50 protein-coding genes (2 of these 50 cut by a window edge) are annotated in these 57,671 nt (G+C 43.6%); 6 read left to right on the forward strand and 44 right to left on the reverse strand.

Annotated elements, in window-relative coordinates:
* The 7 genes from ABT997_RS01445 to ABT997_RS01475 form a co-directional block, all read right to left on the reverse strand.
* A protein-coding gene (locus ABT997_RS01445; protein ID WP_154857806.1) for an ABC transporter permease crosses the window boundary here: on the reverse strand, positions 1-239 show its 5' end (the start). Its footprint begins 817 nt before the window's first position; only the first 239 of its 1,056 coding nucleotides appear in the window; the start codon lies at positions 237-239; its stop codon lies beyond the left edge, outside the window.
* On the reverse strand, positions 232-1,764 hold the full coding sequence (locus tag ABT997_RS01450; protein WP_129821946.1) for an ABC transporter ATP-binding protein: 1,533 nt from the start codon (positions 1,762-1,764) through the stop codon (positions 232-234). The genes ABT997_RS01445 and ABT997_RS01450 overlap by 8 nt, the downstream gene beginning before the upstream one ends.
* Before the next feature lie 137 nt (positions 1,765-1,901).
* A complete protein-coding gene (locus tag ABT997_RS01455; RefSeq protein WP_129821945.1) occupies positions 1,902-2,957 on the reverse strand; it encodes a BMP family lipoprotein in 1,056 nt (351 codons plus the stop codon).
* Positions 2,958-3,035: 78 nt separating this feature from the next.
* Positions 3,036-3,425 (reverse strand): cytidine deaminase, encoded by a 390-nt coding sequence (locus tag ABT997_RS01460; RefSeq protein WP_350018562.1) that lies wholly within the window; start codon positions 3,423-3,425, stop codon positions 3,036-3,038.
* Positions 3,412-4,074, reverse strand: coding sequence for a deoxyribose-phosphate aldolase (gene deoC / locus ABT997_RS01465; RefSeq protein WP_129821943.1), 663 nt, complete (start codon positions 4,072-4,074; stop codon positions 3,412-3,414). The genes ABT997_RS01460 and deoC overlap by 14 nt, the downstream gene beginning before the upstream one ends.
* 23 nt (positions 4,075-4,097) lie before the next feature.
* The gene (locus ABT997_RS01470) at positions 4,098-5,375 is read right to left on the reverse strand and encodes a pyrimidine-nucleoside phosphorylase (RefSeq protein ID WP_350018563.1); all 1,278 of its coding nucleotides are present in this window, start codon (positions 5,373-5,375) and stop codon (positions 4,098-4,100) included.
* Entirely contained in the window at positions 5,372-5,965 is a 594-nt protein-coding gene (locus ABT997_RS01475; protein ID WP_129821941.1) for a class I SAM-dependent methyltransferase, read from the reverse strand. The genes ABT997_RS01470 and ABT997_RS01475 overlap by 4 nt, the downstream gene beginning before the upstream one ends.
* Before the next feature lie 95 nt (positions 5,966-6,060).
* Between ABT997_RS01475 and coaA the strand changes: the two genes are divergently transcribed.
* The 3 genes from coaA to ABT997_RS01490 all read left to right on the forward strand — a co-directional run bounded on the left by coaA (position 6,061) and on the right by ABT997_RS01490 (position 7,932).
* A complete protein-coding gene (gene coaA / locus ABT997_RS01480) occupies positions 6,061-6,981 on the forward strand; it encodes a type I pantothenate kinase (protein ID WP_126404462.1) in 921 nt (306 codons plus the stop codon).
* A 106-nt stretch (positions 6,982-7,087) separates the two neighbouring features.
* Positions 7,088-7,336 carry a 30S ribosomal protein S20 gene (gene rpsT / locus ABT997_RS01485; protein WP_023027010.1) on the forward strand — a complete coding sequence of 83 codons (249 nt, stop codon included), beginning with the start codon at positions 7,088-7,090 and terminating at the stop codon, positions 7,334-7,336.
* A gap of 65 nt (positions 7,337-7,401) precedes the next feature.
* Entirely contained in the window at positions 7,402-7,932 is a 531-nt protein-coding gene (locus tag ABT997_RS01490) for a DNA topology modulation protein (protein WP_129821940.1), read from the forward strand.
* A 26-nt stretch (positions 7,933-7,958) separates the two neighbouring features.
* Here ABT997_RS01490 and ABT997_RS01495 read toward each other — a convergent pair whose 3' ends face one another.
* Positions 7,959-8,537 carry a TetR/AcrR family transcriptional regulator gene (locus ABT997_RS01495; protein ID WP_006596003.1) on the reverse strand — a complete coding sequence of 193 codons (579 nt, stop codon included), beginning with the start codon at positions 8,535-8,537 and terminating at the stop codon, positions 7,959-7,961.
* Between the two features lie 127 nt (positions 8,538-8,664).
* Here ABT997_RS01495 and ABT997_RS01500 point away from each other — a divergent pair, with 127 nt between their 5' ends.
* Complete coding sequence (locus tag ABT997_RS01500) at positions 8,665-9,507, forward strand: DegV family protein (RefSeq protein ID WP_350018564.1); 843 nt, start codon at positions 8,665-8,667, stop codon at positions 9,505-9,507.
* Between the two features lie 233 nt (positions 9,508-9,740).
* On the opposite strand, the gene ABT997_RS01505 is transcribed toward ABT997_RS01500, so the two are convergent.
* The 4 genes from ABT997_RS01505 to ABT997_RS01520 form a co-directional block, all read right to left on the reverse strand.
* A complete protein-coding gene (locus ABT997_RS01505; protein ID WP_350018565.1) occupies positions 9,741-11,387 on the reverse strand; it encodes a hypothetical protein in 1,647 nt (548 codons plus the stop codon).
* Positions 11,377-12,120 (reverse strand): ABC transporter ATP-binding protein, encoded by a 744-nt coding sequence (locus tag ABT997_RS01510; protein WP_195563168.1) that lies wholly within the window; start codon positions 12,118-12,120, stop codon positions 11,377-11,379. Before ABT997_RS01510 ends, ABT997_RS01505 begins: the two co-directional genes overlap by 11 nt.
* A gap of 106 nt (positions 12,121-12,226) precedes the next feature.
* Positions 12,227-13,801 (reverse strand): M20/M25/M40 family metallo-hydrolase, encoded by a 1,575-nt coding sequence (locus tag ABT997_RS01515; protein ID WP_350018643.1) that lies wholly within the window; start codon positions 13,799-13,801, stop codon positions 12,227-12,229.
* Positions 13,802-13,918: 117 nt separating this feature from the next.
* A complete protein-coding gene (locus ABT997_RS01520) occupies positions 13,919-17,011 on the reverse strand; it encodes a CocE/NonD family hydrolase (protein WP_350018566.1) in 3,093 nt (1,030 codons plus the stop codon).
* Between the two features lie 474 nt (positions 17,012-17,485).
* Here ABT997_RS01520 and ABT997_RS01525 point away from each other — a divergent pair, with 474 nt between their 5' ends.
* The gene (locus ABT997_RS01525; RefSeq protein ID WP_350018567.1) at positions 17,486-18,937 is read left to right on the forward strand and encodes an alpha-amylase; all 1,452 of its coding nucleotides are present in this window, start codon (positions 17,486-17,488) and stop codon (positions 18,935-18,937) included.
* Between the two features lie 365 nt (positions 18,938-19,302).
* On the opposite strand, the gene trxA is transcribed toward ABT997_RS01525, so the two are convergent.
* From trxA to ABT997_RS01585, 12 genes are all read right to left on the reverse strand, one after another.
* A complete protein-coding gene (gene trxA, locus ABT997_RS01530) occupies positions 19,303-19,617 on the reverse strand; it encodes a thioredoxin (protein ID WP_006595996.1) in 315 nt (104 codons plus the stop codon).
* A gap of 93 nt (positions 19,618-19,710) precedes the next feature.
* Positions 19,711-22,782, reverse strand: a complete 3,072-nt coding sequence (locus ABT997_RS01535; protein ID WP_350018568.1) for a CocE/NonD family hydrolase — start codon at positions 22,780-22,782, stop codon at positions 19,711-19,713.
* 114 nt (positions 22,783-22,896) lie between these two features.
* Positions 22,897-24,897, reverse strand: coding sequence for a peptide ABC transporter substrate-binding protein (locus tag ABT997_RS01540; RefSeq protein WP_129821936.1), 2,001 nt, complete (start codon positions 24,895-24,897; stop codon positions 22,897-22,899).
* 109 nt (positions 24,898-25,006) lie between these two features.
* On the reverse strand, positions 25,007-25,792 hold the full coding sequence (gene trpA / locus ABT997_RS01545; protein ID WP_129821935.1) for a tryptophan synthase subunit alpha: 786 nt from the start codon (positions 25,790-25,792) through the stop codon (positions 25,007-25,009).
* A gap of 2 nt (positions 25,793-25,794) precedes the next feature.
* Positions 25,795-26,997, reverse strand: coding sequence for a tryptophan synthase subunit beta (gene trpB, locus ABT997_RS01550; RefSeq protein WP_129821934.1), 1,203 nt, complete (start codon positions 26,995-26,997; stop codon positions 25,795-25,797).
* The gene (locus ABT997_RS01555; protein ID WP_350018569.1) at positions 26,994-27,575 is read right to left on the reverse strand and encodes a phosphoribosylanthranilate isomerase; all 582 of its coding nucleotides are present in this window, start codon (positions 27,573-27,575) and stop codon (positions 26,994-26,996) included. The genes trpB and ABT997_RS01555 overlap by 4 nt, the downstream gene beginning before the upstream one ends.
* Positions 27,562-28,329, reverse strand: a complete 768-nt coding sequence (gene trpC, locus ABT997_RS01560; protein WP_350018570.1) for an indole-3-glycerol phosphate synthase TrpC — start codon at positions 28,327-28,329, stop codon at positions 27,562-27,564. The genes ABT997_RS01555 and trpC overlap by 14 nt, the downstream gene beginning before the upstream one ends.
* Positions 28,326-29,330 (reverse strand): anthranilate phosphoribosyltransferase, encoded by a 1,005-nt coding sequence (gene trpD, locus ABT997_RS01565; RefSeq protein ID WP_350018571.1) that lies wholly within the window; start codon positions 29,328-29,330, stop codon positions 28,326-28,328. Before trpD ends, trpC begins: the two co-directional genes overlap by 4 nt.
* Before the next feature lie 64 nt (positions 29,331-29,394).
* Positions 29,395-29,961, reverse strand: a complete 567-nt coding sequence (locus tag ABT997_RS01570) for an aminodeoxychorismate/anthranilate synthase component II (protein ID WP_195213756.1) — start codon at positions 29,959-29,961, stop codon at positions 29,395-29,397.
* Entirely contained in the window at positions 29,958-31,313 is a 1,356-nt protein-coding gene (gene trpE, locus ABT997_RS01575) for an anthranilate synthase component I (RefSeq protein WP_350018572.1), read from the reverse strand. Before trpE ends, ABT997_RS01570 begins: the two co-directional genes overlap by 4 nt.
* A gap of 490 nt (positions 31,314-31,803) precedes the next feature.
* Entirely contained in the window at positions 31,804-32,841 is a 1,038-nt protein-coding gene (locus ABT997_RS01580) for a M42 family metallopeptidase (protein ID WP_350018573.1), read from the reverse strand.
* Positions 32,842-33,025: 184 nt separating this feature from the next.
* Entirely contained in the window at positions 33,026-33,634 is a 609-nt protein-coding gene (locus tag ABT997_RS01585) for a hypothetical protein (RefSeq protein ID WP_350018574.1), read from the reverse strand.
* A gap of 237 nt (positions 33,635-33,871) precedes the next feature.
* Here ABT997_RS01585 and ABT997_RS01590 point away from each other — a divergent pair, with 237 nt between their 5' ends.
* Positions 33,872-34,567, forward strand: coding sequence for a VIT1/CCC1 transporter family protein (locus ABT997_RS01590; protein ID WP_350018575.1), 696 nt, complete (start codon positions 33,872-33,874; stop codon positions 34,565-34,567).
* A 475-nt stretch (positions 34,568-35,042) separates the two neighbouring features.
* Here the strand turns inward: ABT997_RS01590 and ABT997_RS01595 are convergent, their stop codons facing one another.
* The 20 genes from ABT997_RS01595 to ABT997_RS01690 form a co-directional block, all read right to left on the reverse strand.
* Complete coding sequence (locus ABT997_RS01595) at positions 35,043-35,582, reverse strand: NADPH-dependent FMN reductase (protein ID WP_350018576.1); 540 nt, start codon at positions 35,580-35,582, stop codon at positions 35,043-35,045.
* Between the two features lie 147 nt (positions 35,583-35,729).
* The gene (locus tag ABT997_RS01600) at positions 35,730-36,581 is read right to left on the reverse strand and encodes a VOC family protein (RefSeq protein WP_350018577.1); all 852 of its coding nucleotides are present in this window, start codon (positions 36,579-36,581) and stop codon (positions 35,730-35,732) included.
* A gap of 148 nt (positions 36,582-36,729) precedes the next feature.
* Positions 36,730-38,331, reverse strand: a complete 1,602-nt coding sequence (locus tag ABT997_RS01605; protein ID WP_048789177.1) for a type I restriction-modification system subunit M — start codon at positions 38,329-38,331, stop codon at positions 36,730-36,732.
* Positions 38,332-38,352: 21 nt separating this feature from the next.
* Positions 38,353-38,646, reverse strand: coding sequence for a helix-turn-helix domain-containing protein (locus ABT997_RS01610; protein ID WP_048789178.1), 294 nt, complete (start codon positions 38,644-38,646; stop codon positions 38,353-38,355).
* A complete protein-coding gene (locus tag ABT997_RS01615) occupies positions 38,636-39,001 on the reverse strand; it encodes a type II toxin-antitoxin system RelE/ParE family toxin (protein ID WP_048789179.1) in 366 nt (121 codons plus the stop codon). Before ABT997_RS01615 ends, ABT997_RS01610 begins: the two co-directional genes overlap by 11 nt.
* A gap of 233 nt (positions 39,002-39,234) precedes the next feature.
* Positions 39,235-41,085, reverse strand: coding sequence for an AAA family ATPase (locus ABT997_RS01620; RefSeq protein WP_048789180.1), 1,851 nt, complete (start codon positions 41,083-41,085; stop codon positions 39,235-39,237).
* 10 nt (positions 41,086-41,095) lie between these two features.
* Positions 41,096-42,328 carry a restriction endonuclease subunit S gene (locus tag ABT997_RS01625; RefSeq protein WP_065426868.1) on the reverse strand — a complete coding sequence of 411 codons (1,233 nt, stop codon included), beginning with the start codon at positions 42,326-42,328 and terminating at the stop codon, positions 41,096-41,098.
* Between the two features lie 15 nt (positions 42,329-42,343).
* On the reverse strand, positions 42,344-42,886 hold the full coding sequence (locus tag ABT997_RS01630) for a hypothetical protein (protein ID WP_048789181.1): 543 nt from the start codon (positions 42,884-42,886) through the stop codon (positions 42,344-42,346).
* 28 nt (positions 42,887-42,914) lie between these two features.
* On the reverse strand, positions 42,915-43,925 hold the full coding sequence (locus ABT997_RS01635) for a DUF6731 family protein (protein ID WP_048789182.1): 1,011 nt from the start codon (positions 43,923-43,925) through the stop codon (positions 42,915-42,917).
* Between the two features lie 10 nt (positions 43,926-43,935).
* Positions 43,936-44,604, reverse strand: coding sequence for a DNA/RNA non-specific endonuclease (locus ABT997_RS01640; RefSeq protein WP_048789183.1), 669 nt, complete (start codon positions 44,602-44,604; stop codon positions 43,936-43,938).
* Between the two features lie 11 nt (positions 44,605-44,615).
* Positions 44,616-47,609, reverse strand: a complete 2,994-nt coding sequence (locus tag ABT997_RS01645) for a type I restriction endonuclease subunit R (RefSeq protein ID WP_350018578.1) — start codon at positions 47,607-47,609, stop codon at positions 44,616-44,618.
* Positions 47,610-47,735: 126 nt separating this feature from the next.
* The gene (locus ABT997_RS01650) at positions 47,736-48,101 is read right to left on the reverse strand and encodes a TIGR02328 family protein (RefSeq protein WP_350018579.1); all 366 of its coding nucleotides are present in this window, start codon (positions 48,099-48,101) and stop codon (positions 47,736-47,738) included.
* Positions 48,102-48,479, reverse strand: coding sequence for a YbgA family protein (locus ABT997_RS01655; protein WP_350018580.1), 378 nt, complete (start codon positions 48,477-48,479; stop codon positions 48,102-48,104). It lies immediately after the preceding gene.
* A 114-nt stretch (positions 48,480-48,593) separates the two neighbouring features.
* Complete coding sequence (locus ABT997_RS01660; RefSeq protein ID WP_350018581.1) at positions 48,594-49,517, reverse strand: Rpn family recombination-promoting nuclease/putative transposase; 924 nt, start codon at positions 49,515-49,517, stop codon at positions 48,594-48,596.
* Positions 49,518-49,792: 275 nt separating this feature from the next.
* On the reverse strand, positions 49,793-51,661 hold the full coding sequence (locus ABT997_RS01665; RefSeq protein WP_350018582.1) for an ABC transporter ATP-binding protein: 1,869 nt from the start codon (positions 51,659-51,661) through the stop codon (positions 49,793-49,795).
* The gene (locus ABT997_RS01670; RefSeq protein WP_285338452.1) at positions 51,651-53,399 is read right to left on the reverse strand and encodes an ABC transporter ATP-binding protein; all 1,749 of its coding nucleotides are present in this window, start codon (positions 53,397-53,399) and stop codon (positions 51,651-51,653) included. Before ABT997_RS01670 ends, ABT997_RS01665 begins: the two co-directional genes overlap by 11 nt.
* A gap of 252 nt (positions 53,400-53,651) precedes the next feature.
* Positions 53,652-55,442, reverse strand: a complete 1,791-nt coding sequence (locus ABT997_RS01675) for a glycerophosphoryl diester phosphodiesterase membrane domain-containing protein (protein ID WP_350018583.1) — start codon at positions 55,440-55,442, stop codon at positions 53,652-53,654.
* A 233-nt stretch (positions 55,443-55,675) separates the two neighbouring features.
* Positions 55,676-56,821, reverse strand: coding sequence for an FtsX-like permease family protein (locus tag ABT997_RS01680; protein ID WP_350018584.1), 1,146 nt, complete (start codon positions 56,819-56,821; stop codon positions 55,676-55,678).
* 3 nt (positions 56,822-56,824) lie between these two features.
* Entirely contained in the window at positions 56,825-57,505 is a 681-nt protein-coding gene (locus tag ABT997_RS01685; RefSeq protein ID WP_048691050.1) for an ABC transporter ATP-binding protein, read from the reverse strand.
* Positions 57,502-57,671, reverse strand: the end of a protein-coding gene (locus ABT997_RS01690; RefSeq protein ID WP_350018585.1) for a TetR/AcrR family transcriptional regulator. Its footprint extends 406 nt past the window's final position; the window shows 170 of its 576 coding nt (coding positions 407-576); the start codon falls outside the window, past its right edge — the gene reads right to left on this strand; its stop codon occupies positions 57,502-57,504. The genes ABT997_RS01685 and ABT997_RS01690 overlap by 4 nt, the downstream gene beginning before the upstream one ends.

A 57,671-nucleotide genomic window follows, 5' to 3' on the forward strand; every position in this document is an offset into this window, starting at 1 on the left:
CCGACATTAAAAAATCCAGCTCGACTGGCTATCGCAAATCCGAGAGCAATCAATATCAGTGGCCCCATAGTACGGAAAATTTCACCCACATTTTTTATGGAACCAAAAGCTGTCTTGAAGAGTTCTTCATAACCCCAAAGAGCATCATAACCAAAGATCCACATAATAATGGCTCCGAGGATGATTCCTAGGATTACAGAAATAAAAGGAATAGCAATTTGTCTTGTATTTTTATTCATTTGAAGCCTCCTTGATTTCTCCACCAGCCATTAGAATACCAAGCTCTTGTTTGTTGGTCTCAGACGGCTTCACAATACCTTGGATTTTTCCATCATGAATAACAGCAATCCGGTCTGATAGATTTAGAATTTCATCTAATTCGAAGCTGACAACGAGGACGGCTTTTCCTTTATCACGTTCACCAATCAAACGTTTATGGATGTACTCGATCGCACCAACGTCCAATCCACGTGTCGGTTGGCTAACGATTAACAAATCTGGATTCCGATCAACTTCACGAGCAATGATGGCTTTTTGTTGATTTCCTCCTGATAGAGCACTTGCTGGAACAATCTCATTGGCTGCACGAACATCAAATTCTTCCATCAACTTGCGAGCATAGGAATTAATTTGATTGTAATTCAACACACCATTCTTGCTAAGAGGTTCTTTGTAGTAAGTTTGAAGTGCGATGTTTTCAGAAAGCATCATTTCAAGCACAAGACCATCGCGATGACGATCTTCAGGCACGTGGCTGACATTCATTTCAGTAATCTTACGTGGGGAAAGGCCAACAACTTCTTGTCCCTTAATTTTGATACTGCCTGATTTGACTTTGCGAAGTCCGGTAATAGCCTGGATCAATTCACTCTGACCATTTCCGTCAATCCCTGCAATTCCGACAATTTCGCCTGCACGAACATCAAGAGATAGTTCTTTGACCGCAGGAACACCACGGTTTTCATTCACGACCAAGTCAGAAATTTGCAGAACCACTTCTTTAGGTTGCGCTTCTTCCTTTTCTGTTACGAAAGACACTGAGCGCCCAACCATCATTTCCGCCAAGTCTTTATTGGTAGCACCTTCGATGCCAACTGTTTGAATGGATTTCCCACGACGAATAACTGTGACACGGTCTGCGACGGCACGAATTTCGTCCAGTTTGTGAGTGATGAGGATAATGGATTTGCCTTCTTTAACGAGGGTTTTCATAATATCCATTAACTCCAAAATTTCAGCAGGAGTTAGCACTGCTGTAGGCTCGTCGAAAATCAGAATATCAGCTCCGCGATAGAGTGTCTTCAAGATTTCTACACGTTGTTGAGCCCCAACAGAAATATCTTCAACTTTTGCTGTAGGATCCACAGCCAAGCCGTAGCGTTCAGATAACTCTAGAATATCTGCATTAGCTTTTTTCAAATCTAATACACCCTTGTTCGTTACTTCGCTACCAAGAATGATATTTTCTGCAACAGTGAAAGCCTCTACCAACATGAAGTGCTGGTGAACCATCCCGATCCCTAGAGAAGCAGCCTTTGAAGGGGAATCTAGTTTTTCAGATTTCCCATTGACCACAATTTCTCCGCTCGTTGGCTCCAAAAGACCAGCCAACATATTCATCAGGGTTGATTTCCCAGCTCCATTTTCACCAAGAAGTGCATGAATTTCACCTTTACGCAATTCGAGGTTGATTTTGTCGTTTGCGACAAATTCACCAAAGATTTTGGTAATTTCACGCATCTCAATGACGTTTTCGTGTGCCATTCGAATATTCCTTTCTAGAAAACTATATTTTATTTCAGTAGGACCTGCTAAACGAGTTAGTAAGTTCTATTGAGACAAAATGTCTCAACACCTCATAAAAAAGCGACCCAAGAAGGATGGATCGCTTCTGGAAGGTTTTATTTCTCAGGTGCTTTTACACTACCATCAATAATTTGTTTTTTAGCATCTTCTACTGCTTTTTTAGCATCTTCTGAAAGATTAGAAGTTGTCAAATCAACACCAGCATCTTTCAAACCAAATGTAATTACTTTTCCACCTGGGAATTTACCGTCAGCAGTTTGAGTTGCGATTTCTTGAACAGTTTTACCAACTTGTTTCAAAGTAGAAGCCAATACGAAGTTAGATTCTTTACCATCTTTTGAAGTGTATTTACCTTCATCAACTTGGTCACGGTCTACACCAATAACCCAAACTTTTTCGTCTTCGTTTTTCTTCTCGTTCAAGTCTTTTGCTTCCTTGAAGACACCAGCTCCTGTACCACCAGCAGCTTGGTAAATAACGTCAGCTCCTGCAGCGTATTGTGTTGCTGCAATTGTTCTACCTTTTTCAGGGTTGTTGAAGTCTTCAGCATATTGTACATCAACTGAAATGTCTTTGTTTACAGACTTCACGCCTGCTTCAAATCCTTTTTCAAAACGAGTGATAACTTCACCACGTGCTCCACCGATGAAACCAACTTTGTTTGTTTTCGTAGTTTTGGCAGCAGCAACCCCTGCAAGATAAGCAGCTTCATTATCTGCAAAAACAGCAGATGCTACGTTCTTCTTATCACCAACAACAGAGTCAATGATAACATAGTTGATATCAGCATTTTCATCTGCAGCTGCTGTAACAGCTGGAGCAAGTTTGTAACCAACACCGTAAACTAATTTGTAGCCGTTTGTAGCAGCTTGGCTAAAGTTATTCGCAAAATCTGCTTCACTTGTAGATTGGAAATAAGTGAATCCGTTATCTTTAGAAAGACCGTTTTCTTTACCCCAAGCTTGTAGACCTTCCCATGCAGATTGGTTAAATGATTTGTCATCAACACCACCTGTGTCAGTAACGATAGCAGCTTTCAAATCAGTTTTTGCATCTGAAGAATCTTTGCGAGACGCACGATTTCCACATGCAGCAAGTCCGATTGCAGCGACAGTTACTAGACCTAGGCCTAACCATTGTTTCTTGTTCATTTCTGAACCTCCTAAATAAGATATGCAACTAAGTTGCGGATTAATGAAAGGGTCAATAGACCGCCTTTACAGATGTTACTAGGTAAGATCTGTAAAGGAATATGGAAGCAATTCCTTGACCGTCATCACGACCGTCGATTTATCTTTGGCTACCAGAGTAACCGGTAGGTCTGGCTCGAAAAATTCAGCCATCACCTGGCGACAAGCACCACAGGGTGAAACTGGTTTTTCCGTCTGACCATAAATAATTAATTCCTTAAATAAACGCTCTCCTTCTGAAACAGCCTTAAAGATGGCTGTCCGCTCGCCACAATTGGTCAAGCCGAAGCTCGCATTTTCAATATTGACGCCTGTATAAATCTTCCCCTCATCTGTCACAAGAACAGCACCAATTGGAAAACGAGAATAAGGCACGTAAGCATTCTCGCTTGTTTTTACAGCTAGGTCAATCAACTCAGTAGTCGCCATGGGCTACTTCTCCCTTCATGATGGCTACTCCAGAGGAAGTACCGATTCGGTTAGCACCCGCTTGGATCATGGCTTGAGCATCCTCATAGCTACGAGTGCCACCAGATGCTTTCACTCCCATATCCGGTCCAACAACCTCGCGCATGAGAGCTACATCCTCAACAGTTGCTCCACCAGTAGAGAAGCCAGTCGAAGTTTTCACAAAATCTGCTCCTGCCAATTTGGCAATCTGACAAGCCACTACTTTTTCAGTTTCAGTTAATAAGCAAGTTTCGATAATCACTTTTACCAAGCGATCGCCACTAGCATCCACAACGGCCTGAATATCTTCTTCTACTAATGTCAGATTTTTTGATTTCAAGGCACCGATATTGATGACCATGTCAATCTCATCGGCTCCATTTTGGATGGCATTTTGAGTTTCAAATGCTTTAACAACTGGTGTGTTCGCGCCAAGAGGAAAACCAATCACCGTACACACTTTTACATCTGAATCCCGAAGTCCTTCTGCAGCGAAGTTAACCCAGGTCGGTTGGACACAAACACTCGCAAAATCATATTCTTTCGCTTCTTCGATCAAAGCCTCGATTTGTTCTTGTTGTGCATCAGGTTTTAATAATGTGTGGTCAATATATTTGTTTAATTTCATTAATAAATCTCCCCCCAAACGAATTACGAAACGATTTCAATAATCTCTGAAACGCTTACAACCTCGTCTAGTATTTTAACATTTTTTTGGAATTCTGCAATGTTTTTTTGACAAATTTCTAGATTTGTATAAATAGTTGCAACAAGCTCCCCTTTTTGAACAGGATCACCGACTTTCTTAGCAAAAACAATTCCTGTTTCATAGTCTAAATCATCTGATTTTACTGCTCTGCCAGCCCCCAGACGCATAGCGAAGAGTCCGTGTTCCATGGCAGGCAAGGCTGCAATATAGCCATCCTCTTCTGCATAGACAGGCACCTGTTTTTTTACCTGAACTGGACGGTAGAGATCTTCTAAATCGCCACCTTGAGCGAGGACCATTTCTTCAAATTTCTTCAGAGCTTTGCCGGCTGTCAAATGTTGCTTGACTTCTTCCAAGCTAGCCGTCACTCCGCCAAGCTCCAACATAATTTGAGCCAATTCACAAATAAAGTGGGTGACATCTTCTCTGCCTTTGCCTTGAAGAATATCTAAGGCTTCAAGAATTTCCAAACGGTTCCCAATGCTGGTTCCCAAAGGTTGGCTCATATCCGTCAAGACAGCAATGGTCTTGCGCCCGACAGCATTTCCAAGGTCCACCATAGTGCGGGCCAATTCACGCGCCTCTTCGATGGTCTTCATAAAGGCCCCTTCTCCAACGGTAACATCGAGAAGGATAGCATCTGCTCCAGCCGCAATCTTCTTACTCATGACGGAACTGGCAATTAAGGGAATCGTGTCAACTGTTGCCGTCACATCTCGAAGTGCATAGAGAAGCTTATCCGCCATGACCAATTGATCAGATTGGCCGATAACAGAAAGACCAATGTCTTGTACTTGTTTGATGAACTCTTCTTGGGTCCGCTCAATTTGGAATCCTTTAATCGATTCCAATTTATCAATGGTCCCCCCTGTATGTCCAAGACCACGACCACTCATCTTGGCTACTGGAACTCCAAAGCTGGCTACTAGAGGGGCCAGTACAATCGTTACTTTGTCCCCTACACCACCTGTTGAGTGTTTGTCCACCTTGATGCCTTTAATAGCAGAGAGGTCGAATTGCTCCCCTGTTTCCACCATCTTCATGGTCAAATCTGATATTTCTCGAGTCGTCATTCCCTTGAAATAAACCGCCATGGCAAAGGCAGCCATTTGATAGTCCGGTACTGTTCCCGCTACATAGCCCTCAATCAGCCAGTGAATTTCTTCTTTACTCAACTCAATGCCATCACGTTTTTTCTGAATGATATCTACAGCTCTCATGTAACTTTCTCACTCCTTAAAATATAATAACCTTTGTCTTTTTTGAGGATTTCACAGTTTCCAAAGACTTCTTCCATTTTTGCTTTCGCACTGGGAGCACCTTGTTTTTTCTGAATGACAATGGTTAGGTCTCCACCAGGATTCAAATGGTCAAAGCTTCCAGAAAGTACTTCATGAACTACCTTTTTCCCAGCCCGAATGGGAGGGTTACTGATAATATGGTCAAAACACCCCTCAACCTCATCATAGACATTGGATTGGAAGATCTTAGCTTCGACTTTATTTAAAGCCGCATTTTTCTGAGCTAGATCAAGGGCACGTGTATTAACGTCTACCATAGTAGCATGAACCCCTTGCGCTTTAACCAAAGAGAGACCAAGAGGACCATACCCGCAACCGACGTCCAAAACCATCTCTCCTTGCTGAAAAGACAGACAAGACAAGAGGACCTGGCTGCCAAAATCGATCATTTTCTTACTAAAAACACCGGCATCCGTCAAAAATTTCATCCGCTCTCCTAGAAGGACCACATGTAACTCATGGATATCATGTTGAGCATCTGGATGTTCATCATAGTACATTTTACTCATACTAGCATTATAGCATAATTTAACCTATTTTTAAATCGTTTACAGAAGATCTTAAAACTGATATACTAAAGGTCACTATGGAGGAAAAGCTTGAAATGGATAAAGAATTTCTACACTTCGAAAAGATCAATCGACAAACTTGGCAAAATCTCCACCGGAAATCAACTCCTCCTCTATCTGAAGAGGAATTGAATTCAATCAAGAGTTTTAATGACCTCATTAGTTTACAAGATGTAACAGACATTTATTTACCCCTGACACACTTAATTCAAATCTACAAAAAAGCGAAAGAAGACTTAGCTTTCTCTAAAGGCATCTTTCTCCAACAGGAAAGCAAAAAACAGCCTTTTATGATTGGAATTTCAGGGTCTGTGGCTGTCGGCAAATCAACGACTAGTCGCCTCCTTCAAATCCTTCTTTCTCGAACCTTTTCCGGTTCTACAGTGGAGCTAGTGACGACAGATGGCTTCTTATATCCCAATGCGACCCTGATTGAACAAAACATTCTCAATCGCAAGGGCTTCCCTGAAAGTTATGATATGGAACTTCTCTTAGATTTCTTGAATCAGCTTAAAAATGGTCAGAGTTACCAGATTCCCGTTTATTCTCACGAGATTTATGATATCGTCCCTGACCAGAAGCAAACCATCCAAGCTGCAGACTTCATTATCGTAGAAGGGATCAATGTTTTTCAGAATCCTCAAAATGATCGTCTCTATATGACGGACTTCTTTGACTTTTCCATCTATGTGGATGCTGAGGTTGCCAACATTGAGTCTTGGTATATTGATCGCTTTAAAAAGTTGTTGGACCGTGCAAAGGATGACCCAAGCAACTACTACCACCGCTTTACCCAGCAACCAGAAGCTGAAGTCCTAGCCTTCGCTCATCAGGTATGGGAGTCGATCAATCTCTTAAATCTAAAAGACTATATCGAACCCACTCGAAACCGAGCCGAACTGATTCTGCACAAAGCTGCCAACCATGAAATCGATGAAATCTATCTCAAGAGATAAAGAGATTGTAACAAAACGACCCCCAAAAGATGGCGATTCGAAGAAAAATTAGTTTGGGCTTGTCAAAAGAAAAGTTTTCAGATATAATAAGAGAGTTAGAATATCATTGGAGGTGAAAAAATTGGCAAACATTAAATCAGCTATCAAACGCGCTGAATTGAACGTTAAACACAACGAAAAAAACTCAGCTCAAAAATCAGCTATGCGTACTGCAATCAAAGCTTTTGAAGCAAACCCATCTGAAGAACTTTACCGCGCTGCTAGCTCAGCTATCGATAAAGCAGAAACTAAAGGTTTGATCCACAAAAACAAAGCTAGCCGTGATAAAGCACGTCTTGCAGCGAAACTTGGTTAATCAAGAATTGCATACAAAATGAGCTCTCCGGAGCTTTTTTTGTTGCTTCGATATGAGGGGATACGATGAAAATTTCGATTATCGGCTATTCAGGTTCTGGCAAGTCAACTTTGGCTGAAACCTTAGCCCGCTACTACTCCATTCCCAAACTCCACATGGATACCCTTCAATTTCAACCGGGTTGGATAGACAGTGACCGGGATTGGATGGAGGAAGAAATGAAACAGTTTCTCAGTAATCATAGAGACTGGGTCATTGATGGCAATTACTCTTGGTGCTGCTATGAGGAGAGAATGGAGCAAGCCGACCAGATTATCTTCCTGAATTTCTCCCGTTGGAACTGCCTCTATAGAGGATGGAAAAGATACCGTCGCTATAAAGGCCGAGTCCGTGAGAGTATGGCAGCAGGCTGCCCAGAACGCTTTGACTGGGAATTCATCCGTTGGATTCTCTGGGACGGTCGAACTAAGAATGCCAAAGAAAGGTATCGAAATATCCGTTCCACCTATCCCGATAAATTCATCACTCTCAAAAACCAAAAGGAACTAGACCGTTTCCTCAATAACATCAAAAATGATCTACTGGAATCGAAGTAAATATTCGATCTAGTAGATCATTTTTCTTATTTTCTTTTCTTTTGAGGAAACAAGGGAAGTCCTAAAGAAGCCATCTTCTCCGCCGGCACCTTCATGCCATCCTTGATCCATTTGGCTAGGACAGAGACAATGGCTGAACTGAGGAAGGAATTCAAATAACTAGCCGGTCCTTGTGAGGATTTTTGACTTTTACTTCTCTTTTCCAGAAACTCATAAACAGCCTTGGTAAGCAATTTCTCAAAATTATAATCAACGGCTAAGCTGATAATGCGCGCTTCCTTCTTGGCCTCTTTAAAGAGATAAACCCAAATCTGGTACAAATCGGTCTTAAAATTATACCCCTCTAAAGACTTGGTAATTTTCGAAACAGTTGATTGGAAGATGGATTCCAGCAATTCTTCTTTCGACTCATAATTTCGGTAAAAGGCTGCGCGAGAAACTCCTGCTCTCTCCACCAATTCTGAAATGGTAATCTTTTTCAAGTCCTTTTTATCCAACAACTGAAGCAAGGAAATCTCCAAGGACTCCCGTGTGATGGCATTGCTTTCTTGGTTAGATCGTTTCAAATTTTCTAAGGATTTTTCGGATATCTTTCTTTCTGCCATAACACTTACTTTCTATCTGTATCATCTGAATGTATCTGCTTTCAGAGAATGCAACTTCATGATATAATTGTAAAAAAAGACTAACCACTTGTCAATGAACAATTATTTACATTTTGAGGTAATAAAAATGACATGGAAAATTATTGCAGATTCTGGCTGTGATTATCGTACTTACGAAAGTGCTGCACCAGATACTAGCTTTGTTTCAGTGCCCCTTACCATTCAGATTGGTGAGACCATTTATACAGACGACGCTAATCTGGATACAGATAAAATGATGGAAGATATGTATGCAACGACTACTGCTTCCAAATCAGCTTGTCCTAGTCCTGATGACTATATGAGAGCCTTTGAGGGAGCTGACAATATTATCGTTGTTACCATCACTGGTACTTTGTCTGGTAGCCACAATAGTGCTCAAGTCGCTAAAAAGCTTTATCAAGAAGATCATCCGACTACCAACATTCACGTGATTGATAGCTTATCAGCTGGTGGTGAAGTGGATCTACTCGTTCGTAAACTTCACCAACTCATCGCTCAAGACCTTGACTTTGATCAAGTGGTCGAAGTCATCACCAAATACCAGGAAAAAACCAAACTAATCTTTGTCCTTGCTAAAGTCGATAATTTGGTCAAAAATGGCCGACTCAATAAAATTATCGGAACAGTTGTCGGCCTCTTAAACATCCGTATGGTCGGCCAAGCAAGCGATACTGGCACCCTTGAGCTTCTCCATAAAGCCCGTGGCCAAAAGAAAGCTATTACCACTACTTTTGAAGAAATGCTTAAAGCCGGCTACAAAGGAGGGCATATCACCATTGCTCACCGTCGCAACGAAAAATTCGTAGAACAACTCTCTGCCTTGGTCCATGAAAAGTTCGCCAATGCGGATATCGAAGCTCTTCCAACCTCAGGCCTCTGCAGCTTCTACGCTGAAGAAGGTGGCCTCTTAATCGGCTATGAAATTTAAATCAACATAAAAAGAGGCTGGGACAAAAGTCCTAGCCTCTCAATTTTCTTTGGATTGTCGAGCAAGACGCAGTGGTTGAGTGGGCTCTACTACGCTGATTTCATCAGCTTTTACAGCCCTACTCAACTGTGCGGAGGTGGGACGACGAAATCGAATTCTAACGAATTACCGATTTCTGTCCCACTCTCTTTTACCATACAGATTCCCTCCGGTCAAACCAGAGGGAATCTTTTTTATTCACCAATTTCTTGGTTAAATTTGTAGAAGGTACCTTTATAAATAAAGTAAGTCGCAAGAGCACCTATACCAGCAATGAGAAGATAAATCACACTAGCAATCAGGGTGGTGAAAGCCACAGCGGATAGATAGAAGGTAAAGCCTATCAGGACTAGCATAACGATAATAAAGACGAAGATCAATAATCCTCTCAGGGCTGCATTTCCTCTATTACGGTTCATCAGGTCCGTTACAGTCGACCAATTAGTGGTTAAGAGCTTGTAGTCACGTCGAAAAGCGATCACACTTAAACTCAAACTGGTCAAAAACCAAATTAAAAGCATGGCTAGAAGAGAGAGGGGATGGACACCAAAGTAACAGGACACCCCTACCAAAAGCACAATCGGCAAAGCAGACTGAACCGAAAAGAGAATCCAAAATTTCTTCAAACAATAGCGTTTGAAGTCAATCGGAAGGGCACGAAGATAAGCGAAATTTTCCCGTTCCAAAGAGATCCCAATACTGGTCAAGCTTTCCACAGAGTTGAAGACTCCGATCATGAAAGCGATGAGGGATAAGGGAAGTAAATATTGGGGTGTGAGGTAGTTCTCAATTTGAAGGGAAGCTCGCGACGCCCCTAAAAACAAGCCAAATGTGAAAAGATAAGGGAAAATCGCCATCATGAAGATGACCTGCGTCAGCAAGGTACCATCACTTAGAAGCCGTTTATGATAGGAAACAGTAAAGCGATGGAAGGCCTTCTGATCTCCCACCTTCATCTGACTCACCCGCTCCTTAACCGCATGGCTGGAAGAAACCTCAAGGGCAGCATCATAAAAATGAGGCAAGACCTGACTTTTGACCAGCCAAAGGAGGACTGCTAGAACCAATACCCAAGCCAAGATCCCAAGCAGAGCACCTGAATCCAAAGGATTCAAGATAAAGCTATGAAAGACCTCTATTGGAGGAAAAATACTGGGTTGAGTAACCAGATCACCAGCCACCGAATGCTCTGATTGGAGCATATTAATATAGAGGTAAGCTCCAATGGAAATGAGACTACTCAAGCCAATGATGAGGTTAGACACCAAACTCGTGTGCTTCTTAAAGATAGCTGATTTGGTAATCAGGTGGGATAAGAACAAGGTGCCCAAGAAGAGGATGGAGAGGAGAATCATGGCACAAAGAAGGCCAAGAAGGAGCCCCACCAGAATATTTCCCCCTGCTTGGATGGGCAGAATGATGAAGTAACTAATCATTGGAAGCAGGGCCATCAAGAGCACTAAAATGACCGAGATGCTCTTTCCTGCAATCACTTCTGCATCCGAAAAGGCATAGGGACGATAAAATTGCAAATCCTTGCTCTCGTAAAAGACATTGTAAAAACTCATCAAACCTTGGGATATGGCTAAGAGCGCAAAGAGCGTAATCATATTGACAAAGGGACCAGGGTTAGAGACAAAATCATTGGCACTCGAGAGAATCCCAAAAAGGAAAAGATAAAGGAGACCGATAAAAATATAGGTCCGAATGGACTGAGCGGAAACATTGACCTTCCTAGTGGGATCCTTTTCCTGCTTCTTACGAAATTTCGCTAATTGGGCCGGCTGAGTAGCATAAATGATGTTGACATCCACTAGGCGACGAACCATCTTAAGACGCATCTGGACTCACCTCTTCTCTTCGACCAGCCAGTCCAAGATAGATGGACTCTAGGCTTTGTTCTGGGTGTTGCCCCTTGAGCTCCTCGATAGTTCCATAAAAGATGAGGTTCCCCTTCTTCAGGATGGCAATCTTATCACAGAGTTGCTCTGCCACTTCGAGGACATGGGTAGAGAAGATGACGGTATTTCCCTTATCCGCATGCTCCCGCATCATCTGCTTCAAGTCGTAAGAGGCTTGGGGATCCAAACCAGTCATGGGCTCATCTAGAACCCAGATGTCTGGATCAGATAGTAGAGCCCCGATAACAAATACCTTCTGGCGCATTCCATGAGAGAAAGACTCGATGACTTCATAGCGATGACTAGTAAAGTCAAAAAGGTGGAGCAAATGATCCAAGCGCTGATCACATTCCTGCTGGCTCATATCATAGGACGTGGCAACCAACTCCCAAAATTCATTGGCCGTTAAACGAAGAAAGAGATCTGGTGAATCAGCTACATAGCCAATTTTCTTCTTTATTTCTAGGCGATTGCTATAGAGGTCCTTTCCATCTACTAGGATGCTACCGGTCGTTGGGGTGATGACACTGACTAGGCTCTTAATGGTCGTTGATTTTCCGGCTCCATTATGGCCAATCAAGCCGACAATCTGCCCATCTTCAATGGTCAGATTCAAGTGGTTCAATGCCAGATGCCCATCGTAATCTTTTGTAACTCCTTGAAATTCAATCATAGATTCTCCTTCTCCTATTCCACTTCTCTAATAAAAGAAAATGGTTTATTCATATTGCCTATATTTTATTCCTCTTTTCCTCTTTTGTCAATGGAAAACTCAAGTATTAAAGCAATTCCTCAAAACGGTAGAGAAGGCCAAATAGATAGTTAGGGATGGTCTCCAGGAGATCCCCCCTAAAGACCCGCTCTCCTCTTTGATGGAGTTCCTTGCCCCAAGGCCCTAAATTGACCGCAGGCACTTGGATCTGTGAAATGTTTTCAAGATCCAACTCGTAAACTTGAGAGGGGGTAGCTAAACTATCCAATACGACTTGATAACTTGCTAGATCTCTCTCCAAGGCACAATAACTGGTGTCGCAAATGCCCATGAAATACTCTTCCACCTTCAGTGACAAGCCCTTGCTTTCTAAATAGTGGCGGTAATCATCTACAAGGCTGCCAATTTTTAGACTGGTATTCGGTAAAGACCGACAATTCATAGAAGGGTAATAAGGTGGAGCAAAGCCAATGACAACTAATGGAGCTTTCTCACCTAGGAAGTTTAAGTAACCTTGGATCTGCTGGATGGCAATGGCCTGATAGCCGACTCCGGCTAAGAAATCTTTGTAGGCTCTTTGCGCACACTGGTCTTGGAAGCTTGAAAATCCTTCCTTCATTTGGCAACGATCCAGCAATTCTTGATAGCTAATCACCCTTGGCTGAGAGATCACATGGTCTTGTCCTGCTTGGTCCTGGAGGGACAGGTATTTGACATAAAACTCATCGACCGCTTCCTGGCTCAACTCTTTGATGCGTTGCAACAATTCTTGAGGGGTCTTTTTCAGATGCAGCACACTGAAATAGCCAGCAGCATGAAGGACAGTTGATACATCATATTGATCCTTCAAATCTCGCAGATAAGACCAAGAAGGAAGAGGAGATTGCTCTCCCAGCGCTTGGTCGGATAGGTCTGGATGGAGGTCCAATTTCGATGCGACTGCTATTAGGAGAGAGAGGGCGTTGATTCCTTTGAGAGGTTCCTTCATGTGGGATAAGACTCCCTGGGTGACGACGACTGGCATGAGCTTGCCGACCGTTCCGATGTGCAGGACCTTCTCCTTGTCACTAGTGGCTTCAAAAGGCTCTGAATCCACCGCTAAGACATAATCCAAGTCAAACTCTTCTTTTAACTGACAAAGTAGGCCCAAGGCTCCTCTCATTCCACGTGAATAGGACTCCTCATCTCCCACAGAAAGGTAGAGGAGATTGACCTGTCCTCCTTCTGAATCGGAGGCGTAGGCTTCTAAGACACCCAGCTGAAGCGCCAAGGCCGCCTTCATGTCACAAGAACCTCGTCCGAATTGCCATTTGCCAGAATCTAGGTCCTCCTGCATTTCTGATCGAAAATCAATACCCTTCAAGACTTGAACCAGAGCCTCGGAATCCAAGGCTATAGGGGCTAGGGGACCGTAATCTTCTAGATCTACCGTATCGTGGTGGTGAAAAAGGATCACTGTCTTTTTCTTGCCTTTATCGACCAAGGCCCAATTGACAGTACGATGGAGATGGTCATTGGGAAGAGGGTAGCGTCCAAAGTGCTGGGGATGAGTCTTAAAATATGGAATAGCCTCAATTCGTTGGTCTAAATAGTCTTCTATCTCCCTTTCTGTCTCGGTATTGGTAAAGCTAGGTATGGACATTGCCTCTTGAAAAATGGTGGCAATTTGTTCTTGGAAATGTTCTATGGATCTCAATGGAAGCCTCCTTCTGATGGACTGGATCCTTTTTTCTATCACCCTTTGGAGATAAGTCTGACATTATTGATCTTCTTTGCGACGGTAGACAACTTTCCACAAGCTAGTAGCAAGTACGGTTAACAAGCCATAAACTGTCCAGATATTTGCTGATTCCCCAGTCTCAGGCAAGTGAATTTCCTCCTTTTCAGGCAAGCGAGCGACACTTTCCTCTCCTTGACTTGTACTTTCGCTGACGTGTGCTAATTGAGCCAATTCTTCTTTCTGTTCTTTACGGAAGTCCATTTGGTCTCGTCCGACTGGTGGTTGTTGTTCCAGATGACTAGCTTGATCAGGAACAGAATCCTTACCGGCTTCTTCCACTACAGTAGGATTCTTCTTAGCGATTGGGAGAATACGATCTGGCAAGCTTGCATATTCAGTATCCTTTTCACTTGGCTGGTAGCGGAATAAGAGTGACCGACTAGCTTCGACAGTTGGGATGGTTGTTGAAATAGAGTCTGTCTTGAAGGTCACTTCATATGGATCCGCAAAATAGATATAATCTGGATCATAGGTATGTAGACTCAAGACCAGACGATGACCTTTTTTCACTGTATACAAGTTTGGCTGCAAGTACATGGTGTAATCATGGAATTCATTTTCTTTGACATCAATAGAATGACTAGAACTTGCTGAGTCATAGCGAGATGCTGGATTAGCCAAATTCATCCAACCACGCGCAATCACCACACTCTTAACCTTGTGGGTCTTGTAACGTTTGAGAGGCAAGGTTTCAAGGTTGCTACCATTCCAGTAACCTGTCTCATCAATGGTTTCTTTTTCCAATGTGCGCGTGCTATAGCCATCTTTATCATAGGTGATTTCTTCCTTAACGACATCAAATTCTTCATCTGAAACATCCATCAGGGTCGCACTGACATGAGCATGCTTCTTATCTCCTTTGACAAAAGCTGCGCTAAAATGTACCGGAATATGACCTTTGATGGTCGTATCTTGGTCAACGGTTGCTGCATAGGAAGCTGCTACTTCGGAAGAATGGAAGGCCGCATCCTGGTTACGTGTGGTCCAATTGTTTCCCGTTCCATAGTAATCACCCGTCACCGTTACCTCTTCACGCTTAGAGTAGATCCGACCTGAGATAGCTTGATCCGTATCCCATTTGTCAAAACGGTGCCACTTGCTAGGATCCAGATTGTCCTGAGCTGTTACTTGCGGGAGGTTTTCAATGCCATTTTCGATACCGTAGAGGTAATGGCTATACCAGAGGTTCATCAGGTCATTAAAGGCTTGTCCTGCCACTTCTGTCCCTGACCAACGCGTGGATGGATAGATGTGATTGCCTTGGTGGAGCAAGACCTTGGGATCAATCCCTGCCTTCTTATAGGCTTCCAGCATAAGTTCGAAATGTTTAGGCTTGACATTGTCGTCATTCAAGCCTTGGATAATCAATGGTGCAGCTTTCAAATTGGCTGCGTTCAAGGTGTAGTCACGTTTGGCATATTCTTCGTTGTAATTATGACCATCCTTGTGCTGGAGTTCATTGAGCTTGGTGATATAGGCTGCATAGTAATCCTTGACCTTGTCCCAATCTTCCTTATCAAGAATACGGCCTGAGGTATAGACTGATAACCAAGAGAGGTCATTGGAAGCTCCTGTATCAAGAGGAGATCCTTGGCTGTTAAAATGGTCATACCAACTGGCAATCCCTGCTGCTGGTACAATGGTCTTGAGCCCTTCCACCCCAGTAGACGCTACACCAAATGTCGTCGTACCTGCCCAAGACAAGCCTGTCATGGCGACATTGCCGTTGGACCAGTCTGCCTTGACTTCGTGGTTGCTAGTCTTATCAGAGTAGGCTTTTCGTTTGCCGTTAAGCCACTCCACGATATTCTTGTAAGCTGCCACTTCAAGGTCTGAGCCGGTCGTATTGATTCCGTCTGATCCTTTTGATCCCAAACCACTACTGGTCACCACTGCATAGCCACGAACCAAGTAGTAATTGTACCAGTTGAGATTTTCATAGTCATAGTGTGTATAGTCATCCGAGCTTTCACGAGGATTGACATAGTACCATTCTTTTGGATCGGTCGCTTTCGCTACTTCTTCTGTCGTTACGGTTTTGCTGGCTTGGCGTTTGACAGGTTTTTCATAGAGCTTGGCCATCTCGAAGTTACCGCCTTCTTTTAGGCCAATCCCTTCTAAAGTCCGCTCTTCGGTCGTCCCTGTTACATAAGGGCTAGCTTCAAAGATACTGGCAGCCTTATAGTCCCCATTGACAGCAGCTTTTGGCACCTGTACAAAGGTCTTGACCAAGTCAGGCTTGCCATCTCCATCCGTATCATAATCAGTTTCAACATAGACAATATAGCGGACAATGTCACTCTTATCATAGGAATAATGCTCAATATCATCCCCAGGTGAAAATGGGAAGATAGGCTGTGCTCGTCCATTCAAAAAGAGAGGTTCCTTCCGCTCTGCTCTGTATGCAGTATGGAGCTTTTTAGCCACTTCCACCATGCTGGAGAGATCCGTGACCGGAGCAGAACCCTCCACTCCCTCCTTGACCATCCCCAGACTCTTAGCAAAAGCCAATCGGTCTTTATCAGTAGATCCGACTTGATTCTCCTTGGTCGAAGCCCAGTTCAAGAGGTGGTTGACAGCGTCTATCACTGTAGCTTCCTTCTTCACATCTGCCTCTGCTACTGGTTGACCTGTCACTTCTGAAAGTTCTCCTAGAGTCACTTTAGGAGCGTTAGAAACAGGCAATGGATTCTTCTCTGCAACAGACACTTCTGCTGATTGAGGAACATCACTAGTAGGCTGGACTGGAGCTTTTTCTACTACAGCAGTCTCCTTGGTCGGAGAGGATTCATTTCCCGTTGTCGGCTGAATTGTTGTAGGACCTGTTTCAGCAGTCGCTTGGTCCAAGTTAGGTTGATTTGTAAGTTCCTTCTTAGGAGACAGCTCCCCACTTGCTGGAATTTCATTTGAAACAGCAGAAGCTTCTGCTGTACTTGGCTGTCCCACATGAGAGGTTAAGGCTGGTTCTTGACTATTCGCAGTCACTTCTTCAGCCTGGACATGACGCGCCAAAATAACTGGACTTATTAATAAACTTGCAAACACAATCGAAACAATGGTTGATTTTTTCATATACTAACTCCTTTGAAACGTGTCGTTTTGACCGTTTTAACCGAAACGACAAAAATTAGACAAAATCATTCTTTAATAGATGCAGTAAAAACGAACCCTCCTTTCAACAACAGCATCTCCTCCTGTCAGCAAGCTAGTTTTCCTCTTATCTGGTAGTCAGCTAGCTTTCAAACAGGATAACAACTTAACTGACAGCAGGGAAGATCCTACAGACATTCCTTCCTGTCAATCAAATGATGGAGACACTTCTTCTAGTAGAAAGCCTTCTTAGACAGATTGAGCCAACTTGAACAAAACCGAAAAAAATAGTTCCTATTCATGAGGGCAAATTCCCCATTTTTCTCATGCGAGAGCTCGTTTCCAGCCCATTTATCCTTAATCCAATAAAGACAGCGTTTTCGAGAGTGCAAACCTTTGCCCTATCTTGTCATTTTTGGTAAAATAAAGCATTAATTCACGAAAGATGAGAAACAAATGGAAAATCAAACCTTAATGCAATATTTTGAATGGTACTTACCTTCGGATGGTCAACACTGGTCCCGCTTAGCTGCAGATGCTCCTCACCTGGCAGACTTGGGCATTCGTAAAATCTGGATGCCACCAGCTTTTAAAGCGACATCTGCCAATGACGTCGGCTACGGCGTCTATGACCTCTTTGACCTTGGAGAATTCGACCAAAAAGGAACTGTTCGGACCAAATATGGTTTCAAAGACGACTACTTACAAGCGATCCAAGCCTTAAAAGAAGCTGGAATCCAGCCCATGGCCGATGTCGTTCTCAACCATAAGGCAGCTGCCGATGGTTTGGAAAAATTTGAAGTGGTCGAAGTGGACCCTAACGATCGAACCATCGTCTTGACAGAGCCTTTTACTATCAAGGGCTGGACTAAATTTACCTTTGATGGTCGAAATGGAGCCTATAATGACTTCCACTGGCACTGGTACCACTTTACTGGTACTGATTACGATGCTTCCCGCAATAAGAGTGGGATTTACCAGATCCAAGGAGACAATAAAGGTTGGGCACAAGACGATCTCGTAGACAGTGAAAATGGGAACTATGACTATCTTATGTATGCCGATATCGACTTTAAACACCCAGAAGTGATCGAAAACCTCAACCAATGGGCTGCATGGTTTATTGAAACCACTGGAGTTCAAGGTTTCCGTCTAGATGCGGTCAAACACATCGACTCCTTCTTCATGAAGAACTTCATTCAACAAATCACGGACAAATATGGAGAAGATTTCTATGTATTTGGTGAGTTTTGGAATGGGGATGAACAAAGCAACAATGACTACCTAGCCAGCATCGACTACAAGTTTGACTTAGTGGACGTCGCCCTCCACCAGAATCTCTTTAGAGCTAGCCAAGAAGGAGAAAACTTTGATTTAACGACTATTTTCAATGGTACACTCGCAAGCAATCATCCAGAAAGTGCTGTAACCTTTGTCGATAATCACGATACCCAGAGAGGACAAGCTTTAGAGTCCACTGTTGGTGAATGGTTCAAACCTGCCGCTTATGCCCTCATTCTCCTCCGCGAGGCTGGACTTCCATGTGTCTTTTACGGAGACTATTACGGGATTTCAGGGGACTTTGCCCAGCAGGATTTCCAAGCCGAGCTTGATCAACTCCTTCGTATCCGCAAAGACTTAGCCTACGGTGAACAAAGAGACTACTTTGACGATCCTAACTGTATCGCTTGGACTCGCTCTGGAACGGAAGAGTCTGCTCCTATCGCCTGCGTCATTTCAAATGCGGCTGCATCGGCTAAACGGATGGAAATCGGCCAAACATATGCAGGACAGACCTACTACGATGCCCTAGGAAATTACCAAGATACCATCCAAATTGAAGAAGACGGTTGGGCTGATTTCCCAGTCTCAGAACGTTCCGTCAGCGTATGGATTTTGGCAGACTAACTAGAAAATAAAATTGAGTAAAGAGGCTGGGACAAAAGTTCTAGCCTTTCAATTGTCTTTGAATTGTCGAGCAAGACGCAGTGGTTGAGTGGGCTCTACTACGCTGATTTCATCAGCTTTTACAGCCCTACTCAACTGTGCGGAGGTGGGACGACGAAATCGAATTCTAACGAATTACCGATTTCTGTCCCACTCTCTTTCTTATATTTCATGGCAAACCACAGGTTCATTCTAACACCTTAGGAAAGCGCTGTCAATTCCTTATCTTATTCTGTTAACAAATTCATAAAAAGAAAAAACTCGCCCACTTCCATCATCGGAAATGAACGAGTTTGATTCGCTAAGAAGCAAGGGCTTCTTTTATGTTAGCTTAATTCTGCAACAATCGCTTTGAGTTGTTCTTTGGTATGAACACCAGCGACTTGTTTCACCACTTGCCCATCTTTTTTAAACAGGAGTGTTGGGATGGACATGATGCCGAAATTGCGAGCAGTGTTTGGATTTTCATCCACATCCATCTTAAAGATTTTTAAGTCATCTTCATGGATTTCTTCTGCCAATTGTTCCAAGATTGGGGCTTGCATCCGGCAAGGACCACACCAAGTTGCCCAGAAGTCGACCAAGACCAAGCCTTGGCTAGTTTCTTGTTCAAATGTTGCATCTGTTAGTACGTGTACCATAGTTCCTCCTTTGATTAGTGATTTCCACTAATCTCTTATTGATAGTTCTATTCTACACCAAAATTCAAGTTTTTAGAAATATTTGCTACGTTCTCAGCCTTGGACATCTTCTTTCTTTTTCTTCCAGAAAAGAAGGCTAGACAAGAGGAGGGTACCTAACCCATAGAACCCTATCCATTCCTCTTCCGTGCCTGTTTGAGGAAGCTGACCTGCTTTTTCTTGCGCTGGAAGGACTGCTTTACCCGTCTCATAGACAAATTTTTGTCCATAAGCAACAGATAGAGATTCTGGTTTTGCAGTTTCTTTCTCAGCCGTTTTGACGAGAGGACGAAGATTTGGACTAGCAGGAATCTCTGATCTACCATATCTTTCAAGCTCTGGAAGGACTGGCAGATGGTATTCTTCGATGTAATGAACTGCTGGTTCTACCAATTTTGCCCCCTGAATCTCTGGAAGGGCAGCATATGCTGTATCAGCTGCGTTAGGAAGATAAGAAGCCACTTGCGAACGCGTCCCTTCTACAATTGGAATGCTCGCACGGATTAAATCTGTCTTGAAGGTGACTTCATAAGGATTTTCAACGGTTAAGTCAGATGGATCATAGGTATTGAAGACTAGGGCTAATTTGTGGCCCTTTTTAACCGTATAGAGGTTTGGTTGGAGATGGACCGTATAGTCGTGGAATTCCCCAACTTTTGGCTCGATACTATTTCTTGAGCTGGCTGAATCATAGCCAGACTCAGGGTTGGCCAGGTTGATCCAACCTTTGGCAATGACCTTGTATTTGGTCTTAATGGTTTCAAACTCTGCTACAGAGAGATTAGAAAGGTTACTTCCCATCCAGAAGCCGTCTGCTTTTTTATCTGCTTTGACGCCACCGTTGCCGACCACATCAAATTCCTCATCAGAGACATCGACTAAAAGGGCATTGATCTGGAAGTTCTTGCCTTGCCCCTTAGCCAGGGCTGCCTTGAAGTGTACAGGGATATGTCCTTTGATGGTAGTATCTTCTGTCACTTCTGATACAAAGGTCATGTTGGCTTTTGAAGAAGCTTGGCTCACAGTTTCGTTGCGTTTAGCAATCTCTATGCCAGCTCCTGCGTAGTCACTTGAAATCGTCTCTTCCAAGCGTTTCGACTGGGCATTGAGGAAGAGGCGTTGCGAAGTCTTCCAGTTATCATAAGTGGTCCACTTACTTGGGTCATAGTTGTTTTGAGCTAGAACAGCTGGTAATTTGTCAACCTGATTCTCTACCCCGTACAAGTAATGACTAAGCCAGGTATTCAAAAGATCATAGAAATCTTGGCCATTGGCCTGGATGCCATAACCACGAGACATGGCTGCTGGATAGACGTGGTCTCCTTGGTGGAGATAGAGTTTGACATCTTGGCCTGCCTTCTTGAGGGCATCGTACATGAGTTCAAAATGCTTGGTTTTAACGTTGTCATCATTCAAGCCGTGAACCAAGAGGGCGCTGGTCTTGAATTTTTCAGGATGAAGGGTATAATCCCGTTCCTTCCAGACATCGCTGTAATTGCGTTCGTGCGCATTTTGATCCTTGTTGAGCTGGTTGATATAGTTGGCATAATTTTGCCAAATACCAGCCCAGTCTTTTTCATCTAGAATCCGAGTCCCGACATAGAGGGATAACCAAGATAAATCACTATATGGTGGGTTCCCATAGGCTGTTCCTTGACTATTGAAATAATCATACCAAGAAGCAATCCCAGCAGCTGGTACGATGGTCTTTAGACCTTCGACTCCTGTACCTGCCACACCAAAGGTCGTGGTTCCAGCCCAAGATAGACCGGTCATGGCAACATTTCCTGTAGCCCAGTCTGCCTTGATTTCGACATTGCTGGTCTTATCGGTGTAGGCCTTGCGTTTGCCATTGACCCACTCGATAATATTCTTAAAGGCATTGATTTCGAGATCAGATCCTGTGGTGTTAAATCCTTCTGATCCCTTGGTACCAAGTCCTGCACTGGAGATAAAAGCATAGCCTCTGACCAAGAAATAGTCGTACCAGTTGAGATTTTCGTAGTCATAGATATACTCGTAGGGACTGTAGTAATACCAATCCGAAGCCTTGGCCTTCTTAGCCGCTTCTACTGTTGACGAGTTTCCAACTGCCTGACGTTTAGCCGGTTGCTTCCGCAATTTCTTCATATCATAGGAGCCATCTGTCGGTAAGCCCAAACTTTCAAGGGTCACATAGTTCTCATCCAAGGTTCCTGCTACATAAGGACGTGCTTCCAGAATGGTCGCTGCCTTGAAGTCTCCCCTGGCAACTGCCTTAGGCAACTGGACAATGGCCTTGACTAGATCCGGCTTGCCATCCGCATCTGTATCGTAATCGGTCTCTACATAGACTGGGAAGCGGACGATTTCGCTATCCTCATAGTGATAGTCTTCATCTGATTTTTCCCCACTTGTATAAGGAAAGATGGGTTGAGCCCGCCCATTTAAGAAGAGAGGAGCTTTCTTTTCAGAGCGATAGGCATCATAGAGTTTCTTAGCAATGCTATACATATTGGTCAGCTCTTCTTGACTGACCTTGCGGTTCAAGTCCTCTTGAGTGCTGATCATCCCTAGACTCTTAGCAAAGCGTTCCCGATCCGCAGCCGATTGACCGACCTGTTTGGAATCCGTCGCAGCCCACTGAAGCAATTCATCAACAGCATTTTGAACCGTTAATTCCTTATCCTTGAGCTCACTATTTGCCAAGCTTCCTGTGTACGAGGTTAAAGCTTGTCCTGTCGCTGGAGTTGATGTTCCCGTCGAAGCCGCTGGACTAGCTGGGACACCTGCCCCCTGTGGTGCCTGTGGGAGGTTTGTTTTTTCAGTTACCGTCAAGGTCTTTTCTTGTCCAACTGGCTTGTCAGCCTTCTCCGTCTCTGCCGGAGCAATTAGACTCGGTCCTGCAGGTTCAGAAATCTCTACTTCCTTCTTAGTATCCACACTTGGAGCGGATGCAGACTGGTCTGCTTGAGATTGGGAAGCTGCTCCTTCAGAAGTTACAGGCTCCGGAGCCACCTGAGTCACGACTTCTTTCGTTGGAGCAAGCTCTGGTAGGTTCTCATCTGCTGCTACCACTTGATTTAAGATAAAGGGAGCTAGCAGAAGGCTTGAAGCCACCATGGACACCACTGTTTTCTTTTTCATAAAAGAGACCTCGCTATTTTGTAATCAATATAGCTATTATACTATGTAAGCGCTTTTATAGCAAATTCTAAACAAGAAAAAAATCGAGGCAAATTTGCCTCGATCAAAAGATGTTTATTTCACATGATCTTTTAATTCTTCTTGAGCTTTTTGGTTAGACTCTGCTTGCTCTTTCTTCCATTTTTCAAGAGCTTTGTTGTAATCTTCGGTTGTTACAGCCTTGTCTTGAAGTTCCATACCTTTGTAGACAACGTTGTCTTTCCCTTTACCACCGGTCCAGCCAAATGGTGCTGAGAATGGTACGACACGAGTCAAGAATGGACGACCAGTCTTAGAAGTGGTTGGGATGACCAAAGCACTATCTGTCAACCAAGCTTGAGCTGCAGCATATTTCTCATAACGTTTGTTAAGGTCTTGTGTTTCAGCTCCTGCTTCTGTTACCATCTTCTCAAAGTCATACAAGCCAACTTTCTTAGCTGCCTCATTGTTTTCGCTTGGGTCAAATCCAAGGAAGGTACGAGTGTTTTCACCAGAAGATGCTTTCAAGATATCAAGGTAAGTTGATGGGTCTTGATAGTCAGGGCTCCATCCAACGTTATCTGAGATATCCCAGTCTTCGTCTTCTGCTTTAGCAGCAAAGAGGGTTACGTTCAAGAGGTCTTCTTTGGATACCATATGGATATCGACAACGACATTTTCTTTTCCAAGCGTACTTTCAACCGATTGTTTGAAGGATTGAGCACGTTGAACCTTAGATTGAGTCGTTTGGTCTACTGGCATATCCAAGTGGATTGGGAATTTCACGCCATCTGCTTCAAGTGCAGATTTCGCTTTGGCAAACTCTTCTTTGGCTTGTTTTTCGTTGTAAAGACCATTCTGACCATCGTCAAGATTTGCATCTTTCCACTCGTCTCCATAAGTCACCAACTCAGATTTAACCATCTCACCGAAGGTCTTGCCATCAGCTTGAACGAATGTAGGTGGGATGTACAAGTTACGGATCAGTTTGCTTGCTCCATCTTTCCCATTTGCTTGGGCAGCATAGGCTTCACGGTCAAAGGCAAAGCTGATGGATTGACGGAAGTCTTTGTTCAAAAGAGCTTTCTTAGTAGATGATTTTTCTTCATCTGTTGTTTTTGCAGTGTACTTGTATGACTGACGGTCGATATTCACACCGATAACGAAGGTGCTGGCATCTTGAGGAGTGTAGATGATTTCATCTTTAAATTTCTTAGCTTGGTCTGTAAATCCAGGTCCAGTTGGGAACAATTTAGCAAGGCTAAGAGCGTTGTCCTCAAATGAGTTCGCCAATTTACTTTGGTCTTGACCATCATAGTACTCGAGCTTAACATCTGTGATGTGAACATTGTCCTTATCCCAGTAGTTTTCATTCTTGCTCATCTCGATAGATGATTTAGAAGTGAAGCTCTTCAAGATGTATGGACCATTGTAAAGAAGAGAGCTAGTATCACTTGCTTGGGCAAATTTATCCCCTTTTGATTCAACGAATTTCTCGTTGATTGGGAAAGTGATTCCAAGAGTCAACTTAGAATTCCAGAAAGGCTCTGCTTGGTTCAAAGTGATTTGAAGGGTATGATCATCAACTGCTTTAATGCCTACATTTTTGAAGTCTGAAGTCTTACCTTCAACATAATCATTCAAGCCCTTGATAGAGTTTTGAATGATGTAGAGCATTTCAGACTTGTGGTCAGCGGCATACTTGATCCCTGCAACGAAGTCATCTGCTGTCACATCCGCATACTCTTCCCCTTCTGAATCATACCATTTGGCATCATCACGAAGTTTGTAAGTATAAGTCAAGCCATCTTCTGAAACTGTCCAATCTTTAGCAAGTGAAGGAATCAAATTCCCATACTTGTCGTTTTCAAACAAACCATCAATCAAGTTTCCTGTGATTTCGTGGGTTGCAGCTTTACCAGATGTGATGTAGTTCAAGTTTTCAGGTTCTGTCTCATAGACGTAAGAGAATTTTTGACCTGACTCACTTGATTTTGAGCTTGAGCTTGATGATTTAGAACCACCAGAACATGCTGCAAGAATACCTGCTGAAAGAAGAGCTACTCCTGCAAGAGCAATGACATTTCTTTTTTTCATTGTTTACTCCTAATAAATTTTTAAGGTTGTCTTAAGATTATACCACAAAGATTTTCAGAAGAGAAGTAATTTTCTGAAAATTTATTAAATTTTGTAATTTTTCTTATCCTTAGCATTTATTAAAGTGTGAACCATAGTCTACAAAAGCCTTAACATCGCTGGTTTTGCCCTCATGAAGGTCCCGAACAATTTTTGACCCCACGATGACACCATCTGATACCTGATTAAAGCGTTGGATATCTTCTTGGGTGGAGACCCCAAATCCTGTCAGAACTGGAATAGTGGCCAAGTCTCTCAAGGTCGCTAAGTGCTGATCCAAGTCGTCCCGGTAGTTGCCCATCTTTCCAGTAACCCCATTGATGGCTACCGCATAGATAAAGCCTTCTGCTTCTTGGATCAAGGCCTTTTGGCGTTCGATGCCTGTGGTCAAACTGACCAAGGGAACAAGGGCAATATCACTCCCTTCCAAGTAAGGTGCTATCATATCCGCATGCTCATTTGGCAAGTCGGGAATGATCAAGCCTTTGACGGAGGTAGAAGCCAATTCTTTTATAAAGGCTTCAATCCCATATTGGTAGACTGGATTGATATAGGTCATGATGACCAGGGGAATCTTGGTCTCTTGTTCTTGGAGTTTTTTTACAATAGCGGTTAAGGTCACTCCTTTGGCCAAACTGCGTTGCCCAGCCATCTCGATGACTGGCCCATCCGCTACAGGGTCCGACCAGGGAATCCCCACTTCAATAGCCGATGCCCCACTTTCCTCCAAGAGCTGAATTGTCTCAAAAAGCCCATCTAGTCCCTTCTCATGATCCCCCGCCATGATGTAAGGGACAAAAATTCCACGCTTGCTGTCTTTAATAGCTTGTAAATGCTGAGTTAGTGTTTTGGTCATCTCTACTTCCCTTCTGCTTCAAACCGTTCTTTCACCTGCATGACATCCTTGTCTCCACGACCAGATAGACAGATGATGAGATGTTGGTCCGGAGTCATTTTTGCTGCGACTTTTTGCGCTAGAGCGATAGCATGACTGGACTCCAATGCTGGAATGATCCCTTCCAAACGAGAAAGCAACTTAAATCCTTCGAGGGCTTCTTCATCCGTGATGGAATCATAGCTTGCCCGGCCAATTTCATTAAAATAGCAATGTTCTGGACCCACACCAGGATAATCCAATCCAGCAGAGATAGAGAAAGCTTCCATGATCTGTCCATGGGCATCTTGAAGCACTTCCATCAAGGCTCCGTGAAGAATTCCTGGACGACCTTTGGCAAAGGTCGCCGCGTGTTTGTCCGTATCCAAACCAAGACCAGAAGCTTCTGCTCCGTACATGGCTACTGATTCATCTTCTACGAAAGGATAGAACATGCCAATGGCATTGGAGCCCCCACCGATACAGGCTAGGACCGCGTCAGGAAGTTTTCCACCTGAGATTGCTGCAAACTGACGTTTGGCTTCCTTACCAATCACAGATTGAAAATCTCGGACAATCTCTGGGAAAGGAGCTGGTCCAAGGGCAGATCCCATGATGTAGTGAGTATCATCAATCCCAGCTACCCATGCACGAAGGGCCGCATTGACCGCATCTTTCAGCACGCGCGATCCGTCTGTCACACTATGGACTTTTGCTCCCAAGAGCTCCATCCGAAAGACATTGAGGGCCTGGCGTTTGACATCTTCTTCTCCCATATAAATGGTACACTCCATCTCAAAGAGTGCTGCTGCCGTCGCTGTCGCAACTCCGTGTTGACCAGCCCCTGTCTCCGCGATGATCTTCTTCTTGCCCATCCGTTTAGCCAGCAAGACCTGACCAAGGGCATTGTTAATCTTGTGGGCCCCTGTATGGTTGAGGTCTTCTCGTTTCAGGTAGATTTGTGCTCCTCCGATGTGCTTGGAGAGGCTTTTGGCGTGGTATAGAGGAGTCTCCCGTCCTACATAATTCTTGAGCAAGTCATCCAATTCCGCTTGAAAGCTTGGATCTGCTTTGGCTTCTCGGTACGCCTTATCCAGTTCGATCACGGCTGTCATCAGGGTTTCTGGGACAAACTGGCCCCCAAATTTTCCATAAAACCCTTTTTCATCCGGTAGTTGATAGTTCATGCTTTCGCTCCTTCTATAAATGCTTTTATCTTTTCTATATCTTTGTGTCCGTCTGTTTCGACCCCTGAAGAGACATCCAGGGCATAGGGCTGAAAGGTCTCTCGAGCTTGGCGGACATTGTCCACTGTCAAGCCCCCTGCAATAAAGAAGTCCTGCCGGATCTTCTGATCTTTCAGCAAGTCCCAATCAAAGGTTTGCCCACTCCCAGCTACTGGAGCATCAAAGAGTAGATAATCTGCCTGGCTTGACACTTGGGCTTCCTGAGCACTGAGCTGGATCGCGCGAATGACGGGAACTGAAGTCTTTGGTATCAGAGCTTCATCAAACGTTCCATGAATCTGAACAATGTCTAAGGGAACCTGAGAAATGGCTTGCTCCAACTCCTCTAGACTTGGTGAGACAAAGACTCCAACAATTTTGGTCTTGCCAGTCACCAGTTTTGCTAATTCGTGGGCTTGCTCCAGACTGACTTGTCGCTTGCTCTCAGCGAATACAAAACCAATATAGTCTGCGCCTGCTAGGACAGCCGTCTCCACTGCTTCCACTGTAGACAGGCCACATATTTTAACCTTTGTCAATTTGCAACTCCTTGACCTTTTCTGCTACATCTCCTGCTGTCATAAGGGCAGTCCCTACCAAGATCCCATTAAAGTAAGGAGCGACTAGAGCTGCATCTGACCCATTAAAAATAGCGGACTCCGATATATAAACTGGCTGGTCTTTGAAATGCGCGGACAATTCAAGACTGGTATTCAGATCCGTTTCAAAAGTGACCAGGTTCCGGTTGTTGACCCCGATGATGTCCGCCCCGATCCGATGGGCTATTTCGAGCTCAGCTAAGTTATGGGTCTCTACAAGCACTTCCAAACCAAGCCCCGTCGCAAAGTCATAGAGTTCTTTGAGCCGGGCTTCTGGCAGGGCTGCGACAATCAAGAGAATGACCGTCGCTCCGGCATTGCGAGAGCGGACAATTTGCTTCTCATCGATGATAAAGTCCTTGGCCAAGGTTGGAATTGACACCTGGGAAGAAATCTCACGAAGGTAGTCTAGATCTCCCTTGAAAAAGACTTGGTCCGTCAGGACTGAGATCATGGCTGCCCCGTTTTCTTCATAGGTCTTGGCTTGGGCGACAATATCCACATCCAAGTTAATATCCCCCATACTAGGGCTGGCTTTCTTCACCTCAGCGATGATCTGCAAGTGCTCTTGATGGCTCTTGAGAAAATCGTAGAGACGGTAGGTCTGACGAAGAGGCTGGAGGTCTTCCATGACCATTTGCGCCACTTCTTTTTCTTTTTGTTCTAGGATTGTCGGTAGAAAGGCTTTACTCATACTTGAACCTCTTGTAAGTGTTGCAATTTAGCAAGGGCAGAACCATCCGCAATCAATTGACCCGCAAGCTCCACACCTTCTTTGATACTTGCCACTTTTCCATTGGCATAGAAACCAAGACCAGCATTGAGAACTGTCGTTTCCAGATAAGGGCTGGCTTCATTCTTCAAGACACTGAGGAGAATTTCTGCATTTTCCTTGGCATCGCCACCAGTTATTTCAGACAGCTCTACCTTGTCCATCCCTAGATCTTCATAGGTAAAGGTATGCTGGCTGATCTTGCCGTCTTCTAGGAGGGTATAGGTATTGGTTCCATATAGAGCTGCTTCGTCCATATTGTCAGGACCAGTGATGACGACGGCACGTTTGCGTCCCAACTGCTGGATGGCACGAGCGACAATCTCTTGCAATTCGACACGGTAGAGCCCCATGAGTTGGGTTTCAAGATCCAGTGGATTGGCAAGAGGACCGACCAGGTTCATAATGGTTGGAATCCCCATCGCTTGACGAGCAGGGCCAATGAAGCGCATAGCTGGATGCATGGTTTGCGCAAAGATAAAGGCCAAGCCAACCTCGTCCAAGGCTTTAGAGAGAGTCTCTGGTGAGGCTGCCACATTGATGCCAAGCGCTTCTAGGACATCTGCAGAGCCTGACTTAGAAGAAACAGAGCGATTGCCGGCCTTGGCCATGCGGATCCCTCCAGCAGCCAAAACGAAGCAAACAGTCGTCGAAATGTTAAAGCTATAGGATTGGTCACCGCCAGTCCCACAGTTACACATGGCATCTGAGAAAGTCTCTGGCAATACCGTCGCATGAGCCTTTAAGGCGCGTACAATTCCGGTAATTTCGTCTGCTGTTTCTCCCTTGGTTTTGAGTCCCATCAAAAAGGCAGCGATTTGACTTTCTGATAGTTGGTTCTGCAAGATTTGATCAAAGACTTCTTGGACCTGCTCTTGCGTCAAGTCTTGGCGATTAGAGATTTGTAAGAATAGTTCTTTCATAAGGGTTTCCTCTTGTCTTTTCTACACGTTTCAATAGAAATTTTAGCTGCTTGGAAGTGCTGGTCTAGTCTAGGACCAGCTTCACAAAATTTTCAATCATTTTTAGACCATCTGGACTACCGATACTCTCAGGATGATACTGAAGTCCGTAGATGGGCAGGCTCTTGTGTTGGATAGCCATGATTTCTTGGTCGTCCGTGGTAATAGCCGTTACCTCAAATTCTTCTGGCATTTGGTCAACGACGATAGAATGGTAACGCATGATGGGCACATCATTCTTAATATCCTCGAAAATAGGAGATGGTGATTCAAAGGTAATCTGGCTTTGTTTGCCATGCATGACATTCTTAGCCAGGCGCAACTTGCCACCAAAGGTCTCCGCCAGGGCTTGGTGACCTAAGCAAATCCCCAACATGGGCTTTTTACCTGCAAAGTCCTTGATCATGGCTTCCATTTGACCAGCATCTGCTGGCCAGCCTGGCCCCGGGGAGAAGACGAGGGCATCTGCCACTTCCGCCTGCTCATACAAGCGCTCATCATCATTTCGCAAGACTTCGACCTCTGTAAAAGTTCCCAAGTATTGGGCCAAATTATAGGTGAAGGAATCGTAATTATCCACTAATAAAATCATTGAACATCTCCTATTCTTGTCATTGATTTTGCCTTGTTAATCGTTTCGTAAAATTCATTCTCCGGAATACTGTCGTAGACAATCCCTGCTCCTGCTTGGACATAGGCCTTTTGATTCTTGAGGATCATGGTCCGGATGGCAATGGCGAAGTCCATATCTCCTGTCGCTGAGAGGTAGCCGATAGCCCCTGCATAGACGCCACGTTTTTCCTGTTCCAATTCATAGATCCGACGCATGGCCCGAATCTTAGGAGCCCCAGAGACTGTCCCAGCTGGCAAGGTGGATTTGAGTGCATCGAGAGCTGTTAAGTGAGGCAGGAGTTGCCCCTTGACCACACTGGTCAGGTGCATGACATAGCGGAAATACTCCACTTCCATATACTTGGTCACTTCGACCGTCCCATTTTGGGCGATTCTCCCGATATCATTGCGTCCCAGATCCACCAGCATGCGGTGTTCAGCTGTCTCCTTGATATCGTGGAGGAGTTCATGAGCCAGAGCTTGGTCCTCTTCTTCCGTCGCTCCACGAGGTCGAGTTCCGGCGATCGGATTAGTCGTCACCTCTCCCTTCTTCACCGATACCAGGCTTTCCGGACTGGCTCCAATGATCTGGTAGTCTCCAAAGTCATAGAAATAAAGATAGTTGGATGGGTTGGTCACACGCAAATTTCGGTAATAATCCAAGGGATCTCCCTCGAAGTCTGCTGAGAAGCGTTGACTAAGGACACACTGGAACATATCGCCTTCGCGGATCAGCTTCTTGGCCTGATCCACCATCTCCATAAAAACTTCCTTCTCAATGTGGTTGCTGAACTGCAGAGCCTGCAAGGCCTGAGGGGTGAACTCATTGGGCGCTTGAGTTTGCAGATCGATCACCACTTGCCCCAGTGATTGACGGACCGCATCATTGTTCCGACCAGAGTAGATATTGTCCTCCACCACATAGACTTTTTCCTTCTTGTGGTCAAAAATCACATAGGACTCGTAGATGAAGAAATGCATGTCTGGTGTCCCGATCGTATCCTGAGGAATCCGTCCAATCTCTTCGAAAACCCCGATCATATCATAGCCTGCAAAACCGATAGCTCCACCGGCAAAAGGAAGATCAGATGTCAGTCCCTTGACCGTTACCTGATGGAGATAGTCAAAAGGATCTTGCTTCAGCACCTTGCCATTCTCATACAGGATCCCATCCTGATAGACCACCTCAAACACTGGATTATGGGCCACGATAGAAAAGCGGGCGTTCTCCTTCTCACGCGGGATCGACTCAAGGATGACCTTATGGTCACCTTGGACACGCATGTAGGCTAGAATGGGGGTTAAGGTATCAGCTGGTAAAATTTTTTTCATAGGAATTCCTTTCTTTTCCTAGGGACGAAGCGATGCAAGTCCTGATCCAATCACATCCAATACTCTTTAAAGTTAACAACTAGACCAACTTCAAAAGAATACAAAAAACCTCACAGAGTAACACTCTGTGAGGGCATTAAATCGGGTTTAACACGGTACCACCTCAGTTAATGGTCAAAAGGGTAGAAAGCGACCATTATCTCTATCTCCTCTAACAAGGAGTCGCACGATAAGGGGTGCCTACCGAGAAGAATATGTGTTATCTTCTCCTACTCTAAACAATCAGCCCAATGTTCACTAACTCCGACTACCTGCTCACAATACCCGCAGGCTCCCTGAAAATCTTAGACTAGTTACTTTCTGATTTACTTCATATTTTACTACATTTTTTAGGCTTGTCAAGAATTTTTTGACAGTTTATCCTAAAAAATCTGCCTAGACACCTTGTCCAGGCAGATTCCATCCGATTTTTTAAATTTGAAAATGACCCCTATTTCACCAAGTCACTCTTGAGATAGGCATCGACCATGCGCTCTGTCGCCACCACAGAATCCACATGGGTCCGTTCATAGGAATGGCTAGACTCGATCCCTGCTCCGAGAAGACCATGCTTGACTTCTGCTCCTGCACTCATGGCTGCGGAGGCATCGGATCCATAGAAAGGATAGATGTCCAGTTTGTAAGGGATATTTTGCTCCTTGGCCAAGGCCACCAAGTGTTGGCGGAAACCATAGTGGTAAGGACCTGAAGCATCTTTGACACAGATAGATACCGTGTACTCGTCTGTCTGCTGGTCATCTCCCATCGCCCCCATGTCCACTGCCAAGTATTCAACAGCTTGAGCTGGGATACTAGAGTTAGCCCCATGTCCCACTTCTTCAAAGACAGAAAAGGCAAAGTGAGTCGTTACTGGAAGTGTCACTCCTTCTTCTTTGTAGATGCGGAGGAGGTTGAGCAAGATAGCGGCGCTGACCTTGTCGTCCAAGTGACGAGACTTGATAAAGCCTGTATCCGTGACAATAGTCCGAGCATCAAAGCTGATAAAGTCTCCCACTTCGATCCCCAAGTCACGCGTTTCTTTTTCATTGGTCACTTTTTCATCCAAGCGCACTTCCATATTGTCCTGGGTCCGCTCCACAGTTCCCGCATCCTTGTAGACATGGCAAGAGGTTTGGTGGACAAGGATAGTACCCGAATGTGTCTTTCCTGTATTGGCCACATGGACGGTACAGTTTTCCCCTTCGATCATGTTCCAAGGGAAGCCCCCGATGCGATCCAGCTTGAGACGGCCATCTGGTTTGACTGCTCTCACGATCGCTCCCAAGGTATCCACATGGGCCGTGATGTAGCGGTGTTGTTCGTCTTTTTCACCCTTGAGAATGACTGTCACGCCTCCCTTAGCTGTCCGAACAGGACTGTATCCCATGTCTGTCAAAGTCTTGACCAAGTATGCTGCTACTTCTTCCGTATAGCCCGTCGGTGATGCGATGGCTGTGAGTTCTTTTAGATATTCGACTGTTTGATTCATGAATTTCTCCTTCAATAATCTGCTAGTATGATTATAGCACGACTGCCTTTAAAAGACTAGCAAAGCAAGACAGCAAAAAAGAGTCAGCAGATGGAAATTGCAATCTGCTGACTCTTTTCTTACTTTCGATCTTGATCCAATCTATAGCTGCAGAAACTAAGTTCCCACAGAGAAGATAGGAACATTAGCTACTCAAACCTCCAACAAACTTATAAGCAGTTACCAAAGCATTTGTCATGGTATCACGGGTTGCTTTGAAGGCCTCAATAAAGGCTGCACGGTGTTCTTCTGGGAAAAGCGTTGTATCATCTCCAAATTGAGCAAGGGTTTCATTCACAGAAGCCAACTCTTCATCCATCTTTTTGATACCAGGTTCCAAAGTCTTGAAGTAAGATTCTTGTTCAGATTTTGGTAACTTTTCTCCCAATTCATTGGCATGCTTCTTATAATTTTCAGCTAGTTTTGCATAAAGTCCCTTGATTTCACCGATCGTTTTAGCATTTTCAATTTCTTGATCTGTTACCAAAACAACTTCTGGAGCGGTTGCTTGAGCGCCAGAGTCTGATGAAGACTGGCTGGAAGAGCTACTTGTATCATCCGTCAACTCAAATTTCTTTGAAGAAAATGATTTCTTCTTAGAAGAGGATGTTTTCTTAGAGGAAGAAGATTTCTTTTCCACCTTGCTAGAAGATTTCTCTGAAGAAGCCTCTGGTTTTGCAGTTTGATTTCCCGAACATGCGACCAAGGTCAAGACTGAAAGCAAAGTGATTCCACTTGCGACTAATTTTTTCATGGTTCTCTCCTATAAATAATTTTGCTTTTGTAAATTATATCTAAAATTATTTCTATTGTCAAAGTGTTATAATATCTTAGCTCCTTCTGCTGGCGGTCTATTTAACAAGATGAGATAGAACTTTCACCAACCATGGCCCTTTCTTAAATTGTCGGACTTTTATCATTTGGACCAAAAGACTTGCAAAATTATATAAGATTAATTATAATCATTCTAAATAAGTTTTAGGAGACGAGTATGACTGAAACCAAACATGGTCTTGATGCTTCATTCAACGACCGCTTAAATATTTTACGGGCAGGAGTCCTTGGAGCAAACGATGGAATCATCTCAATTGCTGGAGTTGTTATCGGAGTTGCCAGTGCGACCAGTAACCTCTGGATCATCTTTCTCTCTGGTCTCTCTGCAATTCTGGCTGGTGCCTTCTCTATGGCCGGGGGTGAATACGTGTCTGTATCGACCCAAAAGGATACAGAAGAAGCTGCCGTTAGCCGAGAACAAGCCCTTCTGGATCGCGATCCAAAAGTTGCACGCGACTCTCTCTATGCAGCCTATATTCAAAATGGGGAATGCGAAACCGCTGCTCAAATCATGACCGAGCGGGCCTTTCTCAAACACCCTCTCAAGGCCTTGGTCGAAGAAAAGTATGGCCTGGAGTTTGAAGAGTTTACCAATCCATGGCATGCGGCCATCTCTAGCTTTATTGCCTTTGTCCTCGGATCACTTCCTCCTATGCTGTCCATCCTCCTCTTTCCCAAGGAAATCCGCATTCCAGCAACAGTCTTCATCGTAGCCCTCTCCCTTCTCTTTACCGGCTACACCAGTGCTAAGTTAGGAAAAGCACCAACCAAGCAAGCCATGATCCGTAACTTGGTCATCGGACTACTGACTATGGGTGTTACCTATCTCTTTGGACAATTGTTTAGTATTTAAAAAAAGCTGAGACAAGAGTCTCAGCTCAACTTGAAGATTTAATCCTCTAAAAACTTTCCTTAGGTGAGTACGGAGGTTAGGTGAAATTATCCAGTGGATGATTTCAGCAATCAAGGAAGTTCCATGACTTAGTTTTGGACCCAAGGTTCCAAAACTCCCGAGTGTCTGAAACAATTACGTTTCAGGCTCTTTTCTCACGACGGAAAGTATTTGATCTTCAATGACTAAAATTATAGCCATTATTTGAAAGAATCATCTAGATAGTCTATGCAAAAAGTAGTTTGCCCACATTCTAAGAAGCTGGGACAAAAGTCCTAGCCTCTCAATTGTCTTTGGATTGTCGAGCAAGACGCAGTGGTTGAGTGGGCTCTACTACGCTGATTTCATCAGCTTTTACAGCCCTACTCAACTGTGCGGAGGTGGGACGACGAAATCGAATTCTAACGAATGACCGATTTCGTCCCACTCTCTTTTCTTATGCTTCCAATAAGACTTGGGCTTGTTTTTCCAATCCTACGATGGCTTCGTCTGTTAAGACCAATTCACCTGTTGCCCAGGCTTCTGGGTTTACGGTCGTTCCTGTGAAGTCTCCCACTACTTGGGTACGAACGAATGGTAAGAGGGCTTGGTAAGCCGCAAACATTGGTTCGTGTCCTGCGTTAGCGACTGAAGAGACTGTTACGATCTTGTCTTGGAGAGCAGATGGGCCACGAGTTTCTGATAGGTCAAGCGCACGGCTGAGCCAGTCGATCAAGTTTTTTACCACACCTGGAATGGCAAAGTTATAAACTGGTGAGAAAATCCAGATGGCATCTGCAGCAAGGACCGCATCACGCGCTGCTTGCACTGCTGGCAAAGTCGGTGTTTCCAAATCTTGGTTCATCATAGGGATGTCTTTGTAGTCCAAGTAAGTCACAGTTGCTTTTCCTTCAAGAAGGCTTTCTGCTTTCTGAGCCATTTGGTGGTTGAAAGATCCTTGACGAAGGGATCCGACGATAAATAAAATGTTTTTCATAGCTGTTTCTTCTTTCTGTTGTAAGTTTATTTATTACAAAAACTATTATACAAGGACTAGATGTACTGTCAAGAATTACAACTTGAAATATCACTAATTTTTACTATTTAGTTTTTTTCTATCAAAAAGCCTAATTTATCAGGCTTTCTAATCCTTTCTGACTCGAGTCACGATCCCATCCGGATCTGTAAACGCGAGCTCACTTGAGGTCAGCCAGGTGACAGCTGCCTCCTGCTCTTTTGCTCTCTCGGCGATGGCAACCAAGTCTTCTTTCTTTTCTACGTGGACGACGTAATAGGCAAGGCCAGGAAGCTGGTTTTCGCGTTTAGCCAAGTGATTGCCACCCCACTCATTGACTGCCAGGTGATGGTGATAGTCCCCAGAGGCAATCCAGCTGGCAGATGAAACAGTAAACTTATCCGATAACTCCAGTACCTTTTGGTAAAAGACAGACGCTGCTTGGCTATCTCTCACAGAGAGGTGAATATGCCCCATGCGGGTAGCGGATGCTATCTGGAAGGGCTCCACCTTGCGCCCCATCTTATAGATCTCTTGCGTAGAAAGATCCTCCGTCACCCCGATGATACGGCCATCCTCACGGATATCCCACTCCGCCACTGGCTTATCCCGGTAGAGCTCAATGCCATTGCCCTCTGGATCTTCGAGATAGAGAGCTTCACTGTAGCCATGGTCCGCAGCCCCCACAAAGGGAACCTTCAGCTCAGCCATATGCTTGAAGACATCAGCTAGATCCTCCCGACTAGGTAGAAGAATGGCCATGTGGTAGAGACCATAACTTGCTTTAACGGCTTCGGTCCGATCCGTTTGGATGAGATGCACCAAGGGCTTGCCTCCAGCCCCAAGAAGAACTTCCTCCTCCGACTGAGACAGAATCTCTAAGCCCAACATTTGAGTATAAAAAGCGGTCTGGCGCGCCAGGTCTTTCACATTGAGCGCAGCTTCTGCCAAGTTAATCTTGCTATTGTAGGCGTAGGTCATGGGAGTCTCCTTTTGGGTTTTGTTTTGTTGTAATGTTTTATATTACATCATTATACACTCTTTTTTAAAAGAAGCAAATAAAATAACTTGACAGAAAACCCTCCTTAGAAAACTAAGGAGGGTGTTGTCTGTTAAATATTATTAAGACTTACCCCTTAAACTCTTGAACAAATTTCTTGAGTTCGGCATCGGCTTCAGGTGTCGTCCCATGAAGCTGGCTAAGCATGTCTAAAAGAGATGCTGTCTGGGTTTCAATAGTGGCGTTGGTTTGGTTGATCTTAGCCACGATATCTGTCAGTGGCTCTACTTCTTCTTCCTCAAAGGTATCCACATAGCGTGGGATATTGAGATTATAGTCATTCTCGACGATCTCCTCAAAGCTAGCCAGATGAGCGAACTTATCTATATCCTCTCTACTCTTATAGGCCTGGAGGATCTTCTCGATATGGGCATCCGTCATGATATTCTGGTTCTTGCCCTTGTCAAATTCCTTAGAGGCATCGATAAAGTAAACGTCCCGATTGGTCCGGTTCTTTTTGAGAATGATGACCGTCGTTGGGATGCTGGTATTGAAGAAGATATTGGCAGGTAGACCGATCACGGTATCAATGGCCCCTTCTTCCAGCAAGGCCTTGCGAATGGTTCCTTCAGCATTGCCACGGAAAAGAACTCCGTGAGGGAGGACGATGGCCATAACACCATTGTCTTGTTTCAAGTGATAGTAACCATGCAAGAGAAAGGCGAAGTCTGCCTTGGACTGAGGCGCCAGCTTGCCAAATGGGGAGAAGCGAGGATCTTGGAGAAAGCCAGAGCTTGCGGACCACTTAGCTGAGTATGGAGGGTTCATAAGAACCCCATCAAAGTTGGTCGGTTCTTGGGTCGGCCAGTCTTCGTCCAGCGTATCGGCATTGTGCAAGAACTGGTTTTCCACCGGGACCCCGTGTAGGATCATGTTCATCCGAGCCAGGTTATAGGTAGAGGTATTGAGCTCCTGACCAAAGTATTGGACAGTTTGAGGCTGGTGAGAAAATTTCTTGGCATTGAGCAAGAGCGATCCTGATCCCATGGTGGCATCGTAGATGGTAAAGCCCTGCACGTCTTCACGCCCTAAAAAGGCAATCTGGGTCATGAGCTTGGCTACAGGCTGGGGCGTATAGAACTCTCCAGCTTTCTTACCCGAGTCGGTCGCAAACTGACCAATCAAGTACTCATAAGCATCTCCAAGCATATCACCCGCATGACCTGCCACGTCCAGCACTGCCAATTCTTTCATAACGGCAGCCACTAGCTGGTTTTGCTTTTGAGGAGTGGCACCTAGCTTTTTGGAGTAGAGATCAATGTCCTCAAAGAGATTCTCATAGAGGTCATCACTTTGCTCGATGTCTCGGAAGCCCTGAGCCAGATCTTCCAGTTGGAAGGTCCCTTCATTGACCCGGTCCACCAAGGCCGTAAAGGTCAAGTCTGGCTTGATGACATAGTTGAGCTCATCGGTGATGACGGAGATCAGCTCCTCTTGAGAGTCGGGATCCTCATAGTAGGACCGGTAAAGCGCCAAGGCTTCATCCAAGTCCTCTGTCTCCTCCAACATAGTCTCCGCCACGAAGAAGAGCAACTTATCTGAGAGGTACTTGTAAAAGATCATCCCCAAGAGATAAGACTTATAGTCATTGGCATCCATCTTAGAGCGGAGCACATCCGCTGAGTTCCACAGGGCTTGGTAGAGCGACTGGGAGGTTTGTGTTGTTTCCATAGTAATTCTTTCTGATTTCTTTTAAACCTTTTCTTGTTCCAGTGGGACGACAGCGAGGGTCTTGCCCAGACTGGCTAAGACTTTCAAGACCGTGTCCAATTGAGGACTGGTCTTGCCTGTCTCCATCCGAGCGATAACCGGTTGACTGACCCCGCTGAGTTCTTCTAGTTTCTTTTGGCTAATGCCCTTTTCACGCCGAGCCTCGATCAGCTCTGTCATAATCGCGACCCGGAGATCACTTTCCAGGATTTCTTCCTTGGTGAAGAGCTCTGCTCTCACATCTTTCCAATTGCTGCCGATGGCACTATTCTTCATCTCTCAGCCCTCTTTCCTTCAAATCTTGCAACTCCCGCTTGGCTTTCTCGATCTCTCTTCTGGGTGTCTTTTGCGTCTTTTTGACAAAATGATGCAGTAAGACAAAGCTCCCATCCAGCCAAGCCACGAATAAAATCCGATCCCGTAAGGGTCTCAACTCCCAGATCTCCGCATCCAGATGCTTGATGTAGGGTTGGCCAGCACGTGTCCCCTGCTGGCTCAAAAGCTCGATATAGTCGTTGAGCTTGTTTAGTTTGATCCGGCTGTCCTTGCTATCGTGACGAGCTAGCTCCCTCATGTAGTCCAAGACCGGTTGATTCCCCTGTTTGTCTTTATAAAAATAAATAGCGTGCACAAAGCAACCTCTTTTCGAATTTATTATAACTCTAAAGTTATTAAATGTAAATACTTTTAAGTTATTAAATACTAAGGAGCACCCTTTGAAAGGATCAAAGGGGCTTACTTATACTATTCGAAAAAGGCTGTGCTTATAGATGCTGATAAAGGGAACTTTTGAAGGTTAGATAAACATATCTTGTAAGAGTTTCTTTAGTATTAAAGCTGGAGAATAATACAAATAAATCACGTTTATTTATGACTTAGTAGAGTTACAAGTTCACTAAAATATTTAGTTCTCAATATATTTTGCAACTCTGAATCTGTTGCAATCTTACTTAATGCCTTATTTTTAAAATCGCGAGTGACTACTGTATTTCCTAGTTGATTGGTTATTTCTTTTTTTAGGTTACAAATCTTTAAAATTGATGAGAAATCTGAAGCATCTAAGCTATCCTCAACAATTTTAGTTATATTTCCTAGTTTTGAAGTTAAATCGAATTCTGTTGATAAACCCTCTAAAAATATTTCAGCATCATCCCTTGTTGGTTCATTATTATTTATCAAATTACCTTCCATAAATTCATCAAGTTTCTTTTTCAAAGCGATACTTATTATCTTGTCTTTATTTTTCACACAATAACTTTTAATAGCTTTTTGGAATTCATTTAATTTTTCTTCTTTATCCTGTTCATCAGAGCTAAGAATAGACTTCACTATTGATTCATCAACTAAAAGCATCTCTATCTCATTAAAAGTGAGCACAAAAACATTTTTTTGTTTATAGTTCTCAATACGTGTTTCTTCCATCCAATCATTATCAATTATGCCATAAGCTATATTCCCATGCAAATATTGTAATTTATTATAGGCTCTTGTGTATTGGATAACTTGCTTATGGCCTTGAACTGGTTTTACAAAACACCATTCACTAAATAATTTAGAATAAATCTGATAGTCTATGCTAGTTTTAGTTCCTTCACAAAATAGAATTGGCTTCTTTGTACCAGATACTTCAGTTAATAAGGATAAAGGCATTTCTTGTGTACCTTCCAAAATCTGATACTCCAAATCATAAGGTGCTTCAAATTTCTTACACCATATGTAACTTGCATTTGTTCTAGATTGGACAAAGTCCATATTATGTGAAGCAAAAATAAATTGACAATCAGACCGCTGAGATATGAGCAAATCCCACAATTCATTATAGACAGCAGCATTTAAGAAAGTCTCAGGTTCATCAACAATAATATAACTATTTTCAGGAGCAAGAAGTACATTTCCTATATAAAACAGTATACAACGTTCACCATCACTTAGACCATTTATACTATATCTAGAGCCATTTTTTTCAACTTCAACAACTCTATTATCGGGTTCTAGTATAAATTTTATTTCGGGTGATATTGAATTCCAAACCTGCTCTACTCTATCCCATAAAGCTATAGATAACCCTTCCATCCCTCTAGATTTATAAGTCGCTATCTTAGCATAGTTCTTTATCAAAAATGTTATTAATTTAGTGAAAGTATTTGAAAAATCCTTATCAATTTGGATAGGTTGTAAATCAATTGTGTCATATTTAAGATCGACTTCTTTTAAATCTTGGATATATCTTTCTCTAGTAATTCCATTACGATCATGGATATTTGAAACAAAATATAACAATTTTTGGGCTGGTAAGACATACATTTCATTACTATTATTCTTTCTTAATTCATTAATAAGACTTGATTTTCCTGCCCCGTTCGCTCCTATAATAACAGTAGTAGAATCTATTTTAGAAATGAAAGAGAAAAGCTTAATTATTTTAATATTCTCTAGAATTTGAGGAAGCATAGTATCATACAGATAAATATTGCCACCAAAACAATTGTACATGCTTTCTAACAAATTATCACGTAATGTTTTAAACTTTACTGTTACATTATTAGATAAAACTTCATCATCTAACTCTTTACTTATTAAATCAATAAGTGTTAATAAATAATTTTCTACTCTAGTATATAATTCATTTTCATAATCGGCTATTTGACTCTTATCTTGAAACCTTTCCTTTTCTGATTCTATTTTTTCAATTAAATCTTTTTTAGAACTATACATAACTCCCCCCTTAAACAAACATATCCTGCAAGAGTTTCTTTTTGAGAGTTTCTAGCTGAGAAATTTTTTCTTGGTAAGTAATGATGAGGTTATCGAGATTAGAGAAATAGCTCCCAATGGCTTGTTGTTCTTTAAGTGTTGGTACTGCAAGCTTATAAGTAATAAGGTTTTTATAGTACAACCGAACGCGTGTACCACCCAATTTTTGCATAGTTGAAAATCTTAAAAATAACCTAGAGTTATTCAAATGATAAAGTAGGAAATCGATATCAGAGCTATCATTACTAATAAATACAGGATATTCTTTAGAAACCAGAACATCAGTTTCAAAATTATTCTTATTAAACTTAAAAATAGAATCATCTGACATATGACGATAAGTGACATAGCCCATTGGAACTCTATGAAAATCAAGTGTCAAATCTATTCCAGTTCTCCCACCTTCAAAATAATCATTCTGTAAATAAAGACCTTTTCTAGAAGATGTTGCAATAGGAAAACCTGATTCACCTGATATTATCTCGTCATAATTTTCTATCAATGTTCCTAAGCTAACTACTTCCCACTCCCCTTCAAATCCATCCAAACGAATCTCAGGAACAGTCTGTCCAGCTTTAGGAAACATCTTGGAAAGCATGGTCTCTTTGAGAGATTGATAATTGGCAAGATTGTCCTTGTAGCTAGCCAGGAGGTCGTCTAGAGTGAGGAAGAAGGAACCGATGGCGGATTCTTCTTCTAATGATGCAGGTACACAAACCTTGAGATTTGACAAAGATTTTTGACTAACTCCTTTTGCAGTTCCTCCACTTGACAAAGAAGTTAATTCATTAAATATTTTTGGGCTTCGTAATAAAGTGGCTAAAAAATCTTCTATAATTAAATCATGTTTAACTTCAAAGGCAATCGTACGTTGACTTAGAATATATAAATCATCATTAGGAATCTGTGCAACATTTCCCATTGGTGCTTCAGTAGTAAAGACAACTTGCCCTTTATGAAGATGATTATCCCCCATCCATCGATCATACAATTCTTGATCTCCATAATTTGCATCAGCATTAAAATCAATATACCCATTTTTTACATTTAATGCTGATAAAGCTAGATAACCTGTATCACTCCAACTTAAACCTAATTTTTTAGGTGTTCTACCCCTGTAATCTATTATTTTTTCTATATTAGATAATAAAGGTCTTTTAATCCAACTCTTCTTTTCCTCACTAAAAATAATTTTAGGTTTCATTCTTATCCTCAACTCTCATAACTCTCTATCTAAAAATTGTTTTAACTTTTTACGCAATTCATCATCTAGAATCTCTTTTTGTATATCTTCCTCAAAACTATTATATTTTTTATTCAAATCATATCTAAAAAGTAATGTAAAATAAATAGCTATTTGAATTGCAGAACCAATAAGTAAGAGAAAAATAAAAAACAGGAATAATATATAAATTTCACCCACCCAATTATAGATATTTTCATTAAAAAAAGAAGATATAACGATAATAAAACTAGATAAAAATCCTTTATTAACTATTGAAACTAGTCTCTTATACTCTTTTAACTTTAGTTTTGATATAAGGGAATTTTTATCTGAACTTAATAAAAAACCGTATAAAGAAAAATAAATGCCAATAAAAACTGTTGAGATTGTTACTAAATTCGTATTATCTGTATAAGCATTTTTGTAAAACCAATCGTATAACTCTGAATAATTTCCTAAAAAAAGAGACATTGTAACAATTAACACAATTATGCTTAATAAACTCCACCAAAAATATTTATCAATAAATTTAAGCATGCCAACATCTCCTTTCTAGTTTTGGATTTTATATGCTATTTTCAGTTACAATTTCAAATTCATTCTCATCAACAGATAACAAAGAACCAAATGAGGTATAGTTGAAATCTTTATTACGATTCTGGTCATCATAATAATGCTCTGTCATTAGATTAGCTAATTTATTAAAATCCTCGGTTTTTAAAGAAGTTTTTTCCAAAATATAAAAGCCATCGTTCTTTAAATCCACTTCATCAACTCTACGTGTCTCTGGATTTAAAAATTCAACTTTTGCAGATATTAAATTTTTATCCGAAGAATTTAATAACTTTAATATACTGTCAACACGTTTTATATCCATTTCTCTTTTATACCGACTTTTCTTAAATGCTACAGTAGTTGTATTTATATCTAATTCTTCAGATACTTCCATCATATTACCAAATAACTTTTCTAAAAGTGATTTGTTGCTGTCGTTAATATTTGGAAACAAACTTGACAATTCAAAACCCTCATTTTTAATTTGAATCACGATTGATTTGATGCTCTCAGAAGCTTCTATCAAAGGTTTTAAACTATCTGTTTTCATAGGCTCAAATTTCACCGAATACTTTACATTAGGAACTTTACTCTTTATAAAGCTTGATAAATACTCTCCTATTTGGTTAATCGAAGGCCCTAAAAACTTTCTTTCCATTAAAAAGAGATAAGATGTAGGAATAATCAAACAAACACTAGGCTCAAAAAGGTCTCCGTCAATTTGTTTAATTTCTTCTTCACCAATCTTTCCTTCATATGGTTTTTCACTACGGTATTTACCAATCCAAACTGTTCTATTTCTAGGGAGATACTCTAAACCATCCAAAGAAGAACCACTCGTCCTGCTACTTGAAGGGTTTCTACTATTATTCATAAACATAGTATGCTGACTCCCTAACTTTACAGTTCTTTCTACAGGAGAAGATACTCGAATTTTATCAATTAACTTAGATAAATCATAATTTGTCTTCTCACCATTACGACACAAAAAAACATTAAAATATTGAATGTTCATTTCCATTAATCTCCAATTATTTTACAATCTCCAAATTATTATTGTTATAATTTATACGTCCTTCTATCTCAACATTTGGTACAAAAACATTGAAATTCAATTCTTCATTTTGCTCACAACTACTTCTTATATGGATACCTCTTGGTACTTTCTCCTCAGAATTACCGTATATTAAGTCAGCACGGTATTTTACTACTGCATCTGGGGTTTTATTTTTAATTTGATATACAATATAGTTCTCAAAGTAGGTTTGATTATGCCCCCATTTAGCAGTGTGGTGATTACCCTGGTTTGACCATTTAGTTTGCTTATATATATTTTTATTATTCTTCTTACTAGTATTAAAACGAGTACCCTTAAAAAGCTGCCTACCTAAAATATGGCCAGCGTCAAATCCTGTTTCTTTGAATGGCGAAGTCCCTTTTGGACCTCTTCCTTTAACTTCACTTATTGAACTTAAAGATATATTTCCAATACCACCAATAGGTAAATTATTCTTAAGCCCAAAATTTATAGGATTACTAATGTCAATTTCGTTGAAACATTCTAGATTATTGATTGGTGTCGATATCCTAAAACTACCTTTTTCAAAATTAAGATCTTTAATCGACACTACACCCAATTCTTTAAGCATATCATCTGTAAAAAAATCTATAAACAATCTTTCATTTGGATAATTACACATAACATTCTCTCTTACCTCCCCACTCTTAGTGGTTCAATCACCTCTTCGATCAGTTGGGTATAGGCTTCTTTGATTTGTTTTTTGTAGCTGAGTGGGTTGAGGGCATCTGCTACTTCTGCCTTGTAGTCTTTGTAGCGTTGGCTCTTGGTCAGCTGGCTTTCGCCGGCTTGTTTTTTTGCACCTTTGCGGTAGTGTTGGATATAGTAGCGTAGCTCGTCATCTCCGATATACCACTTTTTGGCAAAGCTTACGATATGGCTATCGATGATAGATTCGATCATCTGGTCCAAGACTCCGGTGATGGATTGTCCTCGGTAGCGTTCGGGCTCTTCTTGGACTTGGGTCCAGAGGTTTTGGATGATCTCCGCTAGGCTTGGATTGGTCCGGTTCAAGCTCTCGATATAACTGTCCACGGTTGCGATATCCTTGTCACTCAAAGTCTGCTCCTCATTCTCCTCCTGCTGGATCATACTCTGGATCAGCATCAGGATGTAGGCATAGTTGATCTCATCGACTTGGACAGACTCCAGCTCATAGTGGATGTCCAGCTCATCTTGGCTGTCCACTTCTGAATCCCTGCTCTTGATCTCCGCCAGGATATTTTGATAGAGGCCCAGATAGGCTTCGAGCTGGCTGTCGCTGAGGCCAGTTTCCCGATAGATCTCCTCCTTATCGTACTCTGAGTAGACGCGGATCGAGGCTTGGTACTTGTCAAAGACCTGATAGGCTTTGGCGACTTTTCGGAGCTGGGCCGTTGGAGCCTGCTCGAGGGCGACTCCTTCTTCTTCCAAGTCTGTGACTTGGCCTTTAAACTCTGCCCATGCTTTTAGGAAGTTGCGCTTCTCTTCTTCCCAGCTTGGTGCTAGGACCTCATTTTCTCCCCCATTGGAGTAGAGCTTGAGGGCATTGTCGACAGCTTCCTTAAAGGCTTGAGGGCGCTGGAAGGTGATGATATGGCCGAAATGCTTCTTGTCATCAAAGATCCGATTGGTCCGGCTGAAGGCCTGGATCAAGTCCTGTGGGCGCATTGGCTTGCGATCGATAAAGAGGGTAGAAAGACAAGGGGCATCAAAGCCTGTCAAGAGACGATCGACCACGATGACCAGATCCAACTGCTCATTGCGGTAGAGGTACTTGTCCTGCTTTCTGGCCAGGCGATTATTGACATCAGTATTAAAGCTCCGGAGATCCGCTAGGCTAAAATGCGTACTAAACTCTTGGTTGTAGTCCTCCATGACCTGCTTCATGTGGTCTTGGTAGCCGATAGACTCTTCCTCATTTTCAGTCACCGAGTAGGTGATGGTAAATTTTGGAAAATCTGGTAAATAGCGTTTGACCCGCTCGGAGACTTTGACCCGCTCCTTGCCAGCGAGAATGCTCTTGAGCAGATTATAATAGGCCTGTGCTCGTGGGATAGACTTGACTGTTAAAATAGCCTCATAGCTCTTTCCGACCCCTTTAGGGATATTAAGCTGTTGCTGGCTCTTATTGAGGATAGCATCGAGGACCTCTAGCATGTGCTCCTTGTCCTCATAGGCTTGGTCTGGAATCTCTTCTTCTAGCAGATCTGAGATGATGGTATTGCGGTAGTCGACCTTAAAGCCTAGAACCGCTCCATCATGGATGGCTTCCTTGACGGTGTATTCATGTAGGCGATCGCCATACTGTTGATGAGTGGTCTGAGCCAGGTCTCCCACTTGTTTGCGTTTGTTTTCCTTAAAGATCGGAGTTCCTGTAAAGCCGTACCAGAGAGAGTTCTTGAAGTAGGCCTTGATCTCCTTTTGCGTCTGTGGGGTGACAGCTCGATGGCACTCATCCACGACAAAGGCCACGCGCAGGTCCTTGATCTTCCCAGCATCCCGCTGGTACTTTCCTTCTTCAAACTTGCGCATCATGGTCGTGATTTTCTGGATGGTCGTGACTACCACGCGCTTGTCATTGCCCCCAAGGCGCTTGACCAGTTCGTGGGTATTGTCCGTCTCGTCGATATCGATGACATCATTAGCTGCATAAGAGAGAAAGGACGAGGTCGTCTGCTGGTCCAGGTCTCTTCGGTCGACGACAAAGATGGTCTTTTGGATGGCTGGGATCTGCAAGAGATTGCGAGCCACCTTGTAAGAGGTCAGGGTCTTGCCTGAACCGGTCGTATGCCAGATATAGCCCGACTCTTGACGGCGAGAGGCTTCCTGCACGGCCTCGATAGCATGGATCTGATAGGGACGCAGGAGGATGAGGGCCTTCTTGCTATCATCGATGACCGAGTACTGCATGACCATTTGATGGGCCCGGGGGATGGAGAGAACCTCATGAGCAAAACTATTGAGATCGATCATGGGTTGGTTGTCCTTGTCCACCCACTTGGTCAGAAATTGCTTGTTTAGCTTGCTTTCACGGGCTGCAGCGATATAGCGTGTGTCTACTTTATTAGTCACGACAAACATCTGTAAGCTGGAGTATATGCCCCGAAACTTGCCTTCACGGTCGTACTTTTTGATCTGATGAAAGGCATCTAGAAAGGCCACTCGTGGACTCTTGAGTTCGATATGGATAAGGGGCAGGCCATTGATCAGAAGGGTCGTATCGAGCCGTCGATCCTGGTCTAGTGGATAGGCCTTGTCGCGTTCGACTTGGTTGACCACTTCATAGCTGGACTTACCAGCTGCGATATTGTCCCGCCAGATGACCGCTAAACGGATAGTCCCTAGACTAGCATCTTCACGCTGGACTTCTACCTTGGCGATTCCATTTTCACCAGCTAGCCACTTGGCCGCTTCATAGTAGCTGACAAAGTTGAGCTGGTTCTTGATCTGGCGCTTTTCTTGCTCGGTCAAGGGATGGTCTGCCAACAATGCGACATTATTTTGCGCGAGCTTGTCAAAGAAATTGTCCCATAACTGGTCTTCATTCTTGAGATCCTCGCGATAAGTCCACTGACTCTCTCCTGATGTCAACTGCTGGATCAACTGTCTTTCAATCTCAAGTTCTGGAGTTGCTACTGCCTTCATCCCTCTATCCTTTTCCTGTACATAATCTCCTATTATTATAGCATGTTTGAGAAAGAAATTAACGCTTTCAAAGCATTTTGTTGGTTTTTCGCGCAAAAAAACGAACCTGATTTGGTTCGTTTTTTCTTAGTCTAGTTGAATCCCTTTTTCTGCTAGATTGTCTATGCATTCTTGGAGGTAAGTGTCCTGATGCTCGGGATAGATAGGGGTGCTCAAGGCTTCTTCTTTCAGTTCTGGATAGGCTGGGCAGGTCTTGCCTCGGTAAGTCGGCTCCCACCACTCCGGGCTGACCTTGTAGCCACTAGCCGTCATCTCCTCCATGATCAAGCGGTGATAGGCATAGAGGCGATAAGGCGAGTAGTCAAAGACATAGTTGACCGTCGCGTGCTTCTTGCCCCAGCCATTGCCTCTCAGGGCGCAGCATTCCCGGTGTTGGCCGAGAAGCTGGGGTCGAGGGAGTTTGGTAATCAAGTCTTGGTGCCACAGTCTCATCTATTGGCCTCCTAGTAGCGTCGAGTCTTGTAAGTAGCGATTGGGGTAGCGCTTAAGGAGCGTCTGGATCCCCTTGATGAGATCCTCTTGGCTAGCTTGGCCATGCTGGTATTTCTCAAGTAGCAGCATGAAGTCAGCCTTTTCCTCAGAAGTCGCCTGCTTTTTAAAATAACCCCAGATATGCTGGAAGGCATTGGAGACCTGGCCACGATTTTCCGGCAAGGCCAGCGCTTGCTGGATCAGGTCCTCGACGTGACTGACCTCAACCTGGTCTTGCTTGAGGTATTCCCGGATCTCCTTGTAAATGTTGCTGGAATGACTCAGCACCAGGTATTTATTTTTCGCCCATAGGACTTGGCAGTGATGTTTTTGATCCACTCGTGTCTCCTTTTGATCTTCTCTATCAATAGTCCTCCCATTATACCATGGAAATGAGTTAAGTCATAAAAAAAGCGGACCTACTTGGCCCGTTTTTTCTCTCCACTTTATTTATCAAAGGGAGGCTTTTAACTGTTCTATCTGCTCTTCACTTAAATCGGTGTACTGTTGGACTTCCTCAGTGCTAAAACCATTGGCCAAGAGCCCTTGGGCGATACGAAGAGCAGCCTCTTCTCGTCCTTGTTCTAGACCTTGTTCTAATGCAATCTTCCCAGCTTCTTCCTTGGTTTCTTTGAGCAAGGTTTCCATACACATATTCCAGTTTTCTCTGAGGCGGATGCGTTCATCTATCATGTCTTTTTCCTCCTTGGTCCAATTGGATGGGATTAAGAGTGACTCTGCTTGTTCGATCACCTGATCAGGTTGATGGCTAAAGGGATGGTTTCCGAAGAATTCTAGCCACTGTTGCAATGGATCACTCACTTGCGTTCCTCTACTTTCATTATACTTGTCCAATTCTAAAAAGGCAAGTCGCAATAAATTATGACGCTGATTCCCCTTACTATTAGCGAGAAGGGGGCCCCCATGGATGGCATGACGCACTTCATACACATTGACAGGAGAAGCCTCATCAGGGAAAATACTCTTCTCCAAGATCGCAATCCCGTAGACTGGAACCAAATCCTCGTACATCTGATGGGTCTGGCCCTTCTTCCGTTTCTTTCGGACATTTTCAATCAACTGGTTGGCCAGATAATAATAAAAACGATTGACAAAGTACTCCTGCTTCATGACTTGAATCTCAATAATGACTTCTAGGCCCGAATCTAATTTTGCTCGCACATCTACAGAAGTTTCAAATGGGAAATCTCCTAGGAAACCTTGTTCATGAATTTGATTGCCTTCTAGGATTTCTACCGAGTGGATGGGTAAATCCAAGACCTCTTGGATAAATTTTGCAGTGACATCTGGAAGACTAAAAATTTTCTTTGCAATAAGATCCAGAGTGGGTGAAATATGGGGATGGCGTTTGCGCATCTTTTTCCTCCTTTTACATTCTTAATGAGGGAGAACCAACTCCTCCCTCACTTATATCATTCGTAAAAAGATTTACTTCCACGAAAAAAGTCTGAGACCAACTCAGACATTAAATATAGAAAGACCATTTTTCATAAAACAATCATCGATTTTACAAAAAATGTATTAGTTTAAAAGTGATTCAAATAGAGACTGAAACTTTCCTCCGTGAGAAAAGTTTCAAAGACAACATTATCCATAAGCAAAAAGTCTGAGACTCACTCAGACTTTTTGTATTAATCAATTTCAAGGCCACCGGTGTAGAGGCGGTAATAAGTCCCGAGTTCTGCCATCAAGGAAGCGTGGTTGCCTCGCTCGATGATGCGTCCCTTGTCCATAACCATGATAACATCCGAGTTGACGATGGTTGAGAGACGGTGGGCGATGACAAAGACAGTCCGTCCTGCCATCAGGCGATCCATCCCCTCTTGGACCATCTTCTCTGTCCGTGAGTCAATCGAGGAAGTCGCTTCATCAAGGATCAAGACTGGCGCATTGGCCAAGGCCGCACGCGCAATAGCGATCAGCTGACGTTGACCGTTAGAGAGACCGGCTCCATCATCGTTCAAGACAGTATCGTAGCCTTGGTCCAAATGTTTGACGAAGGAATCTACATTGGCAATGCGGGCTGCTTCCAGGATTTCCTCCCGGGTCGCATCTGATCGACCATAGGCGATATTTTCTGCGATAGTTCCAGTGAAGAGGTGGGTATCCTGCAAGACGATCCCTAGCGAACGACGGAGCGAATCCTTCTCAATCAGCTTCACATCGATTCCATCATAGGTGATAGATCCTGATTGGATATCGTAGAAACGGTTGATCAAGTTGGTAATGGTGGTCTTCCCTGCTCCAGTCGCACCGACAAAGGCCACCTTTTGCCCCTTATCTGCGTAGAGGTTGATATCGTAGAGGATTTGGTTCTTCTCATTGTAGGAGAAGTCTACATTTGTAAAGACGACATTTCCGACCAGTTTGACCAGTTCGTAGTCGCCGTTTTCCCGAGGGTGTTTCCAAGCCCAAAGGTTGGTCTTCTTATCAGTGATGACCATGCGACCATCGACCTCTTCATAGTTGACCAAGGTGACTTTCCCTTCATCCACTTCGACTTCTTCATCCAAGAAATCAAAGATCCGATCTCCACCAGCAAGAGCCATGAGGACAAAGTTCAACTGTTGCGATACTTGGGTGATAGGTCCGTTGAAGGAACGGTTGAGCTGGAGGAAGGCCATGAGTCCCCCGATGGTGAGGCCACTGATGCCATTCAAGGCAAAGATCCCTCCGACCAGTGAGGTCAAGACGAAGGAGACATTTCCCAGGTTCCCCAAGATAGGCATCAAGACATTGGCATAGCGGTTGGCTTGATAAGAAGATTCAAAGAGTTGGTCATTGATCCACTCAAAGGCTTCAATACTTTCTTTTTCATGAACGAAGGCCTTGACCACCTTTTGACCAGACATCATCTCTTCGATAAAGCCGTTTTCAATCCCTAGATTTTTTTGCTGATCGGCGAAATAGCGACCAGATTTGCCAGAGATATCTTTGATGACATAGGCCATGACTCCGACCATCAAAAGAACGAGAAGGAAAAGAAGAGGGCTGATCATAATCATGCTGACGGCTACCCCGATAATGGTGATGGCAGACTGCAAGAGTTGCGGGATAGACTGCTCGATTGCTTGGCGAAGAGCATCGATGTCATTGGTGTAGATCGACATGATGTCCCCGTGTTGGTGGGTATCGAAGTACTTGACAGGGAGCTTTTGCATGCGGGCAAAGAGCTGGTTCCGTAGCGAGCGCAGCGTATCCTGAGAGACTGTCGCCATAATGAGGGAAAAACCATAGTTGGCCAAAACTCCCAAAATACCGACTACCGCCAGCATCATCAAGAAGCTGAGGAGAGGGCCAAAGTCTCTGCTTCCACTATCCAACATGGGTTGGATGTATTGGTCCACCAAGGCCCGGATAGAGGAGGTAATATAGACCGTAGAGAGGGAGGCTGCCACAATAAGGACTGCTGCTAGGAGGAGAACGAACTTATATTGTTTCCACATATAGTCTAGCAAGCGTAGGAGAGAGCCCCAGCTAGCTTTTTTCTTATTCTTCATCTGCTTGTCCTCCTTTCCCTTGGGTTTGCATATCATAGACTTCACGGTAGATGGCGTTGGTCTCGAGCAATTCTTGGTGAGTCCCGATAGCATCGATCTTCCCATCATTCATGACCACGATCCGGTCTGCATCCTGGATAGAAGAGATCCGTTGGCCAATGATAATCTTGGTCGTATCCTTGAGACTAGACGCCAGTCCTTGACGGATCAGGCTATCTGTCTTGGTATCGACAGCTGAGGTCGAATCATCCAAGATTAGGATTTTTGGATTCATCAAGAGAGCGCGGGCGATACAGAGACGTTGGCGCTGACCTCCTGAGACATTGGCTCCACCACGTTCGATCATGGTATCATAGCCATCCTTAAAGTTCTGGATAAATTCATCCGCTTGAGCGATCTTACAAGCTTCCACGATTTCTTCATCCGTCGCGTCCTTATTACCCCAGCGCATATTTTCCTTGATGGTACCAGAGAAAAGGACGTTGGTCTGAAGCACCATGGCAACTTGCTTGCGTAAATGGTCTAGATCATAGTTTCGCACATCCTGACCAGCTACCTTGACACTACCAGACTCTACATCATAAAGACGAGGGATGAGCTGGACCAGACTAGACTTACCAGAACCAGTCCCCCCAAGGATTCCGATCACTTCACCCGAGCGAATGCTGAGGTTGATATCGGACAAGACATGGGCCTTGTCGCCATTTTCGTCTGTGTAGGCGAAGTTCACATGATCAAAGGTAATGGATCCATCTGCTACTTCTGTCAGACCATTTTCAGGAGAGACGATGGTTGACTCTGTCCCAAGGACTTCATTGATCCGCTCCACAGATGCCATAGAGATCGAGAGCATGACAAAGATCATCATAAACATCATGAGAGACATGAGGATGGTCATGACGTAGGCAAACATAGACGTCAGCTCACCTGTCGTAAAGCTTCCAGCCACGATGAGTTGGGCCCCGATCCAAGAGATCAAGATAAAAGAAGCATACAAGGACAGCATCATGGCTGGACTACTCAAGATCACGATGCGAATGGCCTTCATGAACATGTTGTAGATCAAGCGAGAAGCCTTCTTAAACTTGACCGTCTCTTCTTCTTCTTTGACATAGGACTTGACCACGCGCATGTTGGTAATATTTTCCTGGATGCTGTTGTTCAAGTTATCATAGGCGTCAAAGACCTTGGTAAATAGTGGATAGACAATCTTAGTGATCACACCCAAGACCAGCCCCAAGAAAAGGGTAATCCCGACAAAGATCATGGCCATCTGCGGATTGATCAAGTAGCTAGCAACAATGGCAAAGATCAAGTTGAGCGGTGCACGCACACAGATCCGGATGACCATCTGATAGGAGTTCTGCACATTGGTCACATCCGTCATCATCCGGGTTACCAGACCACCTGAGGAGAAGCTATCGATGTTTTCAAAGGAGAAGGTTTGGATCTTTTTGAAGATCGCCTTCCGTAGATTCTTAGCAAAACCGGCTGATGCAAAAGCCCCGTAGCGAGCCGACTGCATCCCACAGAAAAGAGAGAGAAAGGCGAAGACCAACATGAGGAGACCATAGGTCAGAACCGTGGTCATATCCCCCTTCTGAACCCCCTTGTCCAGAAGCGTCGCCATGATAAAGGGAATAGAAATCTCAAACATGACCTCAAACACCATATAGAGTGAGGCCAAAACTGAGGGTTTCTTGTATTCCTTGATTTCAGCAATCAATGACTGAAGCATAGATACCTCCTAAAATACTAGTTAGTACAGTTTTCGTCAGCATGATGTCCATTCCCAACAAAGAAAAAATCATTTGAACAGAATCAGCCATCTCTGCATGCGAAAGCTATAGAAAGAGAAAGCGCCCTGACAGCGTGACTGTAGGGACGACTTTCGTTATTTGTAATAGTTATTATAGCTTAACAATGGATAAAAATCAAACTTTTAGTCAGTCCTTACCAAATAGACTGACATTCTTCTGGAGACAAGTTCCTACTCTTCACTGGTACTGAGAGACACCAAGCTCAGGAAGCGATCAAAGTAGGTCTTATTCTTCTTCAAGTTTTTCTTCAGGCTTTGTGCCTCTGCTACTTCATCCGTGATGATCCCATCAATCGGCCGTTGAAGGTAGGCCGTTAACTTTTGCTCATCATTGATGGTCCAGACATAGAGCTCTTTTTTCATCTCATGGGCCTGGGTTACCAAATCCTCCTGATAAGAAAAGTCTTCAATCGCAAAGAAGTCGACCGAGGTGTTTTCAAATTGTCCAAACTGAATCGGAATGACATAGCCGGTCTTAATCTCCGGAGCTTTCTTCTCCACCTTTTCCATCACCGACAGATCCAAGGACATGGTTGGATAGTCCTTTTCAACTCTTAAGTCCTTCATCTTTTGGACGAAGAGATCCACGTAATTTTCTGGTTCTGCACCATGAGGCTTGAGCTCGACCAAGAGGGGCATCTTCAGCTCCTTGGCCCGGGTGACAAACTCCTCAAAGGAGGGGATGTGACTGGTGTGACCATCCTGTTGGATCTTCAATCCCTGCACCTCAGCCAGCGTCATATTTTTGACATCCTTGTCCACTCCAGCCAAGCGTTTGAGATTGTAGTCATGCATGACGACGAATTGATGGTCCTTGGTCAAGAGGATATCCATCTCGACATAGGAAGCCTTCTCCTTGGCAGCTGCCTCGAGTGCTTCGAGGGAATTTTCTACACCCTTGGCCACATAGCCACGATGGGCTACGATTTTTACCTGGTCATTGACCTCTAAGGTCGCTAAGTCATATGCTGCCATCCCTGACTGAGCCAGGAGGAAAAGAAAGGTCAGGACAAAGAGTCCCTTCATCTTGCGAGAGCCTCGAGTCTTGATGACCGAGCGACTTGGAGCCTCCCAGCCATTGTCCAGAATGATTCCCAAGGTTCCCAGTTTAGACATGACAGAAAAGAGGAAAATGTAGAGGCGGATCAAGACCAAAAAGATAGTCTGCACCCAGATATGCTGGCCCGTTTTGTCTAGCTGACTAGACGCAAAGACAAGGGCAAGGATCAAGAGAATACCCGTTACAGAGAGGATAAACTCAAAGGAGAAGATCCGCAGGATAAGGCGGATCCCACCCTTCTTAGTCATCTCCCAACTCTTGCGCATGGCAGCCCCAAAAGGAAGCTCTTCAATCACGATATTAGGTACCGTATAGATGAGACGAAGATTGAGATAGATCAGAAGCAGTTGAACTATGAAGAGACCGATGGCACCAGCGGTCGTCTTGCTAAACTCCCCTGTGATAAAGTTCGGAATATAGAGACCGTCCGTCAGAGTGGAGCCAATGAAGAGACCCGCTACAGGCAGAGTCAGAACCATATAAAAGAGAAAATGCAACAGGTTCCAACCGCTAAAATCCTTTAAGCGACCAAAAGACTGGCGAAAAACCTTTTTAAAAGAGAGGTGCTGATCCGTACGAGACAGATAGATCAGGGCGATCATGGTCCGCATCTCCAGCATAAAGAGAAAGGCGAAGACAATGGCAAAGAAAATCAATGCCACTAGACTCAATGGATTGGTCAAGGTCGTGAGGATATTGTTCTTGTCAATGTTGGACTCACCCGATAAGAGGAGGGCCAGTTGAAAGACCCAACTCAAGGCCGCAGCTCCTATACCAACCACAAACTGCAAAAGGATCCCCACAGAGATAAAGGACCATTTGTTGCGCCAGATTAAGTAAAAGGCCCCCTTCAGGTCCTGCCAATAACTCCGTTTCATCTCAATCCCTTTCCTTTCTTTCATTCCCCTAGAATAGCGGAAAAGCCTCCCCCTGTCAATGATTCCACAAGAAAAAGGCTGGGACAAAAGTCCTGGCCTCTCAATTGTCTTTAGATTGTCGAGCAAGACGCAGTGGTTGAGTGGGCTCTACTACGCTGATTTCATCAGCTTTTACAGCCCCACTCAACTATGCGGAGGTGGGACGACGAAATCGAATTCTAACGAATTACCAATTTCTGTCCCACTCTCTTTTCTATTTATTCAGCTAAGAGCACTTCTTTGATGGTTTGTTTTTGGAGTTTTCTGTTGGATAGATAAAACAGGCTTTCATAAATCAAAGCAAAACCGAGCAAGGTCCAAAAGCACACATTCCCATCAAAGTGATGCTCAATCTTTTCAGGAACCGTATCTTTGATCACACCGATCAAGATTTCCATGATGCCATATTGATAAGCTGTCCCAAGAACAAATCCTAAATAAGCCCAAAAACGATAGGGAGCGAGAATATGACTTTGGCATTCACGATCGGTGTAGCCAAAAGCCTTCATAAGAGCCAAGGTTTCACGACTTTCAGAGACCACAATCCCCAATGACAAAAAGAGAATCGAGAAAGAAAGGATCAAGCCAATCATGATCATCATGGTTTGGATGATGTCATCTGTATAATCTCTTAAGCCAAAGGACAATTGCACCATAGCCGCAAAACACATAGAGCCAAAGACCACAAAAAACAAGATCGATTTTCTCCCCCAAATCAGAGATGAGGACAGCTCTTTTAGGAAGTCTTTCTCTTTCTTAGGAGCCCGCTTTCTCCTTTGGACCTTGATTGGAGTTGGGGACTTTTTCAATAAGCGAAGTGCCGGCGTTTGTAATTGTCTTCTAGCATAGCCAATCGCGAGAAGCATAAAAAATGCTGTTGGAAGAATCACCAAAGCAAGCAAGAGCTGCCAGTGAAAATGAATGGTGATTTCTGGCAAAATCCTCTTCTCATTGCGGAAGTCATAAAAATGTCCCATCATAAGAAAAGAAGCAAAATAGCCAAGAAGCGCTCCAGCTCCAAAACTGAGTCCAAAGGCCCAAAACCGTTTAGCCAACTGGCCATTGCTATATCCCAAAGCCTTTAAAATCCCTAATTGTTCCTTGTGGTCATCGACAAATTGTTTGATATAAAAACACATGAGAAGGACCGACGTCAAGGACAGGACGACTCCACTGACCATGGCCACCATCCAGGAAAGCGAAACCTGGGCATCATAGTAGGTCTGAATCATGGGATTGGTTTTCGAAATCTCCAACTGCTCGATATCCAGGTAAAAATTCAAGAAGAGATTGGCTACAAAGACCGCACAAGCCCCAATGATACTGACGACAACTAATTTTCGAATATCTTTTACTGAAAACATGGCTTACCATCCAATCTCATAAGCAGTCTGAGGCTGATCATTGGTCACAACTTCGGTAATCTTGCCACTATTGACACGAATGATGGTTCTTGCCATATCCGCAATATTTTGGTTGTGCGTCACCATGATGAGGGTAAAGCCCAGTTTTTCCTTCAGTTTCCAGATATAGTCGAGAATCTTGCGCCCTGTTTCTTCATCCAGGGCTCCCGTCGGCTCATCTAAGAAGAGAATCTCTGGCCTTTTGGCCAAGGCCCGAGCAATGGAGACTCTCTGCTGTTCCCCACCAGACAATTCACTCGGATACTTGTCCAGCTTATCGCCAAGCCCCAAATCCTCGATGATCTGCAAAAAATCATGATTGTTTGCCAGGTCAGCTCCCATCTTTACATTTTGTCTGACCGTCAGATTCGGCAATAGATAATACTGCTGGAAAATAAAGGCAATCTTCTCCCGTCTAAAGGCTGTCAATTGAGCATCTGTGAGTTGTGATAAATCTTGTCCTTGAATGAGGATATGCCCTTCGTCTACCTTTTCTAAGCCTGATAACACATTTAAGAGAGTTGATTTCCCCGATCCAGAAGGGCCGAGGATAACCACATCATCCTGGTCTTGAATCTGCAAATCAATCTCCTTTAAAACCTTGGTTTGGCCGTAACTTTTGTGCACATTTTCTAGTTGAATCATTTCTTTCCTACCATTTCTTTGATGAGAGATTGACAAACCTCTGTCAGTAATCCAATCACTTCTTCCATGCCGAACTGGTAAATACCAGAAGCAACCATAGAGGCCATCCCGTGTGAGTAGATAAATAGATGCTGGTACAAGCGACTAGCCTCCTCTACAGTCAAAG

This window comes from Streptococcus australis (assembly GCF_040226615.1).
Classification (GTDB): Bacteria; Bacillota; Bacilli; order Lactobacillales; family Streptococcaceae; genus Streptococcus; species Streptococcus australis_E.

What these genes read in the sequence shown, in the direction of transcription:
- ABT997_RS01450 (WP_129821946.1), bottom strand. Translation starts at nt 1,764, where the DNA reads ATGGCACACGAAAACGTCATTGAGATGCGTGAAATTACCAAAATCTTT.
- ABT997_RS01455 (WP_129821945.1), bottom strand. Translation starts at nt 2,957, where the DNA reads ATGAACAAGAAACAATGGTTAGGCCTAGGTCTAGTAACTGTCGCTGCA.
- ABT997_RS01460 (WP_350018562.1), bottom strand. Translation starts at nt 3,425, where the DNA reads ATGGCGACTACTGAGTTGATTGACCTAGCTGTAAAAACAAGCGAGAAT.
- deoC (WP_129821943.1), bottom strand. Translation starts at nt 4,074, where the DNA reads ATGAAATTAAACAAATATATTGACCACACATTATTAAAACCTGATGCA.
- ABT997_RS01470 (WP_350018563.1), bottom strand. Translation starts at nt 5,375, where the DNA reads ATGAGAGCTGTAGATATCATTCAGAAAAAACGTGATGGCATTGAGTTG.
- ABT997_RS01475 (WP_129821941.1), bottom strand. Translation starts at nt 5,965, where the DNA reads ATGAGTAAAATGTACTATGATGAACATCCAGATGCTCAACATGATATC.
- coaA (WP_126404462.1), top strand. Translation starts at nt 6,061, where the DNA reads ATGGATAAAGAATTTCTACACTTCGAAAAGATCAATCGACAAACTTGG.
- ABT997_RS01490 (WP_129821940.1), top strand. Translation starts at nt 7,402, where the DNA reads ATGAAAATTTCGATTATCGGCTATTCAGGTTCTGGCAAGTCAACTTTG.
- ABT997_RS01495 (WP_006596003.1), bottom strand. Translation starts at nt 8,537, where the DNA reads ATGGCAGAAAGAAAGATATCCGAAAAATCCTTAGAAAATTTGAAACGA.
- ABT997_RS01500 (WP_350018564.1), top strand. Translation starts at nt 8,665, where the DNA reads ATGACATGGAAAATTATTGCAGATTCTGGCTGTGATTATCGTACTTAC.
- ABT997_RS01505 (WP_350018565.1), bottom strand. Translation starts at nt 11,387, where the DNA reads ATGCGTCTTAAGATGGTTCGTCGCCTAGTGGATGTCAACATCATTTAT.
- ABT997_RS01510 (WP_195563168.1), bottom strand. Translation starts at nt 12,120, where the DNA reads ATGATTGAATTTCAAGGAGTTACAAAAGATTACGATGGGCATCTGGCA.
- ABT997_RS01515 (WP_350018643.1), bottom strand. Translation starts at nt 13,801, where the DNA reads ATGTCCATACCTAGCTTTACCAATACCGAGACAGAAAGGGAGATAGAA.
- ABT997_RS01520 (WP_350018566.1), bottom strand. Translation starts at nt 17,011, where the DNA reads ATGAAAAAATCAACCATTGTTTCGATTGTGTTTGCAAGTTTATTAATA.
- ABT997_RS01525 (WP_350018567.1), top strand. Translation starts at nt 17,486, where the DNA reads ATGGAAAATCAAACCTTAATGCAATATTTTGAATGGTACTTACCTTCG.
- trxA (WP_006595996.1), bottom strand. Translation starts at nt 19,617, where the DNA reads ATGGTACACGTACTAACAGATGCAACATTTGAACAAGAAACTAGCCAA.
- ABT997_RS01535 (WP_350018568.1), bottom strand. Translation starts at nt 22,782, where the DNA reads ATGAAAAAGAAAACAGTGGTGTCCATGGTGGCTTCAAGCCTTCTGCTA.
- ABT997_RS01540 (WP_129821936.1), bottom strand. Translation starts at nt 24,897, where the DNA reads ATGAAAAAAAGAAATGTCATTGCTCTTGCAGGAGTAGCTCTTCTTTCA.
- trpA (WP_129821935.1), bottom strand. Translation starts at nt 25,792, where the DNA reads ATGACCAAAACACTAACTCAGCATTTACAAGCTATTAAAGACAGCAAG.
- trpB (WP_129821934.1), bottom strand. Translation starts at nt 26,997, where the DNA reads ATGAACTATCAACTACCGGATGAAAAAGGGTTTTATGGAAAATTTGGG.
- trpC (WP_350018570.1), bottom strand. Translation starts at nt 28,329, where the DNA reads ATGAGTAAAGCCTTTCTACCGACAATCCTAGAACAAAAAGAAAAAGAA.
- trpD (WP_350018571.1), bottom strand. Translation starts at nt 29,330, where the DNA reads ATGAAAGAACTATTCTTACAAATCTCTAATCGCCAAGACTTGACGCAA.
- ABT997_RS01570 (WP_195213756.1), bottom strand. Translation starts at nt 29,961, where the DNA reads ATGATTTTATTAGTGGATAATTACGATTCCTTCACCTATAATTTGGCC.
- trpE (WP_350018572.1), bottom strand. Translation starts at nt 31,313, where the DNA reads ATGAAAAAAATTTTACCAGCTGATACCTTAACCCCCATTCTAGCCTAC.
- ABT997_RS01580 (WP_350018573.1), bottom strand. Translation starts at nt 32,841, where the DNA reads ATGAATCAAACAGTCGAATATCTAAAAGAACTCACAGCCATCGCATCA.
- ABT997_RS01585 (WP_350018574.1), bottom strand. Translation starts at nt 33,634, where the DNA reads ATGAAAAAATTAGTCGCAAGTGGAATCACTTTGCTTTCAGTCTTGACC.
- ABT997_RS01590 (WP_350018575.1), top strand. Translation starts at nt 33,872, where the DNA reads ATGACTGAAACCAAACATGGTCTTGATGCTTCATTCAACGACCGCTTA.
- ABT997_RS01595 (WP_350018576.1), bottom strand. Translation starts at nt 35,582, where the DNA reads ATGAAAAACATTTTATTTATCGTCGGATCCCTTCGTCAAGGATCTTTC.
- ABT997_RS01600 (WP_350018577.1), bottom strand. Translation starts at nt 36,581, where the DNA reads ATGACCTACGCCTACAATAGCAAGATTAACTTGGCAGAAGCTGCGCTC.
- ABT997_RS01605 (WP_048789177.1), bottom strand. Translation starts at nt 38,331, where the DNA reads ATGGAAACAACACAAACCTCCCAGTCGCTCTACCAAGCCCTGTGGAAC.
- ABT997_RS01610 (WP_048789178.1), bottom strand. Translation starts at nt 38,646, where the DNA reads ATGAAGAATAGTGCCATCGGCAGCAATTGGAAAGATGTGAGAGCAGAG.
- ABT997_RS01620 (WP_048789180.1), bottom strand. Translation starts at nt 41,085, where the DNA reads ATGTATAGTTCTAAAAAAGATTTAATTGAAAAAATAGAATCAGAAAAG.
- ABT997_RS01625 (WP_065426868.1), bottom strand. Translation starts at nt 42,328, where the DNA reads ATGAAACCTAAAATTATTTTTAGTGAGGAAAAGAAGAGTTGGATTAAA.
- ABT997_RS01630 (WP_048789181.1), bottom strand. Translation starts at nt 42,886, where the DNA reads ATGCTTAAATTTATTGATAAATATTTTTGGTGGAGTTTATTAAGCATA.
- ABT997_RS01635 (WP_048789182.1), bottom strand. Translation starts at nt 43,925, where the DNA reads ATGGAAATGAACATTCAATATTTTAATGTTTTTTTGTGTCGTAATGGT.
- ABT997_RS01640 (WP_048789183.1), bottom strand. Translation starts at nt 44,604, where the DNA reads ATGTGTAATTATCCAAATGAAAGATTGTTTATAGATTTTTTTACAGAT.
- ABT997_RS01645 (WP_350018578.1), bottom strand. Translation starts at nt 47,609, where the DNA reads ATGAAGGCAGTAGCAACTCCAGAACTTGAGATTGAAAGACAGTTGATC.
- ABT997_RS01650 (WP_350018579.1), bottom strand. Translation starts at nt 48,101, where the DNA reads ATGAGACTGTGGCACCAAGACTTGATTACCAAACTCCCTCGACCCCAG.
- ABT997_RS01660 (WP_350018581.1), bottom strand. Translation starts at nt 49,517, where the DNA reads ATGCGCAAACGCCATCCCCATATTTCACCCACTCTGGATCTTATTGCA.
- ABT997_RS01665 (WP_350018582.1), bottom strand. Translation starts at nt 51,661, where the DNA reads ATGAAGAATAAGAAAAAAGCTAGCTGGGGCTCTCTCCTACGCTTGCTA.
- ABT997_RS01670 (WP_285338452.1), bottom strand. Translation starts at nt 53,399, where the DNA reads ATGCTTCAGTCATTGATTGCTGAAATCAAGGAATACAAGAAACCCTCA.
- ABT997_RS01675 (WP_350018583.1), bottom strand. Translation starts at nt 55,442, where the DNA reads ATGAAAGAAAGGAAAGGGATTGAGATGAAACGGAGTTATTGGCAGGAC.
- ABT997_RS01680 (WP_350018584.1), bottom strand. Translation starts at nt 56,821, where the DNA reads ATGTTTTCAGTAAAAGATATTCGAAAATTAGTTGTCGTCAGTATCATT.
- ABT997_RS01685 (WP_048691050.1), bottom strand. Translation starts at nt 57,505, where the DNA reads ATGATTCAACTAGAAAATGTGCACAAAAGTTACGGCCAAACCAAGGTT.